Below are 57416 nucleotides of genomic sequence, written 5' to 3' on the forward strand. Positions count from 1 at the left end.
CCCCGGTGAGCGCGGGCCCCGGCGAGGCGGTCCTGGTTATCGACGATCGGGGACAGATCAGCTGGTGGTCGGGGCGTGCGGCCGCCGTGCCCGCCGTCGACCTGCGGCTCGGGCCGGGGATCACCGGGCGGATCGACCCGGCGGCGCCACACCGATTGCTGTCCTGGGCCCTCGAACCGGGCGCCGCGCCCGACCCGCTCGGCGCCGCGCTCGCCGATCCCGAACTGGCCGATCTGGTGACGATATTGCGCACGCGGGGCGAAGCCGTCTACGCCCTGGACTGCCCCGATCTCACGCAGCCCTGGCGCGAGCGCGCGAGGATCGCGGCGGTCGCCCGCTGGACGATGCGCCCGGTCCACCACGGCGCGCTGCTGATCGACCGCGCCGTGGCCGAGCACGCCACCGGCGAACTGGTCGCGGCAGGAAGGTTGTTCCGGCACGCCGAGTACGCCTTCGCGCAGCTCGGCGAACGCTGTCTCGACGGCGAACTGTCCGCCTCGGCCGTCGAGCTGCTGCGCACGGCCACGCCCGCCGCCGCTGTGCACGGACTGACCGGAGCAGCCGCCGAATTGACCGCCGCGCTCGACGACGCCGAAATCGTCGATGTCGCGGCACTGCTGGACGCGGTCCGACGCTGGTCCGTCGATATCGATACACCCGGTGCGGTGCCGGTCGCCGCGACGCTCGGCGGCGAGATCCCGCAGAACGAGGTGGACCAGGTGCACCTCGACCCGACCGTATTGCCGCCGCGCATCCTCTCCTGGCAGGGCGCCCGCACTCCCGAACTCCGCGTCGAGCACCTTCCGGACGCCGATGCCTTCCGGCTCGGCGCCCATCTCGCCGCCGGCGTCGACCCGCTGTGCCGCGAGGTCGCCGACCTGCTCGCCTATGCCGCCGACCGCGAGACCGGCGCACTGCTCGCGGTCACCGCGACCACGGTCGAGGGCAGGCTTGTCGTCGCAGAACTCCCCGCAGGCGGAAGAGACTCGCGCACCGTGCATTTCGGATTGTTCTCCGCCGATATCGCACCCGCGGCCCTACGGGCCGACCCGGTCGGACGCGGACTCGTCGATGTCGACCGCGCGATGATCGAAGCCTGGAATCAGCACCGGACGGCGCTGGTCACCCTCGCCTCGGTGCCCGCGGACGCGCCGGAACCGGAGCTGGCGGAAGCCCGGCTGCGCTGCGAGGAACATCTCCTGCTCGCCGAATCGGCGGCGCTCGATGCCCAGGGCATCGTGGCAGGCATGCTGGAGCAACCCGGCATCGAGGACGCGAACCCGCGCGGCATGCTGACCGCCCGGCACTCCGCGGTCCAGGCCTACCTGGACGCGCTGCGCGCCCCCGAGGTCGCCGCCGACCCGCTCACCCTCACCGAACTGATCCCGCCCGATGCGGAGACCGACCGGTGACCGACCCCGTCGACGTCCTCGTCCGGGCCACCGATGCCGGCGACACCTACCTGTCCTGGCGCTGGCTCGACGATCCGGCGCACCCGGAATTCGCCGTCCTGCCCGCTGCCCGGGTCGGCGCGGCCGACGAACTGCTCGCCGCAGGCCTGCCCACCGCGCTACCGGGCGAGACCGCCGAGGCGGGCGTGCGCCGGGCGCTGATCTCCGGTCCGTTCGCCACCCCGGCGGGGGAGCGGGCACTGTCGGCCGCGCTCACCGATGTCGTGTTCCCGCAGCGGCTGCGCGAGCAGATCGCCGCGCGCGCTCGCGCGTCGGCCCGGGTGCGGGTCCGGTTCACGCCGAGTCCACGCCTGGCCCGCATCCCGTGGGAGCTGCTGTTCGTCACCGCCGGGCAGCGATTGCTCGAGGTCGCCGAATTCGTCCACGAACCCCCGGCCGCCGTGCACGCCGAACGTCCTCGGCTGCCCGAGGAGTGGCAGCGGGTGCGCGAGCGTCCCGCGCTGCTGGTCATCGACCCGCCGACGCCGCGCAGTGCGGTCGGCTACGGACCGGTCCTGGACCGCTCCGATCAGCTGCTGTTCCTGCGCCGGCTGTCCGAGCACGCCGCCGCGGGCCGGGTGCCCCGGGCCGAACGGGCGAGCGCGATCAGAGCCTCGACCCGCCACGATCTCAGCGCCGCGCTCGCGGTGCCGCGCTCACGCCTGTTCTATCTGGGACATGTGTCGGCGCGGTCGGAGGAACCGGGGTCGGCGGCGCTGCACCTGTCCGACACCGCGCAGACCTGGGGTGAAGCCACCCCGCTGAGCCGGGTCGGTCCGGACGGCATCGCGCGCGTCGATCCGCGTGACCACCGCCCGCTCGCGGCGCTGGACCTGTTCCTCGGCACCGTCAATGCCGACGAGCCGGTATGGCGTTCCTACGGCAGTACGGGACCGCGGCGCGGCCACGAACTCTGGCCGATGCCGCCGCGGGTGGCGATGATCGTCTGCGAAGGCCACGCCGACTTCCGCGCCGAGGAGACCTTCGGCCTGGTCGTTGCGATGATCCACGCCGGAGCCGGCCTGGTCACCACCACCCGGTGGACGCTGCCCGCCGACCGGGAGTTCCGCAGGCTGCCCGGCGTGGCCGCCGATGCCCGCCCGGTCACCGAACTCGCCCTGCGGGTCGACGCCGCGCACGAATGCGCCGACCCCGTCGCCGAACTCACCGCATGGCAGCGCGACCGGCTGCGCGCCTGGTGCGGCGACTCGGCCGACCCGACGGGCACCCCGCTGGTCTGGGCGAGCCCGACGCACACCATCGCGCCGGCCCGCGCGGTGGTCGACACCGGCCACCGCGCGTCCTGAGCGGCGGCTACTTCCGGTCGAGCACGGCCTTGGCCACCGTGTCGAGCACGAAGCCGAGCGCGCCGATGACGACGATCACCGCCATCACCTGGTCGTAGGCGAGCTGGTCGCGGGCATTGAGGATCTGGTAGCCCAATCCGGAACGCACGCCGAGCATTTCGGCCGGTACCAGCACGACCCAGGCGATGCCGAGGGCGATCCGCAGACCGGCCTGCACGGGGCCGCGTACGGCGGGCAGGATCACCGAGGTCAGCTGTTCACGCCGGGTCGCCCCGAAGGAGCGGGCCACCAGCACCAGACCGGGATCGATGGCGCGCACGCCCGCACTGGTGTTCAGCACGATCGGCCACACCGCGGCGGCGGCGACCAGGAACACCACCGGCTGATTGCCGATGCCGAAGACGGCCACCGCGATCGGCGCCCACGACAGCGGCGAGATCATCCGCAGGAACTGCACGACGGGCGCTACCGCGTATTCGGTCCCCGCGTGCAGTCCGAGCAGCAGTCCGAGCGGGACGCCGATGGTCACGGCGATCAGCAGACCCAGCAGCAGGCGCCACAGGCTGACCGCGATATCGGGTAGCAGCACGTCGCGGTCGTGGAGCGCGTGCAGAGCGCCGGGCACGTGCTGGGGTGCGAACTCGCGCAGCAGCGAATCCTGGCCGGCGAGAACGCTGGTGACCAGCCACCAGATCGCCAGCGCCGCGACGATGGCGAGGACGCGGGGCAGCACCGAACGGCGCGGCTTGCGCACGGGCCCGGCCGGATTCAGCGGCGCGTCGGGCAGGCTCGGCCCGGAGGTGGTGATGGTGCTCACGATGGGTCGATCTCCTCGGTACGGGTCAGCGAGTCCGGTATGCCGACGGCGCGGGGGCCGCCCAGCCGGTCGAGTGCGGTGCGCACGAAGCGGTCGTCGACGAGTTCGCCGTGCACGCGCGCCGGGTCGAGCCGGTCGAGGAACCGGGTGTCGCCGTCGACGAGGGTGCCCGGCATCGCGGCGATCAGCGCGGCGGTGAAGCTCGGGAAGGGGAACGGCTGGAAGCCGATGCGCTGCGGATTCCAGTCCGCGTGCCGCACCGGCGGCGGCTTCGGATAGGTGAGCGCGGTGGTGATCGCGGGCAGCGGCTGCGGAAGATAGTTCGCCGACAGCATTTTCGCGGTCTCGGTGCGGTCGGCGTCGATGCGCACCTGCGCGGCGACCACGCCGTCGGTGAGCGCCTGGGCCGCCTCGGGGCGGCGGTCGAGCAGATCCTGGTGCACGACCAGCGCGCAGCAGGCGTGGTCGCGCCACAGGTCGCCGAGATAGCGGTGGATGCGGCCGATCCCGCGCACCTGCGCGGCGGCATTGAACGGGTCGGCCACGGTGAATCCGGCGATGGAGCCGTTGGCCAGCGCGGGCACCATGTCCGACGGGCTCATCACGACCAGTTCCACGGTGCGATCGGCGCGGGCGGCGGCGCGGCGGATGACCGGTCGCAGCCCGTTCTCGCGCAGGTACTGCTGGACGATGATGTTGTGGATCGACCACCAGCCCGGAATGGCGACCTGGGAACCTGCCAACTGTTCGGGCTCGGTGATGTGCGGCGCGACGGTCAGCGCCGAGCCGTTGGTGTGGTTCCAGCCGAGCACCCGGACGTCCGCGCCCAGGCTGTATTTCAACTGCACCGCCATCGGCATGAGCAGATGCACCACGTCGACCTGGCGGGTCAGGAACGCCTCGGCCAGCGACGCCCAGCTGCGGAACAGCACCGGCTTGCCCGCGGCCAGGGTGCCGGGGGCGACGGTGTTCGCGCCGTGGGCGATCAGCAGGGGCGAGGCGTCGGTGATCGGCAGGTAGCCGATGCGCAGCGTCTCGGCGGTGTTGGCGCGGTCGGTGCTCGCCGCGCGCGCCAGATCGGCGATGCCCGCGACGCCACCCGCGGCGACCAGTCCGGCGCACCCGCACAGCAGGGCGCGCCGGGACAGTCCGCTCACGCGGGCACCACCGTCTCGCGGTAACCGGCGACGATGCGCTCGCGCACGCTCACCGACTCCTCGCCGGTCACCCGCACGTCCTCGCGCACCGACGCGCCGGGACCGATGAGCACGATCCGGTCGGCCAGCCGCAGCGCCTCGTCGACGTCGTGGGTGACCAGGACCGTGGTGCAGGACAATTCGGCGACCAGGGTGCGCAGCCAGTCCTGCAGGTCGGCGCGCACGGCCGGATCGAGCGCGCTGAACGGCTCGTCCAGCAGCAGCAGCCGGGGCCGCACCGCCGCGGCGCGGATCACCGCGATGCGCTGGGCCTGCCCGCCGGAGAGCTGGTCGGGGTAGCGGGCGGCGAGTTCGCCGAGGCCGAAGTGCTCGAGCAGGCCGAGGGCGTGCTGCGGGTCGAAGCCGTCGCGGTGGCGGGCGAACCGGCCGCCGAACAGAATGTTGTCGCGCACGGTCAGCCACGGCATGAGCAGCGGCTGCTGGAAGACCGTGCCGGTGGCGGGCGGAACGGTCTGCCCGTCCCAGTCGATGCTGCCCCCGTCGAGGTGGTCGAGTCCGGCCAGCACCCGCAGCAGGGTGGACTTGCCGCTGCCGCTGGCGCCGAGCACGGCCAGCGTCTCACCCGCGGTGACCGCGAGATCGATCCCGCCGAGCACCGGCTCGCCGCGCCCGGGAAAGGACTTGCGTCCGCCCGTTATCTGTACTGCGAGAGTTCCCATCGCAATTGCCCTTCCGAAGGAGATTGGATCGGCAGGAAGGCGGCTTCCCGGAACCGACGATTGGTGGCGCCCGAGGTGGCATAACCGGCTCCGCCGCGCAGGGCGAACTCGAGCCGGGTGGCCTCGACGGCGAGCCGGGCGGCGTCCAGCCGGACGCTCAGCAGTGCCGCCCCGCCGACTCCGGCGGGGGCGGCGGCATGGGTGTGCAGGCGTGCCCGCACGTCGTCGCGCGCGCTCGCCAGCGCGTCGAAATCCGCACGGAACTGTTCGCCGAGTCCGTGCAACAGTGCTTCGGACTCGGCCAGCGCACGGCGGGCGATGCCGACGCAGAACGCCGACTGCAACAGCAGGAAGGTCGAGCGGATGGACGAACAGAAGTGCGGCAGATCGGGCGTGATCACCCGGTCGCCGGAGATCACCACATCGGTGAAGCGCAGCGAGGTCGAGGAGGTGGCGCCGAGCGCGAGCAGCTCCGGGCACGGCGCGACCGCGACACCGGGACTGTCCGCGCCGGTACAGGCCACATGCCCGCGCCCGTTCTCGTCCCGGAAGGGGAAGACGATCAGCGCTTCGGGAAAGACGTTGGAGGCCCAGGCGATCGGGCCGCTGATCCGGTGCCCGTCCGGGCCCGGCGCACCCACCAACGGCAGGTCGCCGAGTCCGGCCAGGTGCTTGAGCGCCGCCGCCATCGCGGTGACGCCGATCCGCCGCCCGGACACCAGTTCGTCGAGATGCGCCGACCGCACCGGCTCCGGGGCGCGCGCGACGTACTCGATGGTCATGCGCTGCGCCCACAGCGAGAAGGCGACGGTCAGGCTCTCGCCCGCCACCTGTTCGACCACGGTGACGATTCCGCCGATCTCGCGCTCGCCCAGCCCGATCCCGAGCAGGCCGAGGCGGCCGAGTTCGGCGATGTCGACGCGGACGTCGGTCTCGCCTCTGTCCAGGGCGGCGGCGCGGTCCCGTACGAAGGCGGTGGCCTCCGCGAGCGCGGTGGCGTCGCCGGGGACGAGGGCATCGCCGCGGACAGGGGTGGCGGCGGTCGAGCAAGCAGTCACAGCGGTCGGTTCCCTCTGGTCGGGGCGGGCGGGAGTGGGGTGCTACGGGTTACGACTGGGGGTTCGCCAGCGGGTGCAGCCGGTCGATCGGGGTGCTGACGGCCTCGCGGGCCCGGCGCACGGCCGCCTCGTCGGGGGCGTCGTAGAAACACAGGCACTTGTCCATGTCCTCACGGACATAGGTGCGCAGGAAGTCGACCTCGGGCACATCGGCGTACTTGGGGGAGTTGGCCTTCTTGCGGGCCAGGTAGGTCGGCATGTCGATGCCGGCCGGAATGTCCCACTCCACCAGGTAGCCGGCCGCCGGGCGGGCGGCCTTGAGCTGGGCCAGTTCGGCGCCGACCAGGCGGACCTCGTGCGGGCCGTCGACCTCGCCGAGCGCGCCGTCGGAAGGGATCTCCGGACCGCGGCAGGCCTCGAACTCCGCGACCGCGAAGATCCGTCCGGCGTCACCGGTGACCTGGGCCTCGATCAGTTCGCCGCCTGCCTCGCCGAAACGGCGGGCCAGTTCGTCGATCGCCTTGCTCGCGTCGATCGCGGGCACGAGCTCGTACAGGTACAGGGACATGCGGAAATACCTTTCGCAGAACGGATTCCAGAACAGACCGCGGCCCGGATACGAATTCCGGGACCGGGTGACGTGCCTGTCCCACCGGTCACGGCGAGGGACGGGCGCAGCGCGAGGAGAAGAAGGTCAGCGCTGGGGGCGACAGGCAGCGGTGGCCACGCGCACGAGATCCACGTGCAGGCGGCGAGTCAGAGTACTGCGGGTCACGGGCACACCATACCCATAGATAGAACGATCTGTCTATGCCGGGATGCGGTTATGGTGGTGACGTGACCACGTCGACGGAACCCGCGGCGGCCGCGCCCCGGAGCAAACCGAGCCCCGCGCAGCGCCTGCTCGACACCGCGACCACCCTCTTCGCCCAGCACGGCATCCGTGCCGTCGGCATCGACCGTGTGCTGGCCGAAGCTGGGGTGGCGCGCGCCAGCCTGTACTCCGGTTACGGCTCCAAGGACGCGCTCGTGCTGGCCTACCTCGAGCACATCGACCGCCGCGACCGCGACCGCTGGGAGAGCGCGGTCGCCGACTTGCCGGATCCGGGCGACCGGGTGCTGGCCTTCTTCGACCTCGCACTGGCCTCCGCGCCCGGCAAGGGCTTCCGCGGCTGCCAATATGCCAACGCAGCAACGGAATTCCCCGACGAGACGCTCGCCCCGGTGGTCGCGCATCGCGAATGGCTGCGCGACACACTCACCGATCTGCTCACCGAATGCGGCCTCGCCGAACCGCGGGCGCTGGCGCAGCGGATCCAGTTGATCTACGACGGCGCGCTGGCGGGCTCGAAACTCGAGCACTCGGTCGAGCCGCTGCGCCTGGGCCGCACCCTGGCGGCCGGCCTGCTCGGTCGCGCGTGATCGACGGCGTGGCCGCTGCCCGTTCGGGGCCCTGCGGTTCGGGGCCTGCCGGGCGGTGGTCCTGCCGGGCCGCGGACGCGGGCGCGGGCGCGCGATTCGTCCTGGAGAACCCCGGGCCGGACGGATACCGGTGCGGGGTCGCCGATCCGGACCTCGGCTCGCTCCGATCGCCGGGCTACCGGCGCAGGCCGGCCGCCTCCGCGGCCGCGGTGAGTGCGTCGAGGCCGAAGGCGTCGACGGGGCCGAGTGCGCCCGTGCCGCGCAGACCGCCGTCGAGCGCGGTGTGCGCGCCCCAGGCCAGGATGGCGGCGGTGAAGGAGTAGGGATCGCCGCCGCTGAGTGTCACCGACGCCAGGACGCGGCCGTCGGCATCGGAGGCCTCCGCGACCGCCCAGGACCGGGTGCGAGCACGCGATTCCGGGCTCGGCCCGCCGGTCGATCCCTGCACGACGCGAGCCAGCGCGCTCTCGGCGAGCCGTTTCACCGGTTCGACTCGGGTCAGGGTATCGGTGAGCAGCGTCGCGACCTGCATGCCTCGTGCGGCGGCAGCCACGGGAACGCCCAGATAGACGCCGACTTCGCGCAGACGAGGATAGGAGCGGGTCAGGGCGAAGTGCTCCGACCCGGGGACCGTCACCCCGGTATGCGGACGGCCGTCGATGTCGAAGGTGTGCAGATGCGCGCCCGTCCGCTCCGCAACGACCTGCCCGCCGCGCAGGGCGAAGCCGCGTTCGAACAGCATGCCCGCCATGGAGGCACGGGTGCCGCCGCTGGTGCCGGGGGCGGCCATGAAGTAGCCGATATCCGCCCGCACGGCCTCCGGTGCCTCGCGCAGCGCGAGCCCACCGGCCAGATTGCCGGGGACGTAATCGAATCCGAACGCCGTCAGCAGGCCGGAGCCCGCCGCGCGGGCGCGTTCGTCGTGGTCGAAGACCGTGCGGATGAACGGCCCCTCCCCGGTGGAGTCGAAGTAATGCGCACCCGTGGCGACGGCGGCCTCCAGCGCGGGCCCGCCGAATCGCAGGAACGGCCCGACCGTCGTCACCAGCACATCGCCGCGGCCGAGCAGCGCGCGCACGGAGCCGGGATCGGTCACATCGGCGACCGCGGTCTCCGCGCCACCGAGGTCGGCGGCCAGCTTCTGCAGCGCGTCGGCGTTGCGGCCGGCCAGGACCGGGGCGGCGCCCCGCGCGGTCAGTGCCTGCGCGGTGAGGCGGCCGGTGTATCCGGTGGCCCCGAACAGGACGATCTTCGGCATTCGCCGTCACCTACGTTCTTCTCGTCGATCGGAGGAGAAGGCGGTTGTGCCGACCGCCTCCCATGCCCCACCCTAGGGACTCGTCGCGCACCGTGTGCGAGTCCTGCCTCGACGACAGGGCTCGCACACGGCCGAACGGACCATTCGTGCAGGACTATTCGCGAAGGAACCGGTCGCGCACCATGTCCATGCGCGCGCGCAGTTCGTCCGGGCTGATGACTCCGCGCTCGAGCAACTCGTGCGCGGTGACGACGGCCGAGCGGGCGCGTACCGGGAAATCGCGGTAGATGGTCTCGCCGAGGGCGTCTTCGGCATGCCGGCGCTCGAGATTGTCGAGCGCGCCGCGCCACGACAGGCATTCACAGGTGGCCTGCATGCTCGACTCCCACGGATCGGGCCTGCGATCCAGGTCGGGCAAGCCGGCCTCGCGGGTGGCGCCGGCAGGCAGCGTGCTCAGCAGGACGTCGTAGGGTCCGGTCACGAGCGGGCCTCCCGTCGCATCGCGTCGTCGGCCTGATCCGGTGGCTTGGCCGCGGTCCAGTCGACCTGGGGGAGCGCGACGCCGATCATGGTGTCGCGGGTGACGATCGCGGCGAGCTGATCCTCGGTCCAGCCCTCGGTGCCCGCCGGGCGCATCGGCATCACCATGAAGCGGGACTTCTGGTTCGAATCGTGAACCCGCACCTCGACTTCCGGCGGGAAGCGCAGGCCGAACTCGGCGAGCACCTCGCGCGGCCAGCGGACCAGGCGCCTGCGGTAGTTCGGTGTCCGGTACCAGTCGGGCGACATGCCGAGCACCGGGCGCGGATAGCACGAGCACAGGGTGCACACGATCACGTTGTGCACCTGCGGGGTGTTCTCGAGGACGTAGAAGTAGGTGTAGTCGCTCGGGGTGCCCGAGCCGGTCGGGTCGCGCCAGTCGATGCCGATCTCCTTGCACGTCTCGGTGCCGTCGGCGAGCAGACGCGCTTTGAAATCCGGGTCGAGCCAGGCGCGTGCGACGAGCCGCGACCCGCCGTGCGGGCCCACCGCCTCGGCCCACTCGGAGAACCTGCGGTGGTCTTCCCGGGAGAACAGGCCCTTCTCGATGGCCAGTTCGCGGATCGCCGTCTCCAACACCTCGAACTCGCTGATCTGCTCACCGGTCTGGATCGGGGCGTGCGCGTCGTGATCGTGATCGTGGCTCAACGGATTTCGTCCTCCTCGGCGGATTCGTGCTGCTGGATGGATCAGGACTGCTGCGCGGGCTCGGCGTCGGTGGCGGGCTCGAGCCAGCGTTCGGAGACCTCGGTCTCGAGGGTGTCGCCCGGGCAGCCGGTGTAGGCGGGCCACAGCTCCGTCTGCCGGAACCGCACCACGTAGAACGGTTCGACGCGACCGTCGTCGCGCCCCCACGCCTCGTCTTCCGGAATAACCCATTCCGGCCGGTAGTCCACGACGACGCCGGTGTGGCCGCGGGTGTAGGCCTGCGTGCGCGTGTGGAACATGCTGGTGGCCTGCCGGACGGTCACCCGGTCACCGCGGCGGAATCTGCGGTGCGCTTGTACGGGATCGGTCGTCATCGCGATCCTCCCGATCTGGCGCGGACCTCGTCGATCTTCGCCGACAGTTCGTCCGGGGTGATGTGCCCCTTGGCGACGAGGGTCTTCGCCGCCACGGTCACCCAGCGCGCGTAGTAGGGCAAGCCGAAATACAGTGTCGCGCCGAGATCGTTCTCGGCGCGCCTGCGCTCCTCGGAGTTCCACACCCCGCGCCAGCCCAGGCATTCACACGTGACGTAGGTGTTCATCTCCCAGGCTTCTTCCTCCTTCTCCAGAAATTCGACCGGGAGGTCGGGTTGTCCGCCGACGTCGTGCAGGACGTGACGCAGGGCGGCGAACAACTCGTCGGAGATCTTGTAGGGGGAGTCCAGCGGTTGCCGGACGGACGGCGCGATGGCGGCGACGCGCTGCTGTAGCCGATCGAACCCGAGCGGTGCGTTCATGGGTGCTCCAACGGAATTCGGGGCCGGATTCTCGGGTGGTCCGCTCAGCCCAGCGACAGGCACCCTTGGAAGGTCTGGAAATCGCCCGCGAATCCCATGCCGCCGGTGCAGGTCGGCGTCGAGGTACCCGTGACCGTCACCGTGGCGCCGGGACCTGCGATCCCGATCGCGAGTCCGGGCCGCACGCCGTCGGTGGTCACCGTCGCACCGGGGCCGAGCGCGATGGCCGCGGGACCGGACCATGGGGTGGCGGCGGAAGTCGCGATGCCGCCGTTCTGGGCGATGGCCAGCGACAGGCTGGTCGCACTCGCCTGGGCCGACGCGTCGCCGCCGAATCCGTAGGCGGCCGCGGCGCCGCCCGCGCTGGTCGCCGAGCACCCGGCGTCGGCTGCGGTGACGCTGACCGAGTTCGCGCCCGGTGCCGGACAGGATGCGGTTTCAGCGGCCGCGTGAGGGGCGCTCAGCAGGCACAGGGCCGCGAACGGCGTGGCTGTGAGCAGGGCCGCGGTTCCACGATGCATGGCTACTCCTCGGCGTGACCAGTGGTCACGAGGGCGGTCGAGAAGAGCCGTCGTAACCGGTCACGCGGTTGTCGGTGCTGTGCTCTCGGACGTGGATCTCTGTGTGGCCGCGTCTCATCTGCGCTGGCGGCACACCTCCCACGCTAACTCGCATTCGATCCATATTCGATCTAGATTCGGTCACGGCCGTCGCGACACGCGCGGGCGGCGGGCTGCGATTAACACATGCCGGACCGGCCCCGATATCCCCATCGGTTGGGGGACAACATAATTCGTCACATTCAGGTCTCGGTGAGGCTCGTCGGCGCAGGTCCGCGACGCCGGGACGATCGACGGAGGGGTGCGCATGAACGTCAAACTTTCGGTCCTGGCGGCGATCGCCGCAGCCGCAGGCCTGCTCACGGGCTGCGACGGCGACGACCAGTCGGTCACGCTGCCGAGCAGCATCGCGGTTCCGAGCGGAGTGCCCGAACCGGCGGCGGGGCAGTCGGGCGACGACGCGCCGAACCAGTCGCAGACTCCCGCTCCCGCCAGCCCGGCCCCACCGGACGGCGACCCGGGTGGCGCGACGAGCCCGGCCGCAACCGCGCCGGTCACCGCACCGGGAGCACCGGACGGCAGCGGGAACGGTCTGTGCCTGGACCCGACATCCGAGCTGGTCGCCTCGGCGATCGCCGGATTGGAGACGCCCCCCGAAGGTACGACGTGGCGTATCCGAGAGGCGAGCAAGGATCCGATCTCCGACGGGTGCGAGGACTTGCTGTCCTATGTGGCGGTGGAGTGGGGGGAGGGGATACACCCGGGCGTGCACCTGTTGTTCTTCACCGAGGGCCGGTACCTGGGGACGGGTTCGAAGGAGCCCTACTCGTACACCACCGTGATCGACAAGTCCGTCGCGACGGTGTCGGTCGAATACCGCTGGCCGCGCGAGGAGGACCCGCTGTGCTGCCCGCAGGGCGTGAACCTGGTCGTGTACTACCTGTCCGCCGACGGCGAGCTGACCGTCAACGGGGAGTTCCCGCCCAACTGACGCCGGTGGCGTGTCCTGCGGGCCGCGCCGCGGGTTTGGGTGAGACTGGCGATGGTATGTCCCTTTCGGGTGAGTCCACATCGCGCAGTTTCAAGGAGGAAACGTGCAGCAGTCAGCGACCGGCGTCTTCCGAGTTCGATTCGCTCCGTTGATCGACGCCGACCCCGGCGGTGGTCTCGCGGGCGTCGCAGTCGACGAGCCCGCCACATTCGCCAGGGAGTTGAAGGCGGCCGGCGCGATGGTGGTGCACGGCGCCTATCCGGATCCGGTCACGATCGGCGCGAGCCGCGATGCCGCCGACCGGATCGGCAGCCTCTCCTTCGTCGAAGTCGTCGATCCGCTCGTCGAGCCCGACTGATCCCGAACCGATCCGGACGGGGATCAGCCGCCGACCTCGCTGGATACCGGATGGCGCGCGGTGATCGAATCGCGCGCCCATACCGCGTGCAGGCGGGCGTAGCGCCCGTCGCGGGCGACCAGATCCTCGTGCGGGGCGTCTTCGACGATGCGTCCGTCGTGGAACACCAGCACCCGGTCGGCGGTCTCGGCGGTGTGCATCCGGTGGGCGATCGTCAGCGTGGTCCGGCCCCTGGTGAGCCGGGTCAGCGCGCGCTGCACCCGCACATCGGTGCCCGCGTCCACGCCGCTGGTGGCCTCGTCGAGCACCAGCAGATCCGGATTCACCAGGGCGGTCCTGGCCAGCGCGACGAGCTGACGCTCACCGGCCGACAACGATTCTCCCCGCTGACCGACCCTGGTCGCCAGGCCGTCGGGCAGGCCCTCGATCCAGTCGGTGAGCCCGAGCTGCGCGAGTACGGCGAGCACCTCGTCCTCGGTGGCGTCCACACCGCCGAGCGCGATGTTCTCCCCGACGGTGCGATCGAACAGGAACGCGTCCTGGGGCACGATCGCCACCCGGCGGGTGAGCGCCTCGTCGGTGATGGCGGTGATGTCGACGCCCCACATCGTGAGGGTGCCCGAGGTCGGCAGCAGCTGTTTGGTCACCAGTTTCGCGAAGGTGCTCTTGCCGGAACCGGTTTCACCGACCACCGCCACATGTTCGCCCGGTGCGAGCCGGACGTCGATGTCGCGCAGGGCGGGACGGCCCGGCACATATTCGAAGCCGAGTCCGGACAGCTCCACCGCGGGCGGGCCGGACGGCAGGGCGACCGCCGAGCCGGCCGAATCCCGCTCCGGCGCGGGTAGATCGAGAATCTCCACGACGCGCCGCAATCCCGCCTCGGCATTGCGGGCGTCGGCGAGGCTGGACACCGCGAATTGCATGGGGCGGACGAAGAAGGTCACCAGGAACAGGAACGCGACGATATCGCCCGCGCTCAGCCGCAGATCGACGCCGAACACCCCGACACCGGCCGCCGCACCCACCACCAGCACCGCCGTGGTGATCAGACCACTGGCGATCTCGCCGATGGAGACGTTGAAGCCCATCGGCCACAGGGTCCGTCGCTGTGCGTCGAGCACCGCGTCGACCCGGGCGTCGACCCGTTCGCGCATCCGCTTCTCGATGCCGTAGCCGCGGATCGTATCGATGCCGACCAGCATCTCGAGCAGACTCGCGTAGAGCTCGCCGACGGCCGCGCGCACGACGTCGAAACGGCGCGCCACCCACCTCTGCAGCGTGCGTCCCGCTATCGGCACCATGACGCCGACCAGCAGCACCAGCAGCGCCAGCGGCCACGAGTAGACCGTCATGACGATCAGCGCCAGCAGCATCTGGGAGAGGTTCTGGACCAGCGTGATCCCGCCGGACTGGGCGTAGAGGGTGACGATGTCGACGTCGTTGGTGACCCGGGCGACCAGCGACCCGGCCGAGTCGGCGCGCGGATCGGCGGGCGACAGGCGCAGGATGCGCTCGAAGGCGGCCACCCGCAGATCCCGTAGCGCGCTCTCGACGGTCCGCACGAGCTGCAGGTTCATCAGCGCCGAGGCGAGCATCGCCAGCAGCACGGCGATCACGCCGGTGGCCACCGCGAGCGTGACCACCCGGCTCCGGGTGGCCTCGTCGACCTCGCCGATCAGGGCATGGTCCAGCGCCCACTGGATGGTCACCGGGATGACGATGCGCCCGGACGCGGCGACGACGGCCAGCAGCAGGATCGAGACCACGACGCGCCGCGGGAACACGGTGTCGCGCCGGATCCGGCGCAACAGCGCGGTGGTGCTGTAGCGGGTCTCGCTCATGACAGTCGCTCCGGGGTCTCGGACACCGTGGAGTCCATGTGGTTCTCGGGAGTCGTGTCGTATGCCCCGAGCAGTGCGCGATAGCCGGGTTCGGTGTCGAGCAGTTCCTCATGGGTGCCCTGCGCCACGATGCGACCCCCGGAAAGGAAGACCACCGTGTCGGCCAGCGCGATGGTGGCGGCCCGGTGACCGACCAGGACCACGGTGGTGTGCCGGTCGTCGCCGCCGTACTCGGCGCGCAGCGCGTCCACGACCGCGCGCTCCACCAGCGGGTCGAGCGCCGAAGTGGCGTCGTCCAGCAGCAACAGGCCCGGTCTGCGATAGACCGCGCGTGCCAGGGCGATGCGCTGGCGCTGTCCGCCGGACAATTGCGTGGCATCGGAGAGCGCGGTGTCCAATCCCCCGGGCAGGGTCTCGACGAAAGCGCGCGCGGACGCCAGCCCCAGCGCGCGCTCGATGCCCGCGTGCTCGACGCCGAGGGTGATATTGGCCCGCACCGAATCGGCGAAGAGGAAGGGGTTCTGGGTGACCAGTGCGGTGCGGCGCCGCACCGCGTCGGGGGCGAGCAGCCGGGTGTCGACACCGCTGAGCGCGACGCCGCCGCGATCGGCTTCCAGCAGATGAGCGAGCAGCGACAGCAGCGTGCTCTTGCCGGCGCCGGTCGCGCCGACCACCGCGACGACCTCGCCGGGACGCACCCGCAGTGTGAGTTCGCGGACGGCGGCTGCGTCGCTGCGCACGCCCTCGCCGCGCGGCGCGTAACCGAAGGTCGCACCGGTGAGGGCGACTTCGACGCCGCCTTCCTGCTCGGGCAGCGCACGCTGTCCGTGCGCGGGGCGTTCGACGGTGGACAGCAGTTGTTCCATGCGTCCGTGCCCGGCCACTCCGAGCGGGAGCACGCCCAGGAAGCGAGCGATGACATTGAGCGGGATGGCGGTGGTGATGAGCAGATAGACCACCTCGACCAGCGAGCCGATCCCCAGCATCCCGGCCTCCACCCGGGAGACGCCGACCGCCAGGATCACCAGGGAGGCCAGCGGCGGCATGAGTTCGATGGCGGGGTCGAAGATGGCGCCCGCGTCGCCCATCCGGCGGTTGCTCATCCGGGAGTCGTCGGCGGCCGCGGCGAACCGGGCGATCTCGTGATCGGTGATGCCGAGCGTGCGCACCACCTGACGACCGGCCACGGCTTCGTGCGCGAGTCCGCTGAGCACCGCGCGATCGCGTTGCGCGGCGCGCGCCCGTGGCGTGAGCACCCGCTGGTAGAGCAGGTTCGCGGCGAACACGAGGGGGATGAGCACCCCGGCCACCAGCGCCAGCCACCAGTCCAGCAGCACGATGTCGGCCATCACCAGCAGCAGCATGGCGACCATTCCCACCGCGAAGGGGAAGTGCTGCATGGGATCCCACGCGGTCTCCACATCGGAGATCACGCCGGAGACCAGTTGCCCGGCCGGTCGCCGCCGGTGCCAGGACACCCCGAGCCGCAGATACTGCGCGACGACGGCCTTGCGGTCGGCCGCCTCGTTGTGGAACTGCACCGTGCCGGTGGCCACCAGGCGGGTGATGATCGTGACGATCCGCAGCAGCGAGACGCCGAGCACGAAGAGCGCGCCGAGCGCGGCGGCCCCCGCGGCGAACTCGCCGTCACGGAAGCTCGGGATCACCACGTGATCGGTGCTCCAGCCCACGGCCTTGGCCGCGAGCACCATGCAGACGGCGTTGACCAGCCCGCTGACCACCGCGCCCGTCGCGGCCCACGGATGCGTGCGGCACCCGCGGATCATGATCGCCAACCCGGTGCGCAGGGTGCGGGCATCGCGTTCCTCGGGTCCCGCGGCCGCCGCGGCGAGCAGTGCCCCCTTGCCGAAACTCATGACCGGCGACACCCGACGGGCCGGACCCTCGCACGCTGCACCACTCCTCCTGACCGGCCACCGGGAGGCGGCACACACGCCCTCAGCATGCGGCCCATTCATTTCCAAAAGCAACGAACTGGATCAGCATGATGGAAAGGCGCTCAGGCGGCCGCGCTCCGCCGCGCGATATTTCACCGCACCGTGATCGCAACCCTTGACGCGAATATCGTCGAAATATGTTGCGGCACAAGGATCGCGCGAGGTCGAAGGGGTTGCTACGATGCTGTCTGCTCGCATGTTCGCCGCGGCGGGAGCGCCGGAGGGTGACGAAGCAGTTCTTTTCGGGCGGAAGGGGCTTCGGCATTTCCAACGGCATTCTGCTCGACACGAACTACCTCTCGAAGTGGCAGCAGGGCGGGATCGATCGGCCCGGTCAGGACAAGCTGGCGGTCAGCACGACGGCGTTGCAGGAGTTGTACGGCATGCAGGCCACCACGGGCTGGGGCTATCGCTATCTGCTGCCGCGCATGTCGGGCGCGCGGCGGGCGGCGCGGGTGTCCTCGCCCGCCGATCTGGAGCGGCACCGCTCGCGCATCCAGCAGGGTGTCGCGTGGAAGAACACCACCGATCGGCTCGTCGTCGATTTCCCCGTCGAATTGTCCCGGTACGGATTCGTGACCACCTACGAGAAATCCCATCACGCGCTCGCCGAGTTGCAGACAGCGGGTGCGACCGACATTCTGCACACGGTCGCGACCTGGGCTGTCGGCCGGGATATCGGCAGAATCGTCGAAGAGCGCAGCGAATTCGTGGCACGGGCCGGTATCGAGCCGATCCCACTGACCGAGCGCGATATCGATACCGCGGTCGCGTTGCTGCGGGATTTCCTGGCCACCGGCAACAACCTCAAGCGGCATCGCCGCAATTCGTTCAACGATCTGCTCATTCTGGCGACCGCGCTGCGCCGGGGTATGGGGCTGGCCACCGACGATCGCCTGCTGCTCGAGCTCGCCCTGCGGGCGGGGTTGACCGAGACCGACGAGGTCGAGGGGTTCACCACCCTGGCGCCGGCCGTTCGCTACGACCCGCCGCGAGGAAGCGGGGAATCGAAGCGCTACGTCAACGCGGCCTGGCGCTCGCGGCGGGCCACCACCTTCCGCGACCGGAGCTGACGAGGCCCGAGCAGGCCGGCGTTCCCGCGTCGAACGGCGGTGACGAGAAGCCCATCCCGGGTTCGCTGGATGGTTGCCGGTTCGAATCTCGGTGACGCCAACCCTGGCGGCGCGGGGGAGCGGCTGATGGAATCCGAGCTGTCGCAGGTTCGAGTGAAAGGCCGTGAGCATGTCCGTCGATCGCGCAATCGCCCACCACGCCCCCGTCGAGACCGGGGTCCGGGTGGTCAGGCTCGGCGCGCACATCGGCGCCCGGATCGAGGGCGTGCGGCTCGGCGGCGACCTGGACGCCGCCACCGTGGCCGCCATCCGCGCGGCCCTGGCCGAGCACAAGGTGATCTTCTTCCGCGGCCAGCACCACCTCACCGAGGACGGCCAGTACGAGTTCGCGCGGCTCCTCGGCACGCCGACCACCCCGCACCCGACCGTCGAGTCGGCGGGCACCAAGAGCCTGGCCATCGATTCCACGCAGGGGCGCGCCAACAGCTGGCACACCGACGTCACCTTCGTCGACCGCGTCCCGAAGGCCTCGATCCTGCGTGCGGTCACCCTGCCCGGTTACGGCGGCTCCACCACCTGGGCCTCCACCGTGGCCGCCTACAACTCGCTGCCCGAGCCGCTCAAGCGGCTCGCCGAGAGCCTGCGCGCCCGCCACGACAACCGCTACGACTACGCCGCCGAGGCCGAGGACAACCCGGACGAGAGCGCTCAGGCCTACCGTCGCGAGTTCGAGTCCACCTATTTCGAGGTCGAGCACCCGGTGGTGCACGTCCACCCCGACACCGGTGAGCGCGCCCTGCTGCTCGGCAATTTCGTCAAGCGCATCGTCGGGCTGCCCGGCACCGAATCGCACGCGCTGTTCCGTCTCTTCCAGGACCGGGTGACCCGCCTCGAGCACACCACCCGCTGGGACTGGGAACTCGGCGACGTGGCGATCTGGGACAACCTGGCCACCCAGCACTACGCCATCGATGACTACGACGCCGCCGAACATCGCAGGCTCACCCGCATCACCCTCGCCGGCGACATCCCGGTCGGCGTCGACGGCTCGACCAGCACCGTGATCGCGGGCGACGCCTCGAAGTACTCCGGGCTCGTCTCGGTCGCCTAGACCGAATCGGGCGATTCGGCGTGCCGCAAGCCATGCGGTCCGGCAGAATCGCCTACCATTCGGCGGCACATGTTGCGGTCGCCACCCGCGGAAGTGCCGGCCGGTCATCGGCTGACGATGGGATCTCGGCGTGAATGTGTGGAGTTATATCCGAGGGCGCGAAGAGACGCTGGTGTTCCTCACCTACCAGCACGCCTCCCTGGCTTTCCAGACCGTCCTGGTCGGCACGGTCGTCGCCGTGCTCGTCGCGGTCGCCGTCTATCGATTCCCGCTGGCCGCGGCGCTGTCGCTGACCTCGAGCCGGGTCGCGCTGACGATCCCCTCGCTGGCGCTGCTGGCGCTGCTGCTGGTGCCCTTCGGCCTGGGTGTGGTGCCCTCGTTCATCATGCTCGCCTTCTTCGCGGCGATGCCGGTGATCGGCAACGCCATCGTGGGGCTGCGCTCGGTGCCCGCCCCGGTGGTGGAATCGGCACGCGGGATCGGGCTTTCGCGGTGGCGGATCCTGCTGACCGTCGAACTGCCGATCGCCTGGCCGGTGATCCTCACCGGCATCAGGGTGTCCACGCAGATGATCGTCGGCGTCGCCGCCATCGTCGCCTATGTCCTCGGCCCAGGCCTCGGATCGCTGATCTTCAACGGACTCTCCCGGCTCGGCGGCGCGAACGCACTCGAAATGGCGGTCACCGGAACCGTTCTCATCGTCGCCGTCGCTTTGGTGTTCGACGCACTGCTCGTCCTGCTCGGGCGTCTCACGATCGCGAAAGGACTGTGATGGCGACAGTTGGCACCGCACGCGAACGCCAGGTCACCGGCGCCGGAATCGTTCTGGACTCGGTCGTCAAGCGCTACAGGGGCCAGCGGACCCCGGCGGTCGCCCGACTCGATCTGGAGATCGAAGCCGGCGACATCGTCGCCTTCGTCGGCCCGTCCGGCTGCGGCAAGACCACCACCCTCAAGATGATCAACCGGCTCATCGAACCCACCGAGGGTCGCATTCTGATCGGCGGCCGCGATGTCACGAAGGAGGATCCCGACAAGCTGCGCCAGGGCATCGGCTACGTGATCCAGTCCGGCGGCTTGTTCCCGCACTGGTCGGTGGCCAAGAACATCGGCGCCATCCCCCGGGTGCTCGGCTGGGATCGCGCGCGCATCGCCGAACGCACCGAGTATCTGCTCGACCTGGTGGGCCTCGACCCCGCCGAGTTCGCTCACCGGCTGCCCAAGGACATGTCCGGCGGCCAGCAACAGCGCGTCGGCGTGGCGCGCGCGCTGGCGGCCGACCCGCCGGTGCTGCTCATGGACGAGCCGTTCGGCGCGGTCGATCCGATCACGCGGGTCCGCCTGCAGGACAGCCTGATCGCGATCCAGCAGGAACTGGGCAAGACGATCGTGATCGTCACCCACGATTTCGAGGAGGCCACCAAACTCGGCGACAAAGTGCTCATCCTCTCCGAGGGCGGTCACGTCGAGCAATACGCCGCGCCGGAGCAGATCCTCACCGATCCGGCGACGCCCTTCGTCGAGGAATTCGTCGGCTCGGGTGCGAAGCTGGCCTACCTCACGGTCTCCCGGGTGAGCGATGTGCGGACCCAGGCGGTGACCGTCGCCCGCGTCGGCGAACCGACGGGGGAGGTGCTCGCCCGAGCGAAAGCCGCCGGGCACACCTGGGTGGTCGTCGTCGACCAGCACGATCGCCCCCGCTCCTGGCCGACGCTGGCGGAAGTGCAGAGCAAGCCGGAGATCTCCGACTACCTCGACCGGCGGCTGCCGGTGGTCGCGCGCTCCTCCACGCTCAACGACGCGCTCGACGCCATGCTCGCCACCAGCCAGGGCGCCGTGCTGGTCACCGACGGTCGCGGGGCGGTCGTCGGTTCGCTCGGCATCGAGGCGGTGACCGAGGTGATCCGCGCCAAGCTCGCCGAGAGCCGCGCCGAACAGGAGAACCTTTCCTACGAGACCTACGTGCCCGGCACCGATCCCACGCCGACTCCCGTGGTCGCCGCCGACGAGCCCGGATCGGCCGAGGCGTCATGAGCGCCACGAGCACCGCGCCCGCGGTCGGCGCGCCCGTGGCCGGGAAATCGTCGCTCGCGCGACGTTTCTCCCGCCTGCCGATCGACGTGTGGTTCGAGCCGCTGATCATCCTGGCCCTCGGCGCCGGCTACATCCTGTGGTACCGGTCGGCGACGCTCACCGCGACCGAACAGGCATCCCTGGGCTGGGCCAACCTGCAGACCACCATCGTCGAGCACGTGAAGCTGACCCTGGTGGCGACCGTGATCGTGGTCGTCATCGCGATCCCCCTGGGCATCCTGCTGACCAGGCCCGCGCTGCGGCGGCTCGAGCCGATCGCGGTCAATATCGCCAATATCGGCCAGGCCGCGCCCGCGGTCGGGTTGCTGGTGCTGTTCACCTTCTGGCTCGGCACCGGATTCCGCACCGCCGTCGTGGGTCTGGTGGTCTACGCGGTGCTGCCCATCCTGCAGAACACCATCGTCGGGTTGCGGCAGGTGGACCGGCGCACCATCGAGGCCGCGCGCGGCATCGGCTTCTCCGCCGTGCGCACCCTGGTGCAGGTCGAGTTGCCGCTCGCGGTGCCGGTGATCCTCAACGGGGTACGCACCGCGCTGGTCATCCTGGTCGGCACCGCGACCCTGAGCACCTTCATCGGCGCCACCAGTCTCGGCACGCTGATCACCACCGGCGTCACGCTGTTCCTGCCGAAACTGCTCGTCTCCGGCGCCGTCCTGGTGGGGCTGCTGGCCCTGATCATCGATTGGCTCGGCCGGCTGGTCGAACTGGCCGCGACTCCCCGGGGACTCTCGTGAGCGGGCCGGGGATACGGAGGCGGCTGGCCGGACCGGTCGCAGCCCTCGCGGTCGCCGTGGCGGCCCTGGCCGGTTGCGGTCTGGTGAGTTCCTCGGGCACCTTCCACGCCGCGAGCCTGCCCGACGAGCAGCGACCGCTCGACGGCGCGAAAGTGGTGGTGACCTCCAAGAGCTTCACCGAAGGCGTGTTGCTGGGCAAGATCACCGCGACCTATCTGGCGGCGGCGGGTGCGCAGGTCACCGATCTCACCGGCGCGCCGGGCTCGGCCTCCTCGCGGCAGGCGCAGCTCAACGGCGATGCCGACGTGCTGTGGGAGTACACCGGGACCGGCTGGGTGAACTACCACGGACAGACGGAGGTGATCACCGATCCGCGCGAACTGTGGCGGCGGGTGCGCGATATCGAGCGCAGCGAGTACGACCTGGTCTGGCTCGAGCCCGCCGATTTCAACAACACCTACGCCTTCGCCGCCGCGGCGGCGACCGCCGAACGGCTGAAGGTGACCTCGCTGTCACAGGTGGCGGCGTTGCCGGTGGCCGAGCGCACCTTCTGCGTGGACGACGAGTTCTTCAGCCGCGCCGACGGATTCCTGCCGATGCTGCAAAAGTACGGGATTCCCTACAACGATCCGGCAGGTGTGCCGGCGGGCAATGTCACGCGGATGGACGCCGGTGTCATCTATCCGGCGACGGCACGAAGCCAACCGTGCAATTTCGGCATGGTCTACACCACCGACGGCCGGATCAAGAATTTGAATCTGACCGTGCTCCGGGACGATCTGACCTATTTCCTGCCCTACAGCGGCACCGCCGTCGTGCGCGCCGAGATCATCGACCGGTATCCGGCATTACCCGGCCTGATACGCGCGCTCTCCGAGCGTCTTTCCGACGACCTGTTGCAGGAACTCAACGGGCGCGTCGACATCGATGGCGAAGACCCCTCCGACGTCGCCTACGAGTGGCTGAAAAGCGAGAATCTCATCGAGTGAGGCGGCGGCGCTCGCCCGTTCGCGGGTCCGCGCCGCCGGTGGTCGCTACAGATCGTCGATGCTCAGGTGACCGTCCTGCAGCGCGCGCGCCATCAACGCCGCCTTGGTGGGCGCCGATCGCCCCGCGCGGTCGTACTTCTCCCTGATCCTGGTCAGGTGAGTGTTCATGGTGCCCAGGGCGATATGGAGGTCACGGCAGACTTCGGCCTTGGAATCGCGGGCGATCCAGGCGAGCAGAACCTCGACTTCGCGCGCGCTCAGAGCGGGCGCACGAGGCAGGTCGGACACCGTTCGCTGCTCGCGCGGCTTCGGCTGCGCGGGCTCGCGATCCTCCGGGGTCGACACCATCGGCGGTCATTCCTTTCACATTCCGGCCACCGGTCGGCTCGGCCGGTTCACCACAGATTAGCCAGATACCTTTCGGTGCGGCAGATTCCAATTACTTGACCCCGAAAATGGTGTCAAAGTTAGCAACCTCAACAACTATTCGACGGGGACCGTCTCCGGGGAGCCGAATGCCGGATCATCGGTGACCGAATGCTCTTGTGGCGTGCCGTCGCGACGGACTTCCGTGCGCCGGATCCCGGCCACCGGGTGATCGACGACCATCGTGGCAAGCAACTGTCGATTCGGCGGCAGCACCCGCACCATCACCGAACCCGATTCGGCCCGCGCCAATTCCCGGGCGACGAGACCGATCAGCCGCGATTTCACCTCCGGAGAGGAATTGTCGAGACCGCGGTCGTCGACGAGCACCACATCGACTCCGCGGGCGCGCGCGGTGCGGGCCGCGGCGGTGATCTCGGGCACCGAAAGCGCGGGGGCACGCAGGTTGTCACGCAACTGCGCCTCCACCAGCCGGCACTCCGCGCGGTCTTCGGCGCCGAGGGGATCCGGCCCGGCGATGCGGTGCAACATGGGGCGCACCATGCGGTCGAGGTCGGCGGTTTGCTCGCGGCGCTCTTCCAGCGCCGCGGTCGCGGCGGCGTCGGCAGCGGCCTGCCGGGTGGACTCCTCGTGCAGCTGGAAGATCTGCTGCGCGGCGGGGCGCAGGGTGTAGGCGAAGAACGTCGACATCAGCAGCGGCCCGAAATTGATGACCGACATCCCCAGCCCGTACCCGATGCCGTGCCCCGCGTGCTGCGCCCAGCTCGCCGACACCGCGATCATGGCGCACAGGCCGATCCACGCGGCGGGCGTTCGCCCCCGCACGCAGAGGAAGGTCGCCGTCACCGAACCACCGCCGAAATGCCAGGTCATCGCCATCGGATCCGGCTCCGGCGGCAGATTGAACATGACCAGCGCGCTGCCCGCCGGGATCGACAGCGCGAGCGCGACGGTGAGCGGCCGCGACAGCGGGTCGGCGCGGGCCACCAGCAGCGTCACGGTGGCGGCGGTGACGATCGCCAGCGCCAGCACGACCGGCCACCGCCGCGGCAGTTCGCCCCAGGACGCGACGGCGAGCGAGGCCAGCGCGCAGAGGTAGAACGTCGCGACCGCCCACGCCGGCCGGGTGTCCATGCCGAGCAGCGTGCGCGCGTCGCGTACGGGCGCGGGCTGTTCCGTCATCCGGCGACCCCCTGCCATGCCATGTGGACGGTCGTTCCCGCACCGGGAGAAGTCCGCACCTCGACCTCGCCGCCGGGCAATCGGCGCAGCCGCCCGATGATGCTGACGGTCACGCCGAGCCGGTGCGGCGCGATCGCGTCGACGTCGAAGCCGACGCCGTCGTCGGTGACCACGACCTCGATGCGATCCGGTGCGAGAGTCGCCTGTACCCGTCGTATCGCGTCGGGTCCGGCATGACGGACACTGTTGCGGACCGCCTCGGCGAGCGCCGCGCCCAGCACCTGCACCGGTTCGGCGGGGTAGCTCTCGTCCTCGCAGCCCTCCCGCACCGTCGCACTCACCTCGACGGTGTCGTCGACATCGGCGACGGCGGTACGCAGGCTCGCGATCAGAGCCCGCCCCGGGTAGGTCGCCACGTTCTCCGGTTCGAGTTCGTCGAGTTTGGCGATGGCCAGCTCCGCCTGCCGGCGCACCTCCGCGCGGTCGGTGCGCCGGGCCGCCGCAAGCAGCGTCGACATCACCCAGTCGTGCATCAGCGCGTTGTAGCGGGCGCGCTGCACATTGCGGGCCTGGGTCGATGCCGCCGCGGCCGCCGCCGCATGCGCCTGCGCGCGCGTGCGATCCAGCAATCGGCCGGTGCGCATCGCCATCAACGCCGCCGACACGTACAACAGGCAGAACGCCAGCGCGAACATCATGTCCGGCACCAGCACACCGCGCAGTTCGGGGATCCGGCAGTGATAGTTGATCAACTCGACCGGCACCAGGCAGACGACGAGCGCGATCAGTGTCGTCGCGGGCGAGCATGCCACCGCGGCGGCCAGCGCGGCCAGCCCCGGCATGTAGGACATCCACTGGTCGCTCGGCAGCAGTGTGCCGTCCCAGGCCAGCGGCCAGGTGAAGGCAGCGGCCGCGTACCCGACGGCCGAGCCGGCGGCCGCGCGCCGGGCGGGGGTCAGATCGCGACGGAAGGACAACAGTCCCGCCGCGACCGGGGGACCGAAGACGGCGGGCAGCGCGAAGGCGGTCCACCACGGCGCGAGTACCCCTGCCTCCCTGATGATGTCGGGCACCAGCAGCAGCAGATAGAACAGATAGCCCGACCCGATGAAGCGCGCGAACAACCGGGTGATGCGGTCTTCGGCTCTGCCGTCGGCGTTCTCGGGCGTATTCGCCCGCGCGGGCCTCAGCGGCGCCGGCGCGGTATCGGGAGCCATCCGTCCTCCAGAGCACGCTTGTAGAGTTCGGTCTTCGTCCTGGCCGGACGGCCCGCTTCGGCGTACTTCTGCCTGATCCGCGCCAGATAGGCGTTGACGGTGTCTTCCGACACCCCGGACAGTGTGGCCACTCGGGTCGCCGACTCCCCGGACGCGTACAGCGCCAGCACCTCTCGCTGCCGGGGACTCAGTTTGACCTCGGTGAACTCGTCGTCGGAGTCGATGGCGGCGGCCCAGTCCATGGTCGGGACGAGCTTGCCGTCGGCGGCGTCGCGGACGGCGGCGGCGACGAATTCGTCGCGCTCGGACTTGCGGACCACCCCCAGCACGCCGGCCCGCGCGGCCGAACGGACCAGGAACGGCTCGTCGCCGGAGGTGAACACCAGCGCCTCGATCCCCGCCGCGCGCAACTGCTGCACATTGTTGACCGGCGAAGAGCCGTCCGGCAGTCGCAGATCCAGGATCACCAGGTCCAGATCGTCGGTGATGGCGAGCAATTCCGGCACCGAGGGGGCGTCGGCGACGATCCGCACGCTCGGTTCATCGGTCAGGATCTGGCGCAATCCGGCGATGGTGACGCGATGGTCCTCCACGACGCCGATCCTGCGTGGTTCCGCTCGCACAGTGCTTTCGCCCCGCATCGATCCTCCTGAAGAACTCCGGCCCTCGGGTGGGTGGCAACCGCCGGGCACTTGCAGAGATTCTGAAGCAGGCAGGTCCTCGTGTCGACCGGTTCGATGGGTGTCCCGCCGGTAACCAGGGGCCGTGTCGGTCGAACGCACGACTGTCGGTGAGCCGGGATGCCGGTGAAACTGACCGCGCGAGCGGTGTGACCGGGACCATGCCGGAGCGACTCGCGCGATGCCGGGTGCCCGCTCGTGCGGGCGCCGACGACCGAGGCAGGAGGAGCGATGCCGTGCGCGCATCCGCAGCGCGGGGGAGTGCGGGGCGGCCGCGCCCCGAGGACCTCGTGATGACCATCGGTCCGGTGCCCGAGTTCGCCGTCGTCGTCCCCGCCGCCGATCTGGGAGCGCTCATCCTGGCGGTGCACGAGATCGCCGAGGACTCGACCATTCGTCGCTTCCTGCGGGTGGGCAATGTGTTCGATTTCGTCGCGCCCACGATCGCCGACCTCGACCTCGACCTCGCGTACGCCAGGCACGACGGATCTCGCCGTCCGCTGGCGGCACTGGTGCTCACCCACCGGGACACCATCGTCGACATCGTCTTCGAACACGCCGGAATCGGCTGTGTCCGCGCCCGATTCTGTCCCGGTGGCGAGTCCGGCGATGCCGATCCCGACCGGGCCGCCGCGCTGGCGAGGTTCCTGTCCGAACGGACCGCGACCGCACTGTCGGTCGAGTGAATGACGAGCGAACAGACGATGGTGTGCGTCCTTTCGACGCGCCAGACTGAGCGGCGCGGGCACAAGATCGACTTGCCCGTGTCCGGCAATCTGGAGGCAAAGCATGAACGGCGACGACCTGTCCGCTGGCGCCCTTCGACGCACGGATCTGCTCCGTGACGGAATCGCCGTCGCCGGCCTGCTGCTCGCGCTGACGCTGCCGTGGAACCGCGAGTTCTCGGTCACCGACGGCCCCACGGCGCTGGTGGTGATGGCGTTCCTGTTCCTCATCGCCGCCGCGGTGGTGGTGGTCGCGTCCGCGTTCGTCTCCTGTGGCTGGACCACCGTGGCGCCCGGCGGGACAGCACTTCGGACGGCGCGCATCGCGGCTGTCGCTCCGCTGGCGCTGCTCGGCGTCGGGGTCGTGCTGTGGGACATGATGATCTCGATCATCGATGTCGCCGAGTGGATGCCCCGGAACGCGGGTGTCGGCGTGGGGGTCTGGGGCGCGTTCGTCGCGGCGGTGGCCACGGCGCAGCCACGCGGCTACGACCGGGTCTCGGCGAACGACGAGGACCGCTGGCGGAAGGCGACCAGGATTCTGGCCTGGATCGCCGTGGGTGCCTCGGTTCTCGCGCTGGTGCGGCTGATGGTCGGCACACTGTTCTCGTTGGTGGACGAGCAGGGCTCGATCCTGTTCTACGGCGTGGACGATCAGCCCTTCGTGACCGTCATCGCCGCGCCGATGACGGCCCTGCCCGCCCTCGCGGCGACGCTCGTCGTGGCGCTCGGCCTCACCCGCCGGGACCCGAGCTGGCGGCTGACCGCGCCCGCGATCGCGCTCGGCCTGGTGATCGGCGGCGTACTGCTGGTCGGCAACGACGGCACCACCGAGCTGTTCGGCTGGGGCTTCTACGGCCTGGCCGTGTTGGTGCCCGCCGCAGTGGCAGGCCTCGGCTATCCGGTGTTCACCGGGCCGGACGCCCTCGCGCCGGGGCGGACCTGGCTGCGTGCGGGACGTAATGCGGCGCTGTGGATCGCCGTTCTGTGCGTCGCGGAGCTGGTGGCGGTCATCGGCTGGATGATCGGGACCCGCTGGAGCGTCGCCGGTCCCGCGCCCGCCGCCGTGCTCCTCGGCTTGCTGCCCGCCGTCCTCGCCGGTGTCGCGGCCCTGATCTGGTGGCCCGGTCCCATTCCGCGGCAAACACTTCCGACCCGTCCCGTGGTGCTCCCGCTGCTCGCTATCGCCGCCTTCATGACGCTCATGCGATTCGTGATCGAGCCCGACGAATGGGGACTGGGGACCACGGTGATCACCGTGGCGATCATCGTGGTGGCACTGGCCGCGATCATCGCGTCGGTGACGGTGCCGTCGGTACGCGCCGAATACGCCGCTGCCTCGCGGCCGCCCGGCGGTAGCGGGCCCTACGGTCGGTCGGCGAATCCGTATGCCTCGCAACCACACCCGGTGCAGCCAGGTCATCCGATCCCGGGAGCCGACCGGCCGGCGTCGGTGCCCGCGTATGCCGGCTCGGGCTCGTACCCCCTGCGGACAGCGCCCGCGACCACCGGATCGCATCCGATGGCGAGCCCCTACCCCGTCGCGGGCGCACACACGGCGCCCGGTACGCAAGCGATGCCCGCGGCCCATGCCTCGTCGGGATCGCACCCGGTGGCGGGCGTACCTCACGGACAGCCCACGTACGCCCCGAACGGCACGCCCGCGACGGCCTCGCGCACCAACGGCATGGCGATCGCCGCCCTGGTCACCTCGTTCCTGATCGCCCCGCTCGGCATCGTCTTCGGCCACATCGCGATGTCGCAGATCAAGCGCCGTCACGAGGAGGGGCGCGGCCTGGCCATCGCGGGGCTGGTCATCGGTTACCTGTACACCGTCGCCGCCGCGGCATCGGCGTTCGTCATCTTCGCCGTGGTCGACCAGGTCACCGAGAGCTTCGACGCCTACGACTCCGGCTACTCCACCTCCACCAGTCGCTACCCCACGAGCACAGCGCGCGTCACCGCCACCCCCGCCTCGGCGGCCGACCGCACCAGCCAGGCGATTCTCGACGCCCGCATCGGCACCTGCATCCATCGCGTCGTGGGCGCCGACCAGGGCAACGGCGTCAGTGACGTCACCGTCACCCCCGCCACCTGCGGTTCCGGCTCGTCCACCCACAGGGTGGTGGACCGGACCACCGATATCGACGACTGCGGCTCGATGGCCTGGGTGCGTACCAGCACCGAAACCGGCTGGCTGGTCCTCTGCTTGCGCGCGGACTGATCACCGGCCGCGCGTTCGGCAGGTGCGGTTCGCGTGGGCGGCAGCGGCCATGGGGCCCATCGACGTGCGTGGACGGAAAATCGGATGCTTTGTGTCGGTGCGTCCGGAGATACTGACACGCCCGATGACTTCGAGCCCTGAACCCCGTCTGTTCCGGTAGGCCCGGACGGCGTGATGGCGTTCTGCTCGATCGGGTCGCTCGTGCCGTTGACCAGTCGTGCCCGGAGGTATCCCGAATGATCGCCGAATCAACCGCTCCGCCGTCGAGACCGCGGACGCCGTTGGTCGTCCGGGTGCTGGTGCTCGCCACCTTCGTGGTGATCCTCAACGAGACCATCATGATGAACGCCATCCCGCGTCTCATGACGGATCTCGGGGTCACCGAGCGTGCGGCCCAGTGGGTGTCGACGGCGTTCATGCTGACGATGGCGGCTGTCATTCCCACCACCGGATGGTTCCTGCAACGGGTCTCGACGCGCACCGCCTACGCGGTCGCCATGGGCGTGTTCGTCACCGGCACCGCGCTCTCGGCGGTGGCGCCCACCTTCGCGGTGCTGCTGATCGGCCGAATCGTCCAGGCGGGCGGCACCGCGGTGATGATGCCGCTGCTCATGACCACCTTGATGACGGTGGTGGCCGAGCGCGACCGCGGCCGGGTCATGGGGCAGGTCACGTTGGCGATCTCGGTCGCGCCCGCGATGGGACCGGTGGTGTCGGGCCTGGTGCTGCAGGTCGCGTCCTGGCGCTGGCTGTTCGTGCTCGTGCTGCCGATCGCGGGTGTGGTGACCTGGCTGGGCTTGCGACGCCTGGAGAACGTGGGCGAACCGGAGGCGAGCGCGCTGGACTGGATCGGTGTGGTGCTCTCCGGCCTGGGCTTCGGTGGTCTGGTGTTCGGGCTCAGCCGTTTCGAGAGCGGGAGCTTCGCCGAGCCCGCGCTGATCGCCGCGGCGGGCGCGGCGCTGATCGCGGCTTTCGTGTTCCGTCAGATCCGCAGGCAGCGCACCGGCAGCCCATTGCTGGACCTGCGCGTGCTCCTGCACCGCAACTACACCATCGCCCTCGGCCTGATGGTCATCGCGTTCCTGGCGATGATGGGTTCGATGATCCTGCTGCCGCTGTATCTGCAGAACCTGCGGGATCTGAGCCCGCTGGCCACCGGCATGCTGGTCATGCCGGGCGGTTTGGCGATGGGGCTGCTCGGTCCTGTCGTCGGCAGGCTGTTCGACCGGTTCGGCGGTCGGGTGCTGGTGATCCCGGGCGCGGTCGGCATCGCCGTCTCCTTGGCGGGCTTCACCCGGATCTCCATGACCATGCCGTACTGGCAGTTGCTCGCCCTGCACATCCTGCTCATGGTGGCCTTGGCCGCGACTTTCACCCCGGTCTTCACCCTCGGCCTCGGCGCCCTTCCGCAGCCGCTGTACTCGCACGGCAGTTCGCTGCTGGGCACCCTGCAGCAGGTGGCGGCCGCCTTCGGCACCGCCTTGGTGGTCACCGTGATGTCGGCCCGGAGCACGGGTCTGCTCGCCGAGGGGGCCTCGGCCGAGGCCGCCCAGCTCGACGGTATGCGGATGGCGTTCGCCGTCGTCGCCGTCCTGGCGCTGGGTGTGATCGCCATGTCGGTGCTGTTGCCCGCCCGCTCCGAAAGCCAGGAGCAGTCCGGCGACCTGGAGGAACCGGTCCTCGCGGTGCACTGACCGTCCTGGGGTGCCGCACGGAACGGCACCCCAGGACCGTCTCCGAAGGGGCGCTCAGGCGAGCCGGAAGACGGGATAGCCCGCGGCCACGCGCAGCAGCTCCTCGTCGGAGGAGGTGTGGTCGAGTCCGTCGAAGAAGACGCCCACCTCGAACTTCCAGCGCTCGAGATAAGCGCGCAGGACCGGCGGCTTCTCCTCGTCGCTCAGTTCCACAGCGGTGAACGGCGTCACCCGCTTGCCCAACCGCAGCTGCCCCTGACCGCCGGCGGCCCGCAGGTTGCGGACCCACTGCGTGTGCCCGCGCGGGGCGACGAGAAAGCGTTCGCCCGCCAAGGTCAGAGGATTGACCGGATTGGTCCGCCACTCGCCGCTCTTGCGGCCGCGGACCGCCACCAGTTGAGCGCCGTAAAGGCTCACCCCTTTACCCGTGATCCACCGGAAGACCCCGTTGAAGAGATTGCCCAGCCGCCCGGCCTCGATATGACGCATGCGATGTTCTCCTTTGTGAGCACTGCTCTCTATATAGAACAGTGAACACGCCGCGTGGCAGAAAATCAAGAGCAGTGCTCTCTTTTCGGTGTGACGCTCTGGCAGACTGTCGGTCATGACCGCGATCCGCACGGCCCGGCAGCGGGCCCGCGACGAGCTGACCCACGAGATCAAGCAGGAGGCCACGCGCCAACTCGCCGAGGGCGGCTCGGCGCAACTGTCCCTGCGCGCGGTCGCCCGCGCGCTCGGCATGGCCTCCTCGGCGATCTACCGCTATTTCCCCAGCCGCGACGACCTGCTCACCGCCCTCGTCATCGACGCGTACAACGCCTTGGGCGACGCCGCCGAACGCGCCGACCGGCCCGAAGCACCGGTGCGACAACGGTGGCTGCTGGTCTGCGCGGCGATCCGCACCTGGGCGCTGGCACACCCGCACGAATACGCCCTGATCTACGGCTCCCCGGTCCCCGGCTACCAGGCCCCGGCGGAGACCGTCGACTCCGGCACCCGCGTAGTCCGGCGGCTCAGCGAAATCCTCCATACCGGAAAGCCGTTGCGACCGGCCTTTTCCAGCCCCCTGGATCCCGCCCTCGCCGAACAGATGCAGACGGTGCTGTCGAGAGAAGACCTGGGCCTGGAGCCCGAGGATTTCACTCGCCTGCTCATCGTCTGGTCCCAGCTGTTCGGGCTGATCAGCTTCGAACTGTTCGGCCAGTTCACCGGCAGCGCCGACCCCGCCGAACCGCTGTTCCGCCACGCCGCCGAACAGATGGCCGACTACCTCGGGCTGCGGTGAAAGCTGCCGCCCATGGGTCACGGGCTGTCGCGGAGCGGTGCGGCGTGCGAGGCTGCATCGCGTGATTCTCCTTGTACCGGCCGACCCGTTGCGCGCTTCCCGCGTCGATGAGCACTTCGCCGCGGAGGCGGATGCGGCCCGTGCGGCAGGGATGGACGTAGCCGTTGTCGATCATGACGCACTGACCCGTCCCGATGGCGCGGACGAAGCGGTTCGCCGGGTTCGCGTCGAAGGGCAGGCCGTCTATCGGGGATGGATGTTGTCCGGCGACCGTTACGCAGCCTTCGATCGAGTGCTACGGAGCCGAAATGTGCTGCTGCGCACCGGTGCCGAGCAGTACCGGCGTGCTCATGAATTGCCCGGATGGTACTCCGGGTTGTCCGAGATCACGCCTCGGTCGGCGTGGACCACCGGCGACGATCGTGCCGCCTTCGACGGTGCACTCCGGGAACTGGGCTCCGGGCCCGCCGTGCTCCGCGACTACACCAAGTCGATGAAGCACTACTGGCACGAGGCGGCCTTCATTCCCGACGTGGACGACGCGGAGCGCGCCTGGCGCGTGGCGAGCAGATTCCTGGAACTGCGCGGGGACGACCTGACGGGCGGGTTCGTCGTCCGGCGATTCGAGCAGTTCGTATCGGCCGAGGTGCGCACCTGGTGGGTCGACGGCGTCTGCCGGTTGGTGGGACCGCATCCCGATTCGCCGGAGGACATGCCCCGGGCCGGGTTCGCGCCGAAGGAGTTCGAACGGAACATCGCCGGTCTCGCGCTCCCGTTCGTCACCGCGGACTTCGTTCTGCGCGCCGACGGTTCCTGGCGATTGGTGGAACTCGGCGACGGACAGGTGAGCGACCGGCCGCGAACGATGCGGCCGGAGCTATTGATCGAGTGCCTGCGCGGTTGACCGGCTGCTCCGCCTGCCGAACGCGTGCGCGGTGCGGGCTCCGAGGTGGCGCGACGGCGAATTCGCTGGAGCACGCCACCCCGGAGCGCCGGTTCACCCCGTGACGGGAAGCAGCGCCGCGAGTGCTGTCGCGGCCTGCGGGTGCGCCTCGACCAGCGCGGTGGCCGCGGCGTGCGGTGCGGCATGGAGTTCCCGCCAGTGGCCCTCGTAGCCGAGCAATGCCGCGTAGGCATCGCAGGTCGCCGGGTGCCCGCGCAGCAGTTCGCCGGCCGGTCCGTCCGTCGCGGTGGCCGGCCCGGATCCGGTGGACTGCTTGGGCTGACGCGACCACGGCGGGACGAACGATTCGATGCTCGTCCGGTCGCCGGGGAAGGTGCGGCCCGCTTCCCGCGTCAAGGCGGGAACGAGTTCACCGGCCTGGCCGCGCAGGGTGGTGATGAGGGAGGGCAGCCACGGCAGGAGGATCGCGTCGGGGAGGCGGCCGAACGCTTTGGACAGCAGTTCGACGACGAACGACTTGATCGAGGGCACCGGGTCCATCGCTTGGATGAAACCGCTCAGATACTGCGGGAAAGCCGGGATCACAAGAGGATTGGCGAGCATGGCGTCGCAGCGCTCGCGCAGATCGGCGAGGGTGAGCATGCCGAGCTGCATGCGGGTCGCCCACAGCAGCGCCACCTTGGCGGGGGCCTCGGGATGGGACTGCTCGACGGCCAGTTCGAGCTGGCGGTGGTCGCAGCCCAGGGACAGCGCCAGGTTCTCCATGCCGAACAGGAAGCCGAGCATGGCCGCCACCGGCCGGACGCCGGTGGCCTCGTCGGTGAAGGCGGTGGGGAGCAGGGTGCAGTAATGCGCGTAGCCGGCGGTGACGAAGCGGCCGCACCAGGCGGGCAGGCCGTTCTCGGTGGAGCGGTAGTAGTCGATCAGCGCCCTGATGCGGCGGAGCACTTCGGGTGCGCCGTCGACGGTGCGCTCGGCGGTGAGCAGGTCCACCGCGCGGGAGCCGAGTTCGTCGGCCAGGCGGACCGAATTCAGGTAGACGAGTGCGTCTTCGACCGCGGAGAGTGCGCGTGCCGCGGTGGCCTCGGGGCCGTTGACCTCCATGCGCAGTCGTTGTTCGAGGACCTGTTCGATGGTGACGCCCTCGTAGCCCAGCTCCACCAGATCGCGCTGGTACTTGCCGATCGCGACATCCCAGCTCTCCTGGATGGAGCGTTCGCCCAGGCCGCGGGATCCCATGATGGGGCGCACCGCGTGGCCCGGTAGCAGTCTGCGCAGCATCCACAGCAGATCCGAGCCGGGGCGCAGCTCGGGTTTCGCCTCGAGGTCTAGCAGGGTGCGCTGGACCCGGGGGTTGTTCGGGTCGATGCCCAGCGGGACCAGGCGGTCGTAGACGTTCTGGGCCAGCGGCGGCAGCGCGGCGTAACCGACGCGACCGATGCGGTCGCCGCCGAGCAGGATCTCGCAGAGCCGCCGCACATCGCGGCGGCCGGGCACGCGGTCCTTCTCGATGCAGGTGATCGCCGCGTCCTGGAAGTCGTACGGTGTGGGGCGGGCACGATTGCGCATCCCGGCCAGCAGGATCGAGGTCTCGTAGACGGCGATCGCGTCGGCGGTGCTGGCGAGATAGCCGTTGCGGCGTGCGAGCCGGACGATATCGACCGACCAGCCGAGCAGTTCGGCCTCGTCGACGCTGTCCAGCCGGGGCGGTGTCGATAGGAAACCCGAGAGCTGGTCGGAAACAGCCCGTTCGGCGCCTTCGGCTTTCGCGGCGTTCTTCCCGGCTGTGGCCGACTTCGTGCCGGACTTGGTCGCCGTGGTTTTCGTGCCCAGCGCGAACGGCTGCAGCTTGCTGCGCTTCAACCCCTTGGACCAGGTGGCGGCCGCGATGGAGACCGAACCGGCGGCCAGCCCGAATTGCGCTTCGATCGCCGAATGGCTGGACGGGATCAGGCCGTACTGCCACTTCGTCGCGGTGCGCGGACCGATCTCGAACGGAGCCTGCGAGGCGACGCCGAACTGCTCGACGCGGCTGGCCGCGTGGAAGGCGCCGCAGACGTAGAGGCAGTGCCCGGGATCGGTTCCGGTCGCCCGGAGATGTTCGCGCATGCGCGTCCACATGTAGCGCTCGCGGTCCTCGTCGCGATCGGTGTCGGTGGTGCGCAGACGGCGGAACAGACTGCCGATGAGCACCATGACCTGGCGGTAGGTGTCGTAGTCGGCGTTCGACAGCGGCTGCTCGACATACTGGTCCCACCATTCCGACCAGTGCCGCACCTTGCCGTGGTGCAGCAGGTGCTGCTCGAGTTCGGCGAAATGCGGTCGCAGATCGCCGATCTCGATACCGACGGCGTCACCGTGCAGCTCGGCTTCCTCGACCGGCGGCTCGGTGGATTCGGGTTCCCCGGGCGGAGTCCGCGGCTGCTCCTGCGGCGACTCGCCGGAACGGGGCGACCACTGGAATACGTGGTCGGTCGAGCGGTCCACCAGCACCAGTTCCACACCGGGTGTGGTGAGCGCATAGGAGATGGCCTGGTACTCGGCGGATGCCTCGGTGATCGGCGCGACCACCGACAGCGGCGCCCAGGCGGCGGGGAAGCCGTCGACCTCGCCCGCCCACGCCTGCACCGCCACCGGGAGGGTGCAGTTGCGCAGTTCCTCGAGCATCGGACGCATGTCCTCGCACAGCTCCAGGTAGATCACCTTCGGCTGCTTCTCACGCAGCCGGCGCACCATGGCCAGCCCGGACGCGGGGGAGTGGTGGCAGACCGGGAAGATCTCCAATTCCTCGCGCAGGGCCCGGTCGACATCGTCGACCATGCCGGTGAGGATCTCCGCGAGTGCGCCCGGCCCCGCGAACCGCTCGGCCGCGGCACCCAATTGCATACGCAGCGCGGAGAACTCGCTCGCGGTGGCAGGGGCGTGCTGGGCGGTGCCGGGAGCGACGTCGGCCGTCGCGGCGGCCCGGCTCACGAAAGCCTCGCGATGGCGTCGCGGCCGCCCTCCAGGAAGGGCTCCCAGTCGCCGCCGAGGTCCTTGCTGCGCGGCTCGACGACACCGTGCCAGAACTTGTTGAGAATGGCCAGGTCCTCCGGGGCGCGGCGGGCCAGCGAGCCCACCAGTGAGCCGGCCAGGATCTCCGGTCGCAGGGTGGCGTCGCCGAAGAACTGGCTGTGCAGGATGGCGTCCTCGAGCACGCCGATCTGCTCGGCGGTCGACAGCGCCGACTCCAGCTTCTCGTCGTCGCTTCCGGCGGCGGCGGCCGCGGCGCGCAGGTCGGCGAAGCTGTCGAGCAGGATGTCGAGCAGGGTGGGCGGCAGTTCGAGGTCGATCCGATGGCGGCGCAACAGTTCCGCGGTGCGGAAGCGCACGATCTCGGCTTCGCTGCGCTTGTTGGTCACCACCGGGATGCGCACGAAGTTGAAGCGCCGCTTCAAGGCCGAGGACAGGTCGTTCACGCCGCGGTCGCGGCTGTTGGCGGTGGCGATGATCGAGAAGCCGGGCTTGGCGAAGACGACATTGTCGTCATCGAGTTCCGGTATGGAGACATACTTCTCGGACAGGATCGAGATCAGGGCGTCCTGCACATCGCTGGTGGAGCGGGTCAGCTCCTCGAAGCGGCCGATCACGCCCTGTTCCATGGCGGTCATGATGGGCGAGGGGATCATCGACTCGCGGGACTGGCCCTTGGCGATGACCATGGAGATGTTCCACGAGTACTTGATGTGGTCTTCGGTGGTGCCCGCGGTGCCCTGGACCACCAGGGTGGAGTTACGGCTGATGGCCGCGGAGAGCAGTTCGGCGAGCCAGCTCTTGCCGGTGCCGGGATCGCCGATCAGCAGCAGGCCGCGGTCGGAGGCCAGGGTGACGATGCTGCGCTCGACGAAAGTCCGGTCACCGAACCACTTCTGGTCGATCTGCCGGTCGAGTCCGTCGGCCCGCTCGGAACCGAGGATGAACAGCCGCACCATCTTCGGGCTCAGCCGCCAGGAGAACGGCTTGGGGTTGTCGTCGATGGACTCCAGCCAGTCCAGCTCCTCGGCGTACTTGATCTCAGCGGGGGCGCGCAGGGCGGTGTCGGTCATGGTGAAGAGGTCTCCTAGTCGAGAAAGTTCTTGAGTTCGTTGACGAGTTTCTGGATGCGGCCGGAGATCACCGGGGTGCCCATGGCCTTGAACCGTTCGCGGAACCAGGGATTCACGCTCTGATGTCCGGAGCTGTTGACGGAACCGACCGGGATGAACTTCACCCCGCTGCGGTGCACCGCCTGCATGCGCTCGAACAGCGGCTGCGAGCGGTCGAACTCGTAGAAGTCCGAGATCCACACCATCACGGTGTTGGCCGGATCGCTGATCTTGGGCTCGGCCATCGCCATCGCGACCGGCCCGTCGTTGCCGCCGCCCAGTTTGGTGCGCAGCAGCACCTCGAAGGGGTCGTGGACCCAGGGCGTCAGGTCCAGCGCTCGGGTGTCGTAGGCGATCAGGTGCACGTCGACCTTGGGCAGGCCGGCGAAGATCGAGGCGAGGATGGTGCAGTTGACCATCGAATCGACCATCGAGCCGGACTGGTCGACCACCACTATCATCCGGGCGGGCACGGTGCGTTTGGCGGTCTGACGGTAGAACAGCCGGTCCACGTAGAGGCGCTCGTCCTCGGGGTTCCAGTTGGTCAGGTTCTTCCAGATCGTCCGGTTCACATCGAGATTGCGCAGGATCCGCTTGGGCGGCACCGATCGGTCGACGGTGCCTGCCGAACTCTGCTGCACCTGGGTGCGCAGCACCTCGGCCACCTCGTCGACGTAGCGGCGGATCAGTCGCTTGGCGTTGGCGAGCGCGACGCCGGACAGGTTCGACTTGTCGCGCAGCAGCTGCTCGATCAACGACATGCTCGGGGTGAGCCGGGCCGAGAGCACCGGATCGGCGAGCACCTCCCGCAGATGCATCCGGGCGATCAGATCGCCTTCGACCTTGCCGAGCGCGGCCTGGATATCGGCCGTGCCGCCGCCGTTGCCGAAGCCGCCGAGCAGGGCGCGCAGGTGACCGGCATCGGACTGCCAGTTGGCCAATTGGGTCGCGCTGACGGTGCCCGATCCGGTCGCGAACACGTTGAGCAGCAGCTTCGACATCAGCGCGGCGTTTCGAACCTCGATATCGCGGGTCGTGACACCCTCGTGCTCGAGCTGCCCGGAACCCGGGCCGTCCGCGCGGGCGCCGGCACCTGACCCGGGATGCGTCGAGCCCGGTTGCGACGTGCGATCTTCCGTGGCCGAGCCGGATTCGAGCTCTGCCGGAGCCGATGCCGACGGGGGCTGTCCCGAGCGGGTGGTGCTCTCGCCGAGTCCGGCGCCGAGCCGGTCGAATTCGCCTTTCAGCTCGGGGAATCGCTGGATGACGGTGTCGACCGCGACGCCGGGGTCCAGCAATGCGGCGGGCAGGCCGAGATCGTCGACGATCGCGACGCTCGCCGCGTCCAGGATGTGCTGGGGTTCGGAATCGAAGATGCCGGCGAGCAGGCGCCAGTACAGGATCTGCCGCTGTGTTTCGCGCGCATCGGGTGCGGGAGGGGCGGAATTCTCGTGCGCAGTGGTCATTTCCGCAGCAACCGTCCCGCCCGCTCACGCAGCACCTCGACCGCGTCACCGGACTTGGCCAGCGCCTTGGCGATCTTCGGGTCGGTGGGGCCTTGCGCCCAGTCGCCGGTGTGCGCCGAGGTGGTCGCCTTCTTGAACAGGTACTCGACGCCGAGTGGACGCAGGCGCCACTGCCCGGCGTCCCAGCGCACCAGGCCGAGGCAGGCCGTGGACTTGGCGACCAGGTCCGCGGTCAGCGGGCCGCACCGGGGCAGCCGATCGAGTTCGACGGCGAGCCGTTGGTCGTCGATGACGAGCGCGCCCTCGTCGAAGCGGTAGTTCTCCACCAGGACCGGCTCGCCGAGGTGCACCGGGTGGCGGTCCAGTGGGGCGACCGCGTCGGCGACGGCCTTCGGGAGCTGGATGCGGGCGGTGGTGAACGGATCGGCCGCCTCGCCGAGTTCGGCGTTCGCGTCCAGCCACAGCAGATCACCGTTCGCGGTGAGCGGCATGTCGGTCACGGTGACCGCGCGGCGCTCGGCCAGTGCTTGCAGCAGGCGCGGGTGATCGCCGAGCACCTGCCAGACGGCCGGGCCGACGATGGTGTCGACCTTGGCCGCCCCGACGCTCACCCGCACCAGGCGCGCCGGCTCGGAGCCCGCCTCGAGCACCGCGTGCACCTGGGCCTGCACCGCGGTGCCGTGCTCTTGCACGTCGACGCCGACCACCAGCAGCCGTCCCGAGACCGTCTCGGGTTCGACGTCCTGCGGGCCACGCCAGGTCAGCAGCAGGGCCTGCGACCAGAGGTCGGCCCAGCGGCGGGCCGGAATACGGTCCAGCGCCGCGATCGGCGCGGCGGCGCGCAATTCGGCGGCGAACCCGTCGAGCAGCACGGCCAGGCGGCGCAGTTCGCTCGCGGCCCACAGTGCTTCGATGGTCCGGTCGGCGGAGGAGACGAGCTCGTGGTCGACACCGCGCCAGCCGTTGATCGCCAGCTCCTGCAGCCAGGCTCGGCAGCCCGCGACCACGCCGCCCGCAGCCGCCGGAGCCGGTGGCTGCGTGTGCGCGATTCGCTCGCGCCCGACCGCCTTGTCGAATCGCTCGAGCAGCGCATCGTGCACCGCCCCCAGCAGTGCCGATCGGGCGGCGGCCAGCGCGACCAGCTTCTCGGGCTCGACCGATCCGGCGCCGATCGCGGCGACCGCGTCGGCGACCGCGCTCGCCAGCGGCGATCCGCTCACGGCGGCGGCCATACCGGCCAGCGCGTCCGAGGCGTGGTCGCCGATCCGGCCGAAGCCGTCGACCAGCGCGGCATCGAATCCGGCCACCACGTCGAGCGCGTCGGTGACACCGGCATCCTGGGCGGAGGTCAGCTCCGCCAGTTGTATTCCGAGCATCAGGCAGGCGCTCCTGTCGCGGGGAACCAGTGCAGTTCGGGCACCGGCGCGGTCGAGCCGGGCTGTTCCAGGTAGCTCAGATGACGCAGGAACCGGCTGAACACGACGGCTGCCGGGGTCGAGGCGCCGGAGGTGTTCAGGTGGGCGAGGATCCGGCCGTCCGCCGGTACGTCGATGCCGAGGAACCGGGCGACGCGCTCGATGCCGTACTGCAGAATCGCCTCGGCCACCAGCGCCTGGATGTGCTTGCACGCGTAGCCGCCGGAATGGCCGCCGCACGGCCGGTTGTTGTTCGTGCTGCAGCTGAGCCCGTGCTCACGTGCCGAGATCGACGACACGTAGACGCGCGCGATATCCGATCCGCTGGACACCACCCCCTGCAATCGTCCGTCGGCCATCTCGACGAACGGCACCTTGGCGAGTTTGCGGGGCGCCACCACCGGCAGCATCTGCACCACCGAGGACCGCTCCCACTCGCGCTCATCCGAGTCCATCGGATTCCCTCCCGTCTTTCATCACGGAGATCAACCTACGCGAACCCACCGACAAGTTCCGTTCCCGGCGACCGCCGATGAAGGCTGTTGACCGACAACATATTTCGTGACATGCGGATATTCCCGGCGCGCATGACCGGCGTCGCGACCGGGCGTCGCGGGACATGCGGGACGGCCCTTCTCGGCCGAAGCGCGCCGCGGCTCGGGACGGTCGTCGAACGCCTGTCGGGAGGGGGCTGCGACGGTTTGCCTGTCGTCTGCTGCCGGGGCCGCGGCCGGGGCCGGGCCGGATGGGGCAGGCGCTGTCGTTCGGCATCGAGCGAATCCTCGACGGTCTGGGAGTTCTCGTCGCCGCGCGCGTCTGACCCCGGCGCGTGTGGGCCGCTACCGAGGGGCGCCGCAGGGGCGGTGAAAAGCGGTTGGCGGATCGGCCGGACGGTGCCAAGCTGGAAGGTCGCCGTTGCCGGGGTCGGGTCATCGGACGCAGTAGTCCTCGATGTCCGCCGCGAAACCGGCGCCGAAGCACCGGATTCCGACCTTCGCCGAGCCGGTGCCACCGTCGACCGAAGAGCAGGGGGACTCGTGAGCGTGACCGTGGATGTGCCGCCCGGTGAGACGGCGTCGCCGGCGACCGAGCCGGGCGCGTCGTCTCGGGGCAGCCTGACCTCCCTGCGCCGGTTCCTGCCCTATCTGCGCCCGTACCGATTCGTGCTGATCGCGGCGACGGTGCTCGCGGTGATGTCGATGCTGACCGTGGTGGTGACACCGCTGCTGATCGCGCGCATCGTCGACGGACCGATCGCGGACGGTGACCTGCGTGGTGTGCTCGCGCCGGTCGGCGTCGTGCTCGCCCTCGGCGTGTTCGAGGCCGTCACCCTGTGGGCAAGGCGGTGGCTGCTCGCCGGGCCTGCCGTCGCGTTCGAGACCACCATGCGCGCGAAGATCTTTCGTGACCTGCAGGCTCTGTCGATCGGACGCCACGACGGCTGGGAGTCCGGACAGCTGCTCTCCCGCGCCGTCGACGACCTGTCGACCTTGCGCCGCTTCGTCAACTTCGCGGGACCGTGGCTGGTCGTGAACACTGCCGTGATCCCGGCCGGCGTGCTGGTGCTGTTCACGATGAGCTGGCCGATGGCTCTGCTGTTCCTCGTGGAGGCCGTGCCGTTCCTGATCGTCTGCCTGCGCTTCGAGCGGCGGTACTCGCTGGCGTCACGGCTGTCACAAGACCAGGGCGGCGATCTGACGACCACGGCCGAGGAGTCCGCGCAGGGCATACGGGTGCTCAAGGCATTCGGCCGCGGCGCCTACTTCGGCCGCCGCTTCACCGCGCAGGCGCGTGCTCTGTACGGGACCGAACTGCGCAAGGCGCGGTTGAACGCGAGTCTGTGGGCGGTCATGAGGACGGTGTCCGACCTGGGTGTGGTCGCCGCGCTCGGCATCGGCGGGTACGGGGTGGTGCGCGGGACGCTGTCGCTGGGAGCGGTGGTCGGCGCCATCACCCTGATGACATTCCTCACCTGGCCGATCGCCTGGCTCGGGTTCCTGCTCTCCGAACTGCAGAACGCGGCCACGGCCGCCGACCGCTACTGGGAGATCATCGACACGCCACTCGACATCGAGGATCCGGTCGATCCGGTCGAACTGCCCGCTCGCATACGCGGCGAAGTACGGTTCGAGGACGTGCGCTTCGCCTTCCCCGGCGCGCACACCGAACTGCTGCGCGGCGTGTCGCTGGTGTTGCGGCCGGGCGAGACGGTCGCGGTCGTCGGCGCCACCGGCAGCGGGAAAACTGCTCTGCTGCACTTGCTTCCACGTCTGTACGACGTCACCGGCGGCGCCGTGCGCATCGACGGGATCGACATCAGGCAGCTGCGGCTGCGTGACCTGCGCTCGGTGGTGGCGGTGGCTTTCGAGGACCCGGTGTTGTTCTCGGCGAGCGTGCGGGAGAACGTCGCCCTAGGCGATCCCGGCGCGAGCGAGGAGCGGGTACGCGCCGCGCTGGAGATCGCGCAGGCCGCGGAGTTCGTCGACGCGCTGCCGTGGGGACTCGAGACCCGAATCGGCGAGCAGGGGCTGAGATTGTCCGGCGGGCAGCGGCAGCGTCTGGCCCTGGCCAGATCCGTTCTCGCGCAGGCCGACGGTGGCGGGCACGGTCGCATCGTCGTGCTCGACGATCCGCTGTCCGCGCTGGATGTGCAGACCGAGGAACGGGTGCAGGCCCGGCTGCGCGGCACGCTCGCGGGCGCGACCACCCTGCTGGTCGCGCACCGGCCTTCGACGGCCGCGCTCGCCGACCGGGTCGTTCTGCTCGCCGACGGCCGGATCGCCGCCGAGGGTACCCACGAGTACCTGCTGCGCGTCGACGACGGTTATCGCGAACTGATGGGGGGACAGCCGTGAGCCGGGACAGCGACCGGGAGACGGTGGAAGCGAGTGCGCCCGAGGGCGATCAGGCCGCCGACTGGCGCGGGATCGCCAATGAGGACGCCGACGTCACCGACACCGGCAATCTGGTGTTGGCCCGGCGCTCGCGGCGGCTGCTCACCGAGCTGATCCGGCCGTACCGGTGGTGGGTGGCGCTCGCGCTCGCCCTGGTCGTCGTCCAGAACGCGGCGATGGTGTCCGGGCCGCTGTTCGTCGCGCACGGTCTCGATCGCGGCATCGACGCGGGAAGCCGTGGCGACTGGTCCCCGTTGGCGTGGGCGGTCGGCGGATACCTGTGCACCACGCTGATCGCGGGCGTGGTCACCTACTGGTTCATGCGGCTCGCGGGCCGGATCAGCCAGGACGTGCTGTTCGACCTCCGGGCCCGGGCTTTCGCCCATGCTCAGCGGCTCGACGTCGCCTTCCACGAGAAGTACACCTCGGGCAAGATCGTCACGCGGCTCACCGGCGACATCGAGACGCTGCAGCAATTGCTCGACGCGTCGCTGAACATGGCGCTCGGCGCGATCCTGTCCGTGGTCAGCATCGCGGTGCTGCTGGTCTACCTGGATCCGCAGCTGGCCGTGATCGTGTTCATCGGTTTCGTGCCGTTGGCGGTCGTCACCCGCAGGACGCAGCGCAAACAGCGCGCGGGTTATCGCCGGACCCGGCGCGCGGTGGCGCGGGTGGTGGTGCACTTCGTCGAGTCGATGGGCGGGATGCGCGCGGTGCAGGCGTTCCGGCGCGAGCACCGCAACGACTCGGTGCTCGCGGCCGAGGACAGCGCCTACCGGGACGCCAACATCACGGCGCTGCGCGGCATGGCCGAATACGCCGGGCTCATCACGCTGCTGGGCAATCTGACCACCGTGATCGTCATCGTGGTGGGCGCGTGGCGGGTCATCCACGGTGATCTGGCCCTCGGTGTGCTGGCCGCATACCTGTTGTACCTCAACAACTTCTACAGTCCGCTCGACGATCTCGCGCAGGTGTTCAACGCCTACCAGTCCGCCGCCGCGGCGCTGGAGAAGATCTCCGGTGTGCTCGAGGAACAGCCCGTGGTGGCCGAGCCCGACGATCCGGTGCCACTGGGCACGGCCGAAGGCCGGATGCGACTCGAGCGCGTCTGGTTCGACTACGCCCGCGCGCCCGGGGCGAACCCGGTCCTGCCCGAGTTCGACCTCGATATCCCGGCCGGTCAGGTGCTCGCCCTGGTCGGCGCCACCGGCGCGGGCAAATCCACCCTGGTCAAGCTGCTGACCCGGTTCTACGACCCCTCCGGTGGCCGGGTGACTCTGGACGGCGTGGATCTGCGCCGCCTCGCCGACGCCGACCTGCGCCGCAATGTCGTGATGGTCACCCAGGAGGCGTACCTGTTCGCCGGCTCGGTGGCCGACAACATCCGGATCGGCAGGCCCGAGGCCACCGATGCCGAGGTGCGCGCCGCCGCCCACTCGGTCGGTCTGGACACCTTCGTCGAAACCCTGCCGGAGGGTTTCGACACCGACGTCCGCCGTCGGGGCGGACGGTTGTCCGCGGGTCAGCGGCAGTTGGTGGCCTTCGCACGGGTGTTCTTGGCCGATCCGGCCGTGCTGGTACTCGACGAGGCGACCTCGAGCCTGGACATCCCCGGTGAGCGCATGGTGCAGGACGCGCTCGAAACGGTGCTCCGCGGGCGCACGGCGATCATCATCGCGCACCGGCTCTCGACCGTGGCGATCGCGGACCGGGTGCTGGTCATGGAGGCGGGCCGGATCGTCGAGGACGGCACCCCCGACGAGTTGATCGCGGGCGACGGGCGCTTCGCCGGGCTGCACGCGGCCTGGCGCGAATCCCTGGTGTGAGCCGCTTCCACTCGGCGAGTTCCCGAGCCTGCCGCAGTGGACGGGGGTGGCGCTGGTGCTCCTCGCGTCGGCGGTCCTGCCGTTGGCCCGGTTTCCGGCCGCCGCGCCGGTGGACACAACGCCGTCCGACAAGCGACAGGTGACCAGAGATTATCCCGTCGATGGGGCCGGTTCCAAGACCTTCCAGGCTGAACTGGACATTTGACCCGCATGCTGCGGCTATGTGGTGCCGTGAGCATCATTGCACGTAGATCGTCTGAGTCCACACCTGGGCCCGTTCGGTCCGCCCGATTCGACGCTCCATAGAGCAATCTTTGGAGAAGTGGAGACAAGCAGCCGGAGGCTTGCTAAGTTAATGAATATTCTGAGCGCCGCGAGAGCGGGTGACGCTGGCTGAGGGTGTCATTCCGCTATCTCGCGATGCTCGGACTCGATTGCAGACACTCGAGACGCACACTCGGGATGCTCGGACTCAATGAGGAGTGGCGACATGCAAGGACTGAACAGGCGTGATGCGCTGAAAGCGACAGGCGTGCTCGGCGCCGTCGGCGCGCTGGCCGCGACCGCACCGGCCCGGGCGGAGCCGTGGAGCTGGTCGCCGGAGGGCTCGGTGGCCGGCGAGGGCGCAGGCGTCGATCCACTGGGTGTGTGGGACCCCGAAGCCGACGAGGTGATCGCCTCTGTGGTGCAGCGCGGGGACGTGCCCAAGGTGAACGAGGCGCTTCGCCAGTGGACCCACAACGGTCAGCCCCTTCCGGCCGGCCTGCCCGACGACCTGCGCGAATTCATGGAATACGCGCGCCGGTTGCCGCAGTGGGCCGATCACGGAAAGCTCAACGCCGCCATCGATTTCAACAAGAAGCGCGGGCTGTATCTCGGCGTGCTCTACGGCTTCGCCAGCGGCATGATGAGTACGGTCATTCCGAAGGAAGCCCGATCGGTCTACTACTCCAAGGGCGGCTACGACCTCACCGACCGCATCTCCAAGACCGCCAAGCTCGGCTACGACATCGGCACCGCCAATGCCTACGCCGACGACGGCGAGATGATCGTGACCTGCGTCAAGACGCGCATGGTCCATGCCGCCGTGCGGCACCTGCTGCCGCAGTCGCCGCACTGGCGGGCCTCGGCCGAGGAACAGATCCCGATCAGCCAGAACGACCTGATGGTCACCTGGCACAGCCTGCCGACGACCGTCATGCGCCACTTCGTCAACTGGCAGGTGCCGATCCCACCCGACGAGTCCGAGGGGTTCCTGCACTCCTGGCAGCTGGCGGGGCACATGCTCGGCATCAAGGACGAGTACATCCCGAAGTCCTGGGACGAGGCGAACTCTCAGGCCTCCCAGGTGCTCGATCCGATCCTGATGGCCACCCCGGAAGGTATCAAGCTGGCCAGTCGCCTGCTCAGCCTCGGCTCCGGCCTCGACCTGTCGATCCTCACCAGGCCGGTGCTCGGCGCGTTCACCCGGTTCGTGTTGGGTGACAAGCTGGCCGACGAGCTGCAGATCCCGCGCGAGCTGGTGTGGGATCCGCTGCTGCGGTTCAGCTGGGGGCCGTTCATCGCCGTGCGAGAAGGGCTGCTCACGGTGGCCCCGCCGACGCAGGAGGTCTACTGGATGTTCGACGAGTTCCTGCGCCAGGCCGCGCTGCTCTACCTCTCCGAGCTGCGCATGCCGATCAGCATCGAGCTGCCGACGATGAACCGCAATATGGCTCTGCCGCCGAAGTAGTCGGCAGTTGACTTCGCCCCCACCGTCCGTCCCCTTCGGTGGGGGCGAAGTCGTGTCCAGGGGGCGTCTACAGCTGCGGCAGATCGGGGAGCGGGCCCGAGGCGAGGCGCTGTGCGGTGCGCTTGTTCATACCGAACATCCGCAGCATCCGGTAGGTCATCTCGTCGGAGAGCGCGTCGGCGTCGGCGTCGGGGTGCGCGTCGAGCAGTTGGAGCAGGCCGAGCAGTGAGCCGCCCGCCGCCATGACCGCCAGGTCCGGATCCATCGGCTCGAAGTGGCCTGCTTCCTGTGCGGTGACGATGTCGTGGCGCGCCCGCGGGACCAGCCCCTCGGGGCGCAGCAGCACACTGGTGCCGGAATTGAGCACCACGCGCACCATTTCGGGGACCTGGCGGTACAGGCGACCCGTCATCCGGAAACTGACCGCGAACACCTCGGCGGGGTTGTCGTAGAGCGCCACGATGGCGTCGCGCATCTCGCTGTAGACCTGCAGCGACGAGCGCACCGCCGCGTCGAAAAGCTGCTCCTTGGAATCGAAGTGGTTGTAGAAGGAGCCGAAGCCGACGTCGGCGGCGTCGGTGATCTCCTGGATGCTCACCGAGGATCGGCCCTCGGACAGGAACGTGCGCGCCGCGCCGATCAAGGCATTCCGGGTGCGCTCACGACGTCGATCGGTGCGGGTGCGCACCGGCGGTTCGGCGGTCATCGGCCCCTTCCTTCGATCGGCGGATCGCTCGGTCCGACGAATCATATCTGATCGTTTCGTCAGTCTCGATTTCCGTGGCGGCTCTGCGGGGCCGGGTGGCGTGTGTCCACATTTCTGATTATTTCATCAGTCTTGCTTGACAGAGGATTCGATCGCGACTGATGATTTCATCACCAACTGAGTGGAGGTGGCCGTGACAGGCACAGGCAACGGCGTCGAGGCCGGGCGAACGGTCCGGGTCGGCGATCGCGATATCTACGTCACCGAGACGGGCGAGGGGCCCGCGGTCGTGCTGCTGCACGGCGGCGGCCCCGGAGCGTCGGGGCTCACCAACTACTCGCGCAATATCGAGGCGCTCGCGCGGCGGTTCCGGGTGGTCGTCCCCGACATGCCCGGTTACGGGCGCTCGACCAAGCACATCGATCAGACCGACCCCTTCGGCGATCTCGGCGCATTCGTCGGCGACCTGCTCGATGTTCTCGGTATCGCGAGCGCGCATCTGGTCGGAAACTCCTACGGCGGCGCGGCCGCCCTGCGCCTGGCGATGGACCGGCCGGAGAAGGTCGGGCGAATGGTCCTGATGGGGCCGGGCGGTATCGGCACGACCCGCGCGCTGCCCACCAAGGGCTTGCAGGCGCTGCTGTCGTACTACGGCGGGGCGGGCCCCACCCGCGAGAAGATGGCCGCCTTCCTGCGCGAATACCTGGTCCACGACGCGAGCGCGATCACCGACGAGATCATCGACCAACGGTTCCGGGTCAGCCTCGATCCGGAGGTGGTCGCGAACCCGCCACTGCGCCGCCCCTCCGGGCCGGACGCCCCACGCACGCTGTGGCGGATGGATCTCACCCGTGACGCGCGGCTGAGCGAGCTGCGCCATCCGACGCTGGTGATCTGGGGCGCCGAGGACAAGGTCAACCGCCCGTCGGGCGGGCGGATGCTGGCCGAGCGGATGCCGAACTGCGATCTGTTCCTGGCGGCGGGCGCGGGCCACTGGGTGCAGTGGGAGCGCGCCGAGCTGTTCAACGAGCTGGCCGCGGCCTTCCTCGGGGAAGCGCGGTGACCACCGCGCGCCCGGCATCCGGTGAATCGGTCTACGGCGCAGTGCATCTCGGCTACCTGGTGGTGCACTCGCATCGGCTGACCGATTGGCGCAGGTTCGGCGAATCGGCCGTCGGCCTGCACGTCGACTTCCTCGACGAGGCCACCCTGCGTTTCCGGCTCGACGATCGGGACTGCCGCTTCCTGATCCGGCGCGGACCGGAAGAGGACGTGACCGCACTCGGCTGGCAGATCGACGATCACGAGACGTTCGATCGGATCATCGGCCGCGTCAGCGACCGCGGCGTCCCGATCGAGGAGGGCTCCGCGGAGGATGCTGCGCTCCGCGGAGTCGAGCGTCTGTGGCGATTCCCCGGACCGAAAGGCATCGTCACCGAGATCTTCACGACCGCGACCACCACCGCCGAGCCACTGCGCATGCTCTGCTCCGGCTGGGTGACCGGGGAAGCGGGGCTGGGGCACGTGGCGATCGTCTCGCGGGAACCCGAGTCGATGCACAGCTACTACCGGACGCTCTTCGATTCCCGGTTGTCGGATTTCATCGACGAGACCATCTCCGGGCTGAAGATGAAGATCCGCTTCCTGCGGGTGAACGAGCGGCACCACTCCATCGCCGTCGCCAATATCCGCGGTGTGAAGATCGACCCGATTCGCACGCGGGTCCAGCACGTCAACATCCAATCCGCCACCCTCGACGACATGCTCGCGGCCTACTCCCGCGTCACCGAGCTGGGCTTCCGGATGGCGTGGTCGGTCGGGCAGCACACCAACGACCGCGAGCTGTCCTTCTACTGCGTCACCCCCTCGGGCTTCGAGCTGGAAGTCGGCTGGAACCCGATCGTGGTGACCCCGGAACTCGAGGCCGCCTGGCAGCCGACGACCTACCGGGGCATCAGCATCTGGGGCCACGACACGGTATCGGAAACTCTGGTCGACAAGTTGTCGCAGATGCGCACCGCCGCCTCGAGGCTGCGTACGCCGGAGATCACCGTGCCGGAGCTGACGGGAGGCGTTGCCGGATGAGCAGTTTCGACCACGAGGTGGTGATCGTCGGGCTCGGCCCCACCGGGCTGACCCTGGCCAACCTGCTCGGCAGGCGTGGCATCGACGTATTGGTGCTCGAGCGGGAACCCGAGTACTACGGCCTGGCGCGCGCGGTCTACACCGACGACGAGGGCATGCGCGTCTTCCAGACCGCCGGTGCCGCCGACGAATTGGCCGCCGACATGAACATCGACGCCACTGTGCAGTGGGTGCGCGCGGACGGCTCGGTGCTCGCCCAGTTCCATCAGGTCGAACAGCCGATGGGATGGCCGGTGGTGAACTTCCTGTATCAGCCCTATCTGGAGAACGGGCTCGAACGCGCACTGGAGCGCTATCCGCATGTCACCGTGCGCCGCGGCCGTGCGGTCGTGAGCTTCGACCAGGACAGAGACGGGGTGGGCGTCGAGCACGCCGCGAGCAAGGGCACCGGGTACGGCACTCGGGAGCTCGAACTCGAGCTCGGCACGACCGAGCGCGTCCGCGCTCGGTTCCTCGTCGGCTGTGACGGCGGACGCAGCATCGTGCGGACCGGCCTCGGCATCGACATGACCGGCACAAGTTTCGCCGAACGCTGGCTGGTGGTCGACCTGGCCGCCCGCGAAGGCGTCGACGCGTTCCGGCACCTGCCGTACTTCGACTTCATCTGCGATCCGCGACTGCCGATCGTGTCCTGCCCGCAGCCGGGCAGGCACCACCGCTTCGAGTTCATGCTCGGCGAAGACCAGACCGAAGAGCAGATGGAGGACCCGGACACGGTCCGCCGCCACATCGCCCGCTTCGTCGACCCGGACGAGGTCGAGGTGCTGCGCAAACTCGTCTACACCTTCAACGCCGTGGTCGCCGACCGATGGCGCGAGGGACGCGTCCTACTGGCGGGCGACGCCGCCCACATGACCCCGCAGTTCATCGGCCAGGGCATGAATTCCGGTGTGCGCGACGCCGACAACCTGTCCTGGAAGCTCACCGCGATCCTGCGCCACGGCGCCGACCCGGCGATCCTGGACAGCTACGAGCGCGAACGCCGGCCGCACGCCAAGGCCATGATCGACCTGTCGGTGCTCAACAAGAACCTCGTCTCGGTCGACAACAGGGCGCTGGCCGCCGCCCGCGACATCGGACTCGCCGCCGCGCTGCGCGTCCCCGGGCTCAGCGGCTGGATCCGCGGCGCCAAGATGAAGCCGCGGCCCCGGTTCCGCCGCGGCGCCTACCTCGGCCTGCCCCGGCGCCGGCTGCGTGGGATCGAAGGCACGCTTGCCCCGCAACCGCCGATCCGCACCTACGACGGCAGGCGCCATCGCCTCGACGACGCGCTCGGCCTCGGGTTCGCCATGCTCGGCTACGGCCTCGACCCCCGCAGGCAACTCTCGGCAACGGACCTCGCTGTCCTGCATGCCATCGACACCCGATTCGTCACCGTCTACCCGATCGGTGGCCGCCCGCAAGGAAGACCCGGCGAAGGCCGAGACGATGTGGTGGATATCGAAGACCACTCGGGCGAGCTGGTTCGCTGGTTCCGCAAGGCCGGACTGCGACCGGGTGGGCTCGTACTCCTGCGCCCGGACCGGTTCGTCTTCGGCATCGCGCCCGCAGGCGAATCCGGAACCCTCGTCGCCGAACTGCTCCGGCAGGTTCGGCTGCCCGTCCCGGTGCCGCGCTCGACGCGGGACACCGCGAGGGGCGATGCGGCCGATGCTGAGAGATCCTGTCGACCCGCACTGTGATGACAGTGGAAAGGCACACGTCGATGACCACCTCCCGTCCCTCCGCTCGGGGGACCACCCGCCGACGTCTCCTCGGCGGTGCGGGCGCGGCCGGGCTCGGCCTGGCTGCGCTCGCGGCCGCCCTACCCGGCACGGCCGTCGCCGCACCGGCCGGGCCCGTGCGCAGGCAGCCGCCGCCCTCGGGCGCGTACCGGATCGACCTGCACGCCCACTTCCTGCCACCGGACTATCGGGCGGCCCTGATCGAGCACGGCCATCTGACGATCGGCGGCTACCCGACGCCCACCTGGTCGCCGGAAGCGGCGCTGGCGTTCATGGACTACTACGGCATCCGGGCGCAGGCGCTCTCGGTCTCCGACCCCGGCGTCTCGTTCCTGCGGGGTGGCGAGGCGATCGACCTGGCCCGCTACTGCAATGCCTACGCCGCCGACCTCCTCGCCGCCCACCACGGCCGCTTCGGCGCCTTCGCGACCTTGCCGATGCCCGACGTCGCGGCCTCGGTTGCCGAGGCCGTCCACGCCCTCGACACCCTGCGCCTGGACGGTGTCACGCTGCTGACCGCCTACGACGGCGTCTACCTCGGTGACCCTCGCTACGAGCCGCTGATGGCCGTGTTGAACCAGCGCAAGGCGTTCGTCTTCGTGCACCCGGCAGCCGTCCCCGCCGACGCCAAACCAGAACTGCCCCTGCCGGATTTCCTGGAGGAGTTCACCTTCGACACCACCCGCGCCGCAACCCTCATGATGATGACCGGTGTGACACAGCGCTACCCGGACATCCGTTTCCAGCTGTCGCACGCAGGCGGCACCGTCCCGTTCCTCTCTCACCGGCTCGCTGTCGCCTCGCGAACCGTCCTCGGCGACCTGTGGCCCGCGGACCTGCCGCGGCCCTCGATCCTGGACGTGCAGAACCAGATCTCGCGCTTCTACTACGACACCGCCCTGAGCGGCGCCCCGGCCGCGATGGCCTCGGTCCTCGCCGTCACCAGCCGCGACCACATCGTCTTCGGCTCGGACTGGCCGTTCAGCGCCGCGACCCTCCCACAGACCGGCGACCGCGACCCGGCGCCGGGCCTCGGCGAGATCTTCGACGCCGACCAGCGCCTCGAGATCGAACGGCACAACCCGCTACGCCAGTTGCCGCGGCTGGCCGAGGCGGTGGGCGACTGAGTCGGCGGCGAGGAATTGCCGGGCAGGCGATCGTCACAACACAGGGACCGCGCGAACGGCCTGGTCGGCACGGTCACCGGGGTCTCGTATCTGGTGACGTCGGTGATCAGTGCGCTACTGGTCGGCTGGAACGGGATGCCGGGGGTGCTCGTGCTCGCCGTTGTGGCCCGCCGCCGCGGTAGTGCACCTGGGCGGGATGCGGCTGCCCGAGGCGCTGTCCCACGCCGCACGACTTCGCTAGCGGCATGATGAGCGCGGTAATCCCGGAGGAAGCCCGATCGGTCTACTACCCCAAGGGCGGCTACGACCTCACCGACTGCATTGCCGAGACCGCCGAGCTCGGCTACGGCACAGCCAATCCCTACGCCGACGACGGCGAGATGATCGTGACCTGTGCTCGTCCGCCTCGACCGAGCGAGGCTCGAGTGGGCCTTGCACGATAGGGATCGGCGCACGCGGAGTCGAATACTTCACCGATCGTTTCGACCCTGCGAGGCTGCAGTACTGGACCAGCGGTTCCATATTCCTGATCCGCTCGGTCGACAAGCATGGTCGCGCCGGACTCGACTCCGGCGTGCGGGTCAAGAAAGAACATGAGTGAGAAGAGTCGTCCGCGCACTGCGAAACCCGCTGTGCGCTTTGTCCGTCCCCTTTGTCGCGGTCTCGGTGCTTACCGGCTGCGGTTCCGGCGGCTCGGACTTCGTGAACGCCGAGCCGCGATCGGGGGGTACGCTCACCTTCGCGGTCGGCACTGATTCCGGATGCATCGATCCGCACCAGGCGGGCAGCAGCGATACGGTGTATTCGCTGCGCCAGACGGTGGATTCGCTGCTCGACCAGAACCCGGCAACCGGTGAACTGGTGCCCTGGCTGGCTGAGTCCTGGGAGGTCGGTCCCGAGGCGGACTCCTTCACCTTCCGGCTGCGTCCCGGCGTCACATTCAGCGACGGCACAGCGTTGGACGCCGCGGCGGTGAAGGCGAGTTTCGACGCCATTCCCGGACTGGGCGCGCTGGCCATCCAAGCCTCCTCCTACCTGGACGGCTACCTTGGCGCCACCGTGGTGGACGACCACACCGTCACCATCGCTTTCGACCGGCCCAACGCCCAGTTCCTGCAAGCGACCACCACGTCGTCACTCGGTGTGGTCTCTCCCGTCACCGCGGGCAAACCGGCCGCCGAACGATGCGCGGGTGTGGTCGGCTCCGGTCCATTCGTTCTCGGCGAGTACCTGCGCAACCAGTCCATCACGATTACCAAGCGCACCGGCTACGACTGGGGGTCGTCGCTGTGGACCAAGCCGGGCGAGGCCTACTTGGACACAGTGGTGTTCAACGTCGTCCCCGAAGCCGGAGTACGCACCGGAAGTCTTGCCTCCGGACAGGTTGACGTGATCGGACGGGTGGCCCAAGCCGAAGAGTTGGCGCTCGCGGGTCCGCAGATCGAACTGCAGTCGTACACGATTCCCGGCGTCGGCTACAACCTCGGATTCAACAACAGCCGCGCGGTCGTCTCGGATCTGCGGGTGCGCCAGGCGATTCAGGCTGCCGTCGATCGCGAGCAGATCGTAGAGGCGGTCTTCTCCAGCGGCACCAGGCCTGCCACCAGCGTGCTCGCGGCGAACACTCCCGGCTACACCGATCTGAGCACTCAGCTCACCTTCGACCCCGACCGTGCGACGCGGTTGCTCGACGCGGCAGGCTGGCGTCCCGGTGCTGACGGCGTCCGAGAGAAGGACGGCGTCAAGCTGAGCCTGCAGACGGTGTGGTTCTCCAACGCAGCCACCTTCCGTCCTGCTCTCGAACTGATCCAGCAGCAACTTCGGGACGTCGGGATCGAATTGGTGCTGCAAGAGTTACAGGTGGCGCAGTTTCCGGAGCTGGTGCGCTCCGGCGACTTCGACCTGTTCTGGGGCGGCAACTACAGCCGTGCCGATCCGGATGCCCTGCGCACCTTGTACTCGGTGAAGGGCCGCAACGCCTACCGGGTACCGCCGACCGAACTGGAGGCTCTGCTCGACCAGCAGTCAGCCACCCTGGACGCGGAGATCCGTGACGATGTGGTCCGCCGTATCCAGGAACTGGTCGTGACCAACGCGTACGTGGTGCCGATCGTCGATCAGCAGACCGTGCTCGCCATCCGCGACACCGTCCACGACCTGCGTTTCGCGGGCGCCGGCGATATTCACCTACACGACGCCTGGAAGAACTGATGTCATCACAGTGGAGCGCATGAGATGTGGCGTTACGTGGCGCGGCGCGCAGCGCAGGCCGTAGTGGTGTTGTGGGCTGCCTACACCGTGTCGTTCTTCATTCTGTTCTATCTGCCGGGTGATTCGGTGGACGCCGCGGTAGGGGCTTCGGCCACTGCCGCGGATCCCGCCGACCTGGCCCGCCAGCGGGCCGAATACGGTCTGGGCGACCCGGTTCTCTTGCAGTACACGCGTCACCTCGGCGGTGCCGTACGCGGTGATTTCGGTGTCTCCTTCGCCACGGGCAAGCCGGTGGGCGCACTCATCGGCAGCGCGCTACCGAACACCGTTGCGCTCACCTCGACCGCACTGGTGCTGGCGATCCTAGCCGGTAGCGCCATCGCGGTGGCGGCTACCTACCGGCCAGGCCATCGGCTCGCGAACCTGTTGCTGTCGATGCCGCCGCTGGCGATCTCGGTGCCGACCTTCTGGATCGGGCTGATGCTGATCCAGCTGCTGTCCTTCCGCGTCCCGGTGTTCCCCGCCTTCGGCGCCAACGGGGTTCGTGGCCTGATCCTGCCCGCGGTGACCCTGGCTGTCCCGACCGCCGCTCTGCTCGCCCAGGTGCTTGCGAAGAGTCTGTCGACCACGCTCTCGGAACCCTATATCCAGGCCGTACGGGCCAGGGGTGCGAGTCCGGCCCGCATCCATCTGCGTCATGCCCTGCGCAACGCCGCACTGCCCGCGCTCACGGTGGTGGGTCTGCTGGTGGGCGGGCTGCTGGCGAACTCAGTCCTCATCGAGACCGTGTTCTCCCGCAATGGACTGGGACGGGTCATCGTGGACGCTGTCACCGTGCAGGACACCCCGGTGGTGCTGGGCGTCGTGGTCTTCAGCGCGGCGGCGTTCGTGGTGGTGAATCTCGCGGTCGATCTCGTCTATCCGCTGCTGGATCCGCGGGTCGTGGTGGCCGCATCTGGCAGGCCACGGTGACCGTGCGGAGCGCCATGGCAGCGATGACACCGAGCAGGAGTTCGGAATGACCACCTCGACGATCATCGAACTCGCCGAGGACGCATCCGATCCCGACCCGTCCGAACAACTCGTATCGGGAGCGCGGTCCCGGGGCGCGCGGGCGGGAGAACTGGCGCGATTCCTGCTGCGCCGTCCCGCACTGGTCCTGTCGGCAGGCGTGGTCGCGCTGGTGGTGGCGGCGGCGTTCTGGCCGGAATTGCTCGCCTCCGGCGACCCGTTGCGGGCGGCCCCGGCGCAGCGCTTCACGCCGCCGAGTGCCGAACATTGGTTCGGCACAGATGAACTGGGGCGCGATCACTACACCCGCGTGGTCCACGGCACCGCACTGTCGTTGAAGGCCACCCTCATCGCTGTCGGAGTGGCGCTGGCCATCGGCGGTTTGATCGGGTTGCTCGCCGGATTCCTGCGCGGCTGGATCGAGGACGGCCTCATGCGGTTCGTTGATGTGGTACTCGCCATTCCGGCATTGTTCCTGTCACTGGCGTTGGTCACCGCGCTCGGGCACGGCATCGTCAACGTCGCGGTCGCGGTCGGCCTGGCCAGTGTGGCCGGATTCGCGCGAGTGATGCGGGCGGAGGTGCTGCGGGTCAGCCAAGCGGTGTTCGTCGACGCCGCGTGGTCGTGCGGCGCTCGCTGGTACAGCGTGATGATGCGGCACGTACTACCGAACGCCCGCGGTCCGGTGGTGGTGCTCGCCACCCTGGAGCTGGGCACCGCCGTGCTCGCGGTGTCGGCGCTGAGCTTCCTGGGCTACGGTGCGCCGTCGCCTGCCCCCGAGTGGGGCACGTTGATCTCCAGCGGCCGTGGCTACTTGGCGAATGCGTGGTGGTTGTCGACCATGCCAGGGCTGGTGATCGTCGCGACGGTGCTGTCGATCAATCGCATCGCTCGCGCGCTCGACGGCGAGTGGACCCGTCGGAGCTGAGTTCGAATCTTCGTGGACAAGGAGAAAAACATGACCGATACCGGAAACTTCGGTGTGCCCGCCGACGCGGTGCTCATTGCCGATCCGCCGGGACTGCCGCACCTCGACAATCCCGACCCCGGCTTGCGGGAGTACCTCTCCCACAAGCGGGAGGCGCTGCTGGCGATCGAGGCGAAGGCCGAGAGCGATCCTCCGATCGAGCCGATCGTGATCCGCGCGCACACCGTGGCTGAGGGACGCAGCGGGGTGCGCCGCATCAGAATCCGCGACCACCAGATCATCAGCGACTCCCCACCCGAGTTCGCCGGATACGACCTGGGGCCGGGTTCGCCGGAAATCCAGCTCGGCGTGCTGTCGAGCTGCTTGACGCACATCTTCGAAATCACCGCCGCACGTCACCGCATACCGCTCGATGCGCTACGCGTCGAAGTGGAGGGGGAGATCGAGCCGCGCCGTGGCAGGCCCGGATTCGAGGACGCGCCGGTCGAGCCGCACAATATCCGCTACCAGGTGTTCGTCACTTCCCCGGCGGCCGCCGAGCAGATCGACGCGTTGTTCGCCATCGTGGAAGCGCAGTGCCCGATCCTCGCGTTGCTGCGCAACCCCCAGTCGATCACCGGCACACTGACGCTCGAAGCGAGTGGAACGCGGTGACCTCCCTGGAGGATCGTCTCGCGCGCTTCGAGGCCGAATCCGAGATCAATCGCACCTTCTTTCGGTTCTTCGAACTCGTCGACGCCCGTCGCTACACCGATATCGGGCCGGAATGCCTGGCTCCCGACGCTGATCTCGAATATCATGTGCCCGCCCCGCATCGTCTGCTCGGCCGTGACGAGTTTACCCGGTACATGGTGAGTAAGGTCGCGCCGCGTTCCCAGCGGGTGGCCCATGTCCTCGGCCACACCGTCGTCGAATGGAACG

The 57416-nt window shown here is 69.6% G+C and carries 55 protein-coding genes (1 of these 55 running past the window's edge); 30 read left to right on the plus strand and 25 right to left on the minus strand.

Annotated elements, in window-relative coordinates; translation table 11 throughout:
* Window positions 1–1412 (plus strand): hypothetical protein (locus tag ON26_RS30925; protein ID WP_040801902.1); only part of this gene is annotated, 1412 nt, incomplete at its 5' end.
* A complete protein-coding gene (locus tag ON26_RS30930) occupies window positions 1409–2758 on the plus strand; it encodes a CHAT domain-containing protein (RefSeq protein WP_040801904.1) in 1350 nt (449 codons plus the stop codon). The genes ON26_RS30925 and ON26_RS30930, both read left to right, overlap by 4 nt.
* 7 nt (window positions 2759–2765) lie before the next feature.
* Here ON26_RS30930 and ON26_RS30935 read toward each other — a convergent pair whose 3' ends face one another.
* From ON26_RS30935 to ON26_RS35170, 6 genes are all read right to left on the minus strand, one after another.
* Window positions 2766–3530 carry an ABC transporter permease gene (locus ON26_RS30935; RefSeq protein ID WP_051028065.1) on the minus strand — a complete coding sequence of 255 codons (765 nt, stop codon included), beginning with the start codon at window positions 3528–3530 and terminating at the stop codon, window positions 2766–2768.
* Window positions 3531–3571: 41 nt separating this feature from the next.
* The gene (locus ON26_RS30940; protein ID WP_040801906.1) at window positions 3572–4732 is read right to left on the minus strand and encodes an ABC transporter substrate-binding protein; all 1161 of its coding nucleotides are present in this window, start codon (window positions 4730–4732) and stop codon (window positions 3572–3574) included.
* Window positions 4729–5451 carry an ABC transporter ATP-binding protein gene (locus tag ON26_RS30945; RefSeq protein WP_040801908.1) on the minus strand — a complete coding sequence of 241 codons (723 nt, stop codon included), beginning with the start codon at window positions 5449–5451 and terminating at the stop codon, window positions 4729–4731. Before ON26_RS30945 ends, ON26_RS30940 begins: the two co-directional genes overlap by 4 nt.
* Window positions 5427–6398, minus strand: coding sequence for an acyl-CoA dehydrogenase family protein (locus tag ON26_RS30950; RefSeq protein WP_245546139.1), 972 nt, complete (start codon window positions 6396–6398; stop codon window positions 5427–5429). The genes ON26_RS30945 and ON26_RS30950 overlap by 25 nt, the downstream gene beginning before the upstream one ends.
* Before the next feature lie 160 nt (window positions 6399–6558).
* A complete protein-coding gene (locus ON26_RS30955; protein WP_040801910.1) occupies window positions 6559–7077 on the minus strand; it encodes a DUF4242 domain-containing protein in 519 nt (172 codons plus the stop codon).
* Window positions 7078–7203: 126 nt separating this feature from the next.
* Window positions 7204–7290, minus strand: a complete 87-nt coding sequence (locus tag ON26_RS35170; RefSeq protein WP_373280979.1) for a putative leader peptide — start codon at window positions 7288–7290, stop codon at window positions 7204–7206.
* Window positions 7291–7319: 29 nt separating this feature from the next.
* Between ON26_RS35170 and ON26_RS30960 the strand changes: the two genes are divergently transcribed.
* The gene (locus ON26_RS30960) at window positions 7320–7931 is read left to right on the plus strand and encodes a TetR/AcrR family transcriptional regulator (RefSeq protein WP_040801913.1); all 612 of its coding nucleotides are present in this window, start codon (window positions 7320–7322) and stop codon (window positions 7929–7931) included.
* 175 nt (window positions 7932–8106) lie between these two features.
* Here the strand turns inward: ON26_RS30960 and ON26_RS30965 are convergent, their stop codons facing one another.
* The 6 genes from ON26_RS30965 to ON26_RS30990 all read right to left on the minus strand — a co-directional run bounded on the left by ON26_RS30965 (window position 8107) and on the right by ON26_RS30990 (window position 11694).
* Complete coding sequence (locus ON26_RS30965; protein ID WP_040801915.1) at window positions 8107–9189, minus strand: saccharopine dehydrogenase family protein; 1083 nt, start codon at window positions 9187–9189, stop codon at window positions 8107–8109.
* Between the two features lie 154 nt (window positions 9190–9343).
* Window positions 9344–9670 (minus strand): hypothetical protein, encoded by a 327-nt coding sequence (locus ON26_RS30970; RefSeq protein ID WP_040801917.1) that lies wholly within the window; start codon window positions 9668–9670, stop codon window positions 9344–9346.
* Window positions 9667–10377 (minus strand): thiocyanate hydrolase subunit gamma, encoded by a 711-nt coding sequence (gene scnC, locus ON26_RS30975; RefSeq protein WP_040801919.1) that lies wholly within the window; start codon window positions 10375–10377, stop codon window positions 9667–9669. Before scnC ends, ON26_RS30970 begins: the two co-directional genes overlap by 4 nt.
* 41 nt (window positions 10378–10418) lie before the next feature.
* The gene (locus tag ON26_RS34990; RefSeq protein ID WP_040801921.1) at window positions 10419–10751 is read right to left on the minus strand and encodes an SH3-like domain-containing protein; all 333 of its coding nucleotides are present in this window, start codon (window positions 10749–10751) and stop codon (window positions 10419–10421) included.
* A complete protein-coding gene (locus tag ON26_RS34995; protein WP_040801923.1) occupies window positions 10748–11173 on the minus strand; it encodes an SH3-like domain-containing protein in 426 nt (141 codons plus the stop codon). The genes ON26_RS34990 and ON26_RS34995 overlap by 4 nt, the downstream gene beginning before the upstream one ends.
* Window positions 11174–11217: 44 nt before the next feature.
* Window positions 11218–11694 (minus strand): DUF6764 family protein, encoded by a 477-nt coding sequence (locus ON26_RS30990; RefSeq protein WP_051028018.1) that lies wholly within the window; start codon window positions 11692–11694, stop codon window positions 11218–11220.
* Between the two features lie 346 nt (window positions 11695–12040).
* On the opposite strand from ON26_RS30990, the gene ON26_RS31980 reads away from it, so the two are divergent.
* Together ON26_RS31980 and ON26_RS31000 are read left to right on the plus strand one after the other, a co-directional pair.
* The gene (locus tag ON26_RS31980; RefSeq protein WP_051028021.1) at window positions 12041–12724 is read left to right on the plus strand and encodes an LppP/LprE family lipoprotein; all 684 of its coding nucleotides are present in this window, start codon (window positions 12041–12043) and stop codon (window positions 12722–12724) included.
* Window positions 12725–12827: 103 nt separating this feature from the next.
* Window positions 12828–13082, plus strand: coding sequence for a hypothetical protein (locus tag ON26_RS31000; protein WP_157172100.1), 255 nt, complete (start codon window positions 12828–12830; stop codon window positions 13080–13082).
* Between the two features lie 23 nt (window positions 13083–13105).
* Here ON26_RS31000 and ON26_RS31005 read toward each other — a convergent pair whose 3' ends face one another.
* On the minus strand, window positions 13106–14926 hold the full coding sequence (locus tag ON26_RS31005; protein ID WP_051028025.1) for an ABC transporter ATP-binding protein: 1821 nt from the start codon (window positions 14924–14926) through the stop codon (window positions 13106–13108).
* Window positions 14923–16803 (minus strand): ABC transporter ATP-binding protein, encoded by a 1881-nt coding sequence (locus ON26_RS31010; protein WP_051028028.1) that lies wholly within the window; start codon window positions 16801–16803, stop codon window positions 14923–14925. The genes ON26_RS31005 and ON26_RS31010 overlap by 4 nt, the downstream gene beginning before the upstream one ends.
* Window positions 16804–17108: 305 nt before the next feature.
* Between ON26_RS31010 and ON26_RS31015 the strand changes: the two genes are divergently transcribed.
* The 6 genes from ON26_RS31015 (at window position 17109) to ON26_RS31040 (ending at window position 22885) form a co-directional block, all read left to right on the plus strand.
* Window positions 17109–17957: a PIN domain-containing protein gene (locus ON26_RS31015; protein WP_040801928.1), complete on the plus strand. Its 849-nt coding sequence runs from the start codon at window positions 17109–17111 to the stop codon at window positions 17955–17957.
* Window positions 17958–18126: 169 nt separating this feature from the next.
* Window positions 18127–19068: a TauD/TfdA dioxygenase family protein gene (locus ON26_RS31020; protein WP_040801931.1), complete on the plus strand. Its 942-nt coding sequence runs from the start codon at window positions 18127–18129 to the stop codon at window positions 19066–19068.
* Between the two features lie 130 nt (window positions 19069–19198).
* Window positions 19199–19840 (plus strand): ABC transporter permease, encoded by a 642-nt coding sequence (locus ON26_RS31025; protein WP_040801933.1) that lies wholly within the window; start codon window positions 19199–19201, stop codon window positions 19838–19840.
* Entirely contained in the window at window positions 19840–21102 is a 1263-nt protein-coding gene (locus tag ON26_RS31030; protein ID WP_040801937.1) for an ATP-binding cassette domain-containing protein, read from the plus strand. The genes ON26_RS31025 and ON26_RS31030 overlap by 1 nt, the downstream gene beginning before the upstream one ends.
* The gene (locus ON26_RS31035; RefSeq protein WP_051028031.1) at window positions 21099–21896 is read left to right on the plus strand and encodes an ABC transporter permease; all 798 of its coding nucleotides are present in this window, start codon (window positions 21099–21101) and stop codon (window positions 21894–21896) included. Before ON26_RS31030 ends, ON26_RS31035 begins: the two co-directional genes overlap by 4 nt.
* Window positions 21893–22885 carry a glycine betaine ABC transporter substrate-binding protein gene (locus ON26_RS31040; protein WP_245546137.1) on the plus strand — a complete coding sequence of 331 codons (993 nt, stop codon included), beginning with the start codon at window positions 21893–21895 and terminating at the stop codon, window positions 22883–22885. Before ON26_RS31035 ends, ON26_RS31040 begins: the two co-directional genes overlap by 4 nt.
* Before the next feature lie 45 nt (window positions 22886–22930).
* On the opposite strand, the gene ON26_RS31045 is transcribed toward ON26_RS31040, so the two are convergent.
* From ON26_RS31045 to ON26_RS31060, 4 genes are all read right to left on the minus strand, one after another.
* The gene (locus tag ON26_RS31045) at window positions 22931–23233 is read right to left on the minus strand and encodes a LuxR C-terminal-related transcriptional regulator (protein WP_157172101.1); all 303 of its coding nucleotides are present in this window, start codon (window positions 23231–23233) and stop codon (window positions 22931–22933) included.
* Window positions 23234–23368: 135 nt separating this feature from the next.
* A complete protein-coding gene (locus ON26_RS31050; RefSeq protein ID WP_051028034.1) occupies window positions 23369–24454 on the minus strand; it encodes a DUF8320 family protein in 1086 nt (361 codons plus the stop codon).
* Window positions 24451–25671: a sensor histidine kinase gene (locus ON26_RS31055; protein WP_083884508.1), complete on the minus strand. Its 1221-nt coding sequence runs from the start codon at window positions 25669–25671 to the stop codon at window positions 24451–24453. The genes ON26_RS31050 and ON26_RS31055 overlap by 4 nt, the downstream gene beginning before the upstream one ends.
* Window positions 25641–26312, minus strand: coding sequence for a response regulator transcription factor (locus tag ON26_RS31060; protein ID WP_040801939.1), 672 nt, complete (start codon window positions 26310–26312; stop codon window positions 25641–25643). Before ON26_RS31060 ends, ON26_RS31055 begins: the two co-directional genes overlap by 31 nt.
* A 332-nt stretch (window positions 26313–26644) precedes the next feature.
* Here ON26_RS31060 and ON26_RS31065 point away from each other — a divergent pair, with 332 nt between their 5' ends.
* The 3 genes from ON26_RS31065 to ON26_RS31075 all read left to right on the plus strand — a co-directional run bounded on the left by ON26_RS31065 (window position 26645) and on the right by ON26_RS31075 (window position 30994).
* Window positions 26645–27037, plus strand: coding sequence for a hypothetical protein (locus tag ON26_RS31065; protein ID WP_040801941.1), 393 nt, complete (start codon window positions 26645–26647; stop codon window positions 27035–27037).
* 103 nt (window positions 27038–27140) lie between these two features.
* A complete protein-coding gene (locus tag ON26_RS35030; RefSeq protein ID WP_051028037.1) occupies window positions 27141–29300 on the plus strand; it encodes a DUF7937 domain-containing protein in 2160 nt (719 codons plus the stop codon).
* A gap of 236 nt (window positions 29301–29536) precedes the next feature.
* Window positions 29537–30994, plus strand: coding sequence for an MDR family MFS transporter (locus ON26_RS31075; RefSeq protein WP_040801943.1), 1458 nt, complete (start codon window positions 29537–29539; stop codon window positions 30992–30994).
* 54 nt (window positions 30995–31048) lie between these two features.
* On the opposite strand, the gene ON26_RS31080 is transcribed toward ON26_RS31075, so the two are convergent.
* The gene (locus tag ON26_RS31080) at window positions 31049–31483 is read right to left on the minus strand and encodes a nitroreductase/quinone reductase family protein (protein WP_040801945.1); all 435 of its coding nucleotides are present in this window, start codon (window positions 31481–31483) and stop codon (window positions 31049–31051) included.
* Window positions 31484–31598: 115 nt separating this feature from the next.
* On the opposite strand from ON26_RS31080, the gene ON26_RS31085 reads away from it, so the two are divergent.
* Together ON26_RS31085 and ON26_RS31090 are read left to right on the plus strand one after the other, a co-directional pair.
* Complete coding sequence (locus tag ON26_RS31085) at window positions 31599–32279, plus strand: TetR/AcrR family transcriptional regulator (protein ID WP_040801947.1); 681 nt, start codon at window positions 31599–31601, stop codon at window positions 32277–32279.
* Window positions 32280–32589: 310 nt separating this feature from the next.
* Complete coding sequence (locus tag ON26_RS31090; protein ID WP_245546138.1) at window positions 32590–33183, plus strand: ATP-grasp domain-containing protein; 594 nt, start codon at window positions 32590–32592, stop codon at window positions 33181–33183.
* Between the two features lie 93 nt (window positions 33184–33276).
* On the opposite strand, the gene ON26_RS31095 is transcribed toward ON26_RS31090, so the two are convergent.
* The 5 genes from ON26_RS31095 to ON26_RS31115 are packed head-to-tail and all read right to left on the minus strand — an operon-like array spanning window position 33277 to window position 40643.
* On the minus strand, window positions 33277–36156 hold the full coding sequence (locus ON26_RS31095) for a DUF5682 family protein (RefSeq protein ID WP_040801949.1): 2880 nt from the start codon (window positions 36154–36156) through the stop codon (window positions 33277–33279).
* Window positions 36153–37268 carry an ATP-binding protein gene (locus ON26_RS31100; RefSeq protein ID WP_040801951.1) on the minus strand — a complete coding sequence of 372 codons (1116 nt, stop codon included), beginning with the start codon at window positions 37266–37268 and terminating at the stop codon, window positions 36153–36155. Before ON26_RS31100 ends, ON26_RS31095 begins: the two co-directional genes overlap by 4 nt.
* Window positions 37269–37282: 14 nt before the next feature.
* Window positions 37283–38773 (minus strand): vWA domain-containing protein, encoded by a 1491-nt coding sequence (locus tag ON26_RS31105; protein WP_040801953.1) that lies wholly within the window; start codon window positions 38771–38773, stop codon window positions 37283–37285.
* Entirely contained in the window at window positions 38770–40149 is a 1380-nt protein-coding gene (locus tag ON26_RS31110) for a hypothetical protein (RefSeq protein WP_040801956.1), read from the minus strand. The genes ON26_RS31105 and ON26_RS31110 overlap by 4 nt, the downstream gene beginning before the upstream one ends.
* The gene (locus ON26_RS31115) at window positions 40149–40643 is read right to left on the minus strand and encodes a hypothetical protein (protein WP_040801958.1); all 495 of its coding nucleotides are present in this window, start codon (window positions 40641–40643) and stop codon (window positions 40149–40151) included. Before ON26_RS31115 ends, ON26_RS31110 begins: the two co-directional genes overlap by 1 nt.
* Window positions 40644–41225: 582 nt before the next feature.
* On the opposite strand from ON26_RS31115, the gene ON26_RS31120 reads away from it, so the two are divergent.
* The 4 genes from ON26_RS31120 (at window position 41226) to ON26_RS31130 (ending at window position 46643) form a co-directional block, all read left to right on the plus strand.
* The gene (locus ON26_RS31120) at window positions 41226–43043 is read left to right on the plus strand and encodes an ABC transporter ATP-binding protein (protein ID WP_306307266.1); all 1818 of its coding nucleotides are present in this window, start codon (window positions 41226–41228) and stop codon (window positions 43041–43043) included.
* Entirely contained in the window at window positions 43040–44911 is a 1872-nt protein-coding gene (locus tag ON26_RS31125; protein WP_040801960.1) for an ABC transporter ATP-binding protein, read from the plus strand. The genes ON26_RS31120 and ON26_RS31125 overlap by 4 nt, the downstream gene beginning before the upstream one ends.
* 46 nt (window positions 44912–44957) lie before the next feature.
* Window positions 44958–45116, plus strand: a complete 159-nt coding sequence (locus ON26_RS33785; RefSeq protein ID WP_157172102.1) for a hypothetical protein — start codon at window positions 44958–44960, stop codon at window positions 45114–45116.
* 285 nt (window positions 45117–45401) lie between these two features.
* Window positions 45402–46643 carry an oxygenase MpaB family protein gene (locus tag ON26_RS31130; protein ID WP_040801961.1) on the plus strand — a complete coding sequence of 414 codons (1242 nt, stop codon included), beginning with the start codon at window positions 45402–45404 and terminating at the stop codon, window positions 46641–46643.
* A 67-nt stretch (window positions 46644–46710) separates the two neighbouring features.
* Here ON26_RS31130 and ON26_RS31135 read toward each other — a convergent pair whose 3' ends face one another.
* Entirely contained in the window at window positions 46711–47349 is a 639-nt protein-coding gene (locus ON26_RS31135) for a TetR/AcrR family transcriptional regulator (RefSeq protein WP_040801962.1), read from the minus strand.
* Between the two features lie 193 nt (window positions 47350–47542).
* On the opposite strand from ON26_RS31135, the gene ON26_RS31140 reads away from it, so the two are divergent.
* The 10 genes from ON26_RS31140 to ON26_RS31185 form a co-directional block, all read left to right on the plus strand.
* Complete coding sequence (locus tag ON26_RS31140) at window positions 47543–48412, plus strand: alpha/beta fold hydrolase (protein ID WP_040802054.1); 870 nt, start codon at window positions 47543–47545, stop codon at window positions 48410–48412.
* Window positions 48409–49434 (plus strand): VOC family protein, encoded by a 1026-nt coding sequence (locus ON26_RS31145; RefSeq protein ID WP_040801965.1) that lies wholly within the window; start codon window positions 48409–48411, stop codon window positions 49432–49434. The genes ON26_RS31140 and ON26_RS31145 overlap by 4 nt, the downstream gene beginning before the upstream one ends.
* Complete coding sequence (gene mhpA / locus ON26_RS31150; RefSeq protein ID WP_051028042.1) at window positions 49431–51176, plus strand: bifunctional 3-(3-hydroxy-phenyl)propionate/3-hydroxycinnamic acid hydroxylase MhpA; 1746 nt, start codon at window positions 49431–49433, stop codon at window positions 51174–51176. Before ON26_RS31145 ends, mhpA begins: the two co-directional genes overlap by 4 nt.
* Window positions 51177–51199: 23 nt before the next feature.
* Complete coding sequence (locus ON26_RS31155; RefSeq protein WP_083884509.1) at window positions 51200–52345, plus strand: amidohydrolase family protein; 1146 nt, start codon at window positions 51200–51202, stop codon at window positions 52343–52345.
* 245 nt (window positions 52346–52590) lie between these two features.
* A complete protein-coding gene (locus ON26_RS31160) occupies window positions 52591–52788 on the plus strand; it encodes a hypothetical protein (protein ID WP_040801968.1) in 198 nt (65 codons plus the stop codon).
* 196 nt (window positions 52789–52984) lie between these two features.
* A complete protein-coding gene (locus tag ON26_RS31165) occupies window positions 52985–54556 on the plus strand; it encodes an ABC transporter substrate-binding protein (RefSeq protein ID WP_218000664.1) in 1572 nt (523 codons plus the stop codon).
* A 24-nt stretch (window positions 54557–54580) separates the two neighbouring features.
* Window positions 54581–55528, plus strand: coding sequence for an ABC transporter permease (locus ON26_RS31170; RefSeq protein WP_040801971.1), 948 nt, complete (start codon window positions 54581–54583; stop codon window positions 55526–55528).
* 46 nt (window positions 55529–55574) lie between these two features.
* Entirely contained in the window at window positions 55575–56495 is a 921-nt protein-coding gene (locus ON26_RS31175) for an ABC transporter permease (RefSeq protein ID WP_040801973.1), read from the plus strand.
* Between the two features lie 30 nt (window positions 56496–56525).
* Entirely contained in the window at window positions 56526–57149 is a 624-nt protein-coding gene (locus tag ON26_RS31180) for an OsmC family protein (RefSeq protein ID WP_083884511.1), read from the plus strand.
* Window positions 57146–57416, plus strand: the 5' portion of a protein-coding gene (locus tag ON26_RS31185) for a nuclear transport factor 2 family protein (protein WP_051028047.1). Its footprint extends 221 nt past the window's final position; the window shows 271 of its 492 coding nt (coding positions 1–271); the start codon lies at window positions 57146–57148; its stop codon lies off the right edge, out of view. The genes ON26_RS31180 and ON26_RS31185 overlap by 4 nt, the downstream gene beginning before the upstream one ends.

The organism is Nocardia higoensis NBRC 100133, from assembly GCF_000308595.1.
Classification (GTDB): Bacteria; Actinomycetota; Actinomycetes; order Mycobacteriales; family Mycobacteriaceae; genus Nocardia; species Nocardia higoensis.

Bases quoted from the DNA above. Each gene is read 5' to 3' on its own strand.
- ON26_RS30945 (WP_040801908.1), bottom strand. From the start codon at position 5,451: ATGGGAACTCTCGCAGTACAGATAACGGGCGGACGCAAGTCCTTTCCC.
- ON26_RS30955 (WP_040801910.1), bottom strand. From the start codon at position 7,077: ATGTCCCTGTACCTGTACGAGCTCGTGCCCGCGATCGACGCGAGCAAG.
- ON26_RS30960 (WP_040801913.1), top strand. From the start codon at position 7,320: ATGCCGGGATGCGGTTATGGTGGTGACGTGACCACGTCGACGGAACCC.
- ON26_RS30965 (WP_040801915.1), bottom strand. From the start codon at position 9,189: ATGCCGAAGATCGTCCTGTTCGGGGCCACCGGATACACCGGCCGCCTC.
- ON26_RS34990 (WP_040801921.1), bottom strand. From the start codon at position 10,751: ATGACGACCGATCCCGTACAAGCGCACCGCAGATTCCGCCGCGGTGAC.
- ON26_RS34995 (WP_040801923.1), bottom strand. From the start codon at position 11,173: ATGAACGCACCGCTCGGGTTCGATCGGCTACAGCAGCGCGTCGCCGCC.
- ON26_RS30990 (WP_051028018.1), bottom strand. From the start codon at position 11,694: ATGCATCGTGGAACCGCGGCCCTGCTCACAGCCACGCCGTTCGCGGCC.
- ON26_RS31980 (WP_051028021.1), top strand. From the start codon at position 12,041: ATGAACGTCAAACTTTCGGTCCTGGCGGCGATCGCCGCAGCCGCAGGC.
- ON26_RS31005 (WP_051028025.1), bottom strand. From the start codon at position 14,926: ATGAGCGAGACCCGCTACAGCACCACCGCGCTGTTGCGCCGGATCCGG.
- ON26_RS31010 (WP_051028028.1), bottom strand. From the start codon at position 16,803: ATGAGTTTCGGCAAGGGGGCACTGCTCGCCGCGGCGGCCGCGGGACCC.
- ON26_RS31020 (WP_040801931.1), top strand. From the start codon at position 18,127: ATGTCCGTCGATCGCGCAATCGCCCACCACGCCCCCGTCGAGACCGGG.
- ON26_RS31030 (WP_040801937.1), top strand. From the start codon at position 19,840: ATGGCGACAGTTGGCACCGCACGCGAACGCCAGGTCACCGGCGCCGGA.
- ON26_RS31035 (WP_051028031.1), top strand. From the start codon at position 21,099: ATGAGCGCCACGAGCACCGCGCCCGCGGTCGGCGCGCCCGTGGCCGGG.
- ON26_RS31045 (WP_157172101.1), bottom strand. From the start codon at position 23,233: ATGGTGTCGACCCCGGAGGATCGCGAGCCCGCGCAGCCGAAGCCGCGC.
- ON26_RS31050 (WP_051028034.1), bottom strand. From the start codon at position 24,454: ATGACGGAACAGCCCGCGCCCGTACGCGACGCGCGCACGCTGCTCGGC.
- ON26_RS31055 (WP_083884508.1), bottom strand. From the start codon at position 25,671: ATGGCTCCCGATACCGCGCCGGCGCCGCTGAGGCCCGCGCGGGCGAAT.
- ON26_RS31060 (WP_040801939.1), bottom strand. From the start codon at position 26,312: ATGCGGGGCGAAAGCACTGTGCGAGCGGAACCACGCAGGATCGGCGTC.
- ON26_RS31065 (WP_040801941.1), top strand. From the start codon at position 26,645: ATGACCATCGGTCCGGTGCCCGAGTTCGCCGTCGTCGTCCCCGCCGCC.
- ON26_RS35030 (WP_051028037.1), top strand. From the start codon at position 27,141: ATGAACGGCGACGACCTGTCCGCTGGCGCCCTTCGACGCACGGATCTG.
- ON26_RS31075 (WP_040801943.1), top strand. From the start codon at position 29,537: ATGATCGCCGAATCAACCGCTCCGCCGTCGAGACCGCGGACGCCGTTG.
- ON26_RS31080 (WP_040801945.1), bottom strand. From the start codon at position 31,483: ATGCGTCATATCGAGGCCGGGCGGCTGGGCAATCTCTTCAACGGGGTC.
- ON26_RS31085 (WP_040801947.1), top strand. From the start codon at position 31,599: ATGACCGCGATCCGCACGGCCCGGCAGCGGGCCCGCGACGAGCTGACC.
- ON26_RS31100 (WP_040801951.1), bottom strand. From the start codon at position 37,268: ATGACCGACACCGCCCTGCGCGCCCCCGCTGAGATCAAGTACGCCGAG.
- ON26_RS31105 (WP_040801953.1), bottom strand. From the start codon at position 38,773: ATGACCACTGCGCACGAGAATTCCGCCCCTCCCGCACCCGATGCGCGC.
- ON26_RS31110 (WP_040801956.1), bottom strand. From the start codon at position 40,149: ATGCTCGGAATACAACTGGCGGAGCTGACCTCCGCCCAGGATGCCGGT.
- ON26_RS31115 (WP_040801958.1), bottom strand. From the start codon at position 40,643: ATGGACTCGGATGAGCGCGAGTGGGAGCGGTCCTCGGTGGTGCAGATG.
- ON26_RS31130 (WP_040801961.1), top strand. From the start codon at position 45,402: ATGCAAGGACTGAACAGGCGTGATGCGCTGAAAGCGACAGGCGTGCTC.
- ON26_RS31135 (WP_040801962.1), bottom strand. From the start codon at position 47,349: ATGACCGCCGAACCGCCGGTGCGCACCCGCACCGATCGACGTCGTGAG.
- mhpA (WP_051028042.1), top strand. From the start codon at position 49,431: ATGAGCAGTTTCGACCACGAGGTGGTGATCGTCGGGCTCGGCCCCACC.
- ON26_RS31155 (WP_083884509.1), top strand. From the start codon at position 51,200: ATGACCACCTCCCGTCCCTCCGCTCGGGGGACCACCCGCCGACGTCTC.
- ON26_RS31160 (WP_040801968.1), top strand. From the start codon at position 52,591: ATGATGAGCGCGGTAATCCCGGAGGAAGCCCGATCGGTCTACTACCCC.
- ON26_RS31170 (WP_040801971.1), top strand. From the start codon at position 54,581: ATGTGGCGTTACGTGGCGCGGCGCGCAGCGCAGGCCGTAGTGGTGTTG.
- ON26_RS31175 (WP_040801973.1), top strand. From the start codon at position 55,575: ATGACCACCTCGACGATCATCGAACTCGCCGAGGACGCATCCGATCCC.
- ON26_RS31180 (WP_083884511.1), top strand. From the start codon at position 56,526: ATGACCGATACCGGAAACTTCGGTGTGCCCGCCGACGCGGTGCTCATT.